The organism is Beduini massiliensis (assembly GCF_000829905.1).
GTDB classification, from domain to species: Bacteria; Bacillota_I; Bacilli_A; order Erysipelotrichales; family Coprobacillaceae; genus Beduini; species Beduini massiliensis.
Genome location: NZ_CDPP01000004.1, coordinates 345,679 through 403,349, shown reverse-complemented (window position 1 = coordinate 403,349; position 57,671 = coordinate 345,679). Strand labels below are relative to the sequence as shown.

Sequence of the window (57,671 nt, the reverse complement as noted above, 5' to 3'; positions counted from 1 at the left end):
TGACAAAAGAGGATGTAAGAAATATCGTAGAACTTGAAAAACCGGAGGGTGCCATTGTGCAATTTGGCGGGCAGACGGCAATTAAATTAGTCCATGCATTAGAAGAAATGGGGGTTAGGATATTAGGAACCACAGCCGATGCGATTGATGCTGCCGAGGATCGTGAACGTTTTGATGCCCTGTTAGAAGAATGTGGGATTCAGCGTCCGCAAGGACATACGGTTTACACTGTTGAAGAAGCTTTAGCCGCCGCCAGACAATTAGGCTATCCGGTACTTATTCGTCCTTCTTATGTATTAGGAGGAGCGGGAATGGAAATTGCTTTAAATGATCAGGATATCGAAAAGTATATAAAAATCATTAATCATCAGTATCAGGAACATCCTATTTTAATCGATCAGTATCTATCAGGAAAAGAAGTGGAAGTAGATGCCATTTGTGATGAAAAGGGCATTTTAATTCCCGGTATTATGGAGCATATTGAACGTGCCGGTGTTCATTCAGGAGATAGTATTTCAGTTTATCCACCACAATCTATAGATGCAGCTGTGCAGGAGAAAATCATCGATTATACTCAACGCCTCTCAAAAGCGATGCATGTGATTGGGTTAATCAATATCCAATTTATCCTCTATGCTCAAGAGGTTTATGTCATTGAAGTCAATCCCCGCTCCAGCCGTACGATTCCATATATCTCAAAGGTAACCGATTTACCGGTGGTAGATATTGCGACAAATGTGATCATGGGAAAAAGCATCGAAGCACAGGGGTATACTTATGGTCTGTATCCAACAAAAAAGACAGTTGCGGTCAAAATGCCGGTCTTCTCTTTTGAAAAGATCAAGGGAGCAGAGATCAGTTTAGGACCGGAAATGAAATCTACCGGAGAAGTATTAGGGATTTCAACAGAATTTGATGAAGCTATCTATAAAGCCTTTTTAGGAACCGGACTGGAACTGCCAAAACACAAAAATATGATCTGTACGATTCAAGATGCTTCTAAAGAGGAATTTTTGCCAATTGCCAAACAATTTTATTCTTTTGGCTATCATCTGTATGCCACCCAAGGTACTTATGAATTTTTAAGACAGCATGGGCTTCTAGTTTCTTTAGTTAATCGTATCAGTGCAGAAGAAAATACGATCTATGATTTGATTTTAGAGGATAAGATCGATTTAATTATTAATATTCCAAGTCGTAATAATACAGCACGGGATGGCTTTTTGATCAGACGTTTCGCTGTTGAATCGGGTGTCTCTACCTTCACTTCTCTAGACACAGCAAAAGCATTGATTACCAGTATGGAAAAACATCACGTTAAAAAACTGAATTTAATTGATATCACAAAATTAGATTAAAAAATACCCTGCAGTGAAAGCTGTAGGGTTATGTGTTATTGAGGTATTTATAAGGAATAAATGGAGTCAACCATTTTGGATATATAATGAATAATAAAGAAAAGAAATAAGATTTTTAAACTTCATTATCATACAAATCGGTTACATAGCGGCCGTTAAAACATGCCATACATAAGCCTTGCGGATGATCTTTATAAATGGCGGTCTGAATCCCTTTTTCACTGATGAAAGCTAAAGAGTCTGCCCCAATATACTGACATAATTGATCAATGGTCATCTTTCTTGAAATGAGTTCCTCCACCGTCGAAGTATCAACACCATAAAAACAAGGGAAACGAATCGCCGGAGAAGCAATTCGCACATGAACTTCTTTTGCTCCGGCTTCCTTTAATAGACCGACGATGCGTTTAGAAGTGGTCCCACGTACGATGGAATCATCTAACATGACTACTTTTTTATCTTTGACAATGGAGGAGATAACGGAAAGCTTCATGCGTACGCCTTGTTCGCGCATTTGCTGAGTAGGTTGAATAAAGGTTCTGCCCACATATTTGTTTTTTATCAAGCCGATTTCATAGGGAGCTTTAGCAGCTTCGGCATAGCCGATAGCGGCGGAAATCGATGAATCCGGCACCCCGATAACAACGTCAATATCTTGGACGGGAGCTTCTTCATACAAAATCTTTCCTGCTTGTTTTCTGGTTGTATGGACATTGATCTTTTCTAAATGACTGTCCGGACGTGAAAAATAAATATACTCCATTGCACAAAGATGATGTGTTGTATTTTTCGTATAAAAAGTGGACTTTAATTGGCCGTCTTTAATACGAATGACTTCCCCCGGCTGAACATCACGAATGAATTTAGCCCCAATTACTTCAAAAGCACAGGTTTCAGATGCGACCACATAGGCACCATCACTCATTTGCCCGATGGAAAGCGGGCGTAAGCCATATCGATCTCTGGCAATGAAAAGGGCGTGATCCATTAAAATTAAAAAAGCAAAGGAACCCTCTAACTGTGAGAGTGAAATGCATACGCGATCAATCATTCGGCCTGATGCTCGTTTGATCAGATGAGCTAAGATTTCTGTGTCTGAGGTTGAAGAAAAGATGCTCCCCTGTTTTTCCAATTGTTCTTTTAAGGGATTGGAATTAACAATGTTGCCATTATGGGCAATGCCCAATGATCCATGCATGGTTCTAAATAATAACGGCTGTACATTGGCAATGCCTCCTCCTCCGGCAGTTGAATAACGGACATGTCCGATTGCAATATCACCGTTTAGCTGACTGATTTTTTTTGCGTTGAATACTTCACTGACCAGTCCTTCTCCTTTGTAAAGTGTAAATTCATGTTCATTTTTAACTAAGATGCCGGTGGCTTCCTGTCCCCGATGCTGCAAGCTATGTAATCCGTAATAAGTGATATTAGCGGCATTTTTTGAACCATAAATACCAAAAACTCCGCATTCTTCATGTAGTTCTTGTTCCATGTTTTCTCCTTTTTAAACAAATGATCTCCTGTATATTTTATATACAGGAGCAATGATTAAATACGATACAATAAATCGGTATATTGAGGATATGGCCATGTTTGGCGATCCACCATTTCTTCTAAATGATCCCCATGTTGGCGCAGAGTGTCCATTAATGGAATCAGCTTATCTGCATAAATAGAAGAGATTTGATGAACCGGCAATCCCTTTGTTGTTTCTAAAATCTCTTTAACCTGTTGAATAGCAAGGGTAAAGTCCTTGATTTCTTTAGATAAGGTATCATACAGGGGGCGTTCAGCTGGATCACTTTCCAGTGATAATTGTTTTTTCATTTGCAGTGTTGTCAGCAATTCTTTTTGATAGCGAATTGCAGCTGGCAGGATATCTTGACTCGCCATGCGAATCATCGTATTTGCCTCAATGTGCAATGTTTTAGAATAGGTATCAAATAAGATTTCATCCCTTGCAAACATTTCTTCTTTGGTATAGATCTGATATTTAGTAAACAATTTAACATTTTTATCGGCAATATAATAAGGAATCGCTTTGGCGGTATTTTCAATATTCAATAAACCTCTTTGTTTTGCTTCTTCAACCCATTCCTCGCCATAACCGTTGCCATTAAAAATAATACGTTTATGCTGATGAAGGGTCTCTTTGATTAATTTATTGAGATCCTGTTTAAAATCTGTGCTTTTTTCCAAACGATCGGCAAATTGACTTAAAGCATCCGCAACAATGGTATTCAAGATAATATTCGGACATGAGATTGAGAGAGAAGATCCCAGCATACGGAATTCAAATTTGTTTCCGGTAAAGGCAAAGGGAGAAGTTCGATTACGATCCGTCGTATCTTTTGGAAATTCCGGCAGTACATCGACACCGATCTGCATTGACCTTTCATACGTTTGATTATAGGGAAGATCCTGTTCTAGGGCTTCTAAGATATTGGTTAATTCCGTTCCCAGGAAGATGGAAACGATGGCAGGCGGTGCTTCATTGGCTCCTAAACGATGATCATTTCCCGCTGTTGCCACACTTACTCGCAGTAAATCCTGATAGTCATCAACAGCTTTGATGATCGCTGTTAAAAATAATAAGAAACGTGCATTCTTTTCCGGTGTTTTTCCCGGTTCTAACAAATTAATCCCATTATTCGTCACGATGGACCAGTTATTATGTTTTCCGCTTCCGTTGATGCCTTCATAGGGCTTTTCGTGAAGCAGACATTCATAGCCATGTTTCAGAGCAACTTTCTGCAAGACTTCCATCATCAGCTGATTATGGTCAGCAGCAATGTTGGCAGTGGTGAAAATAGGAGCTAACTCAAACTGAGCGGGAGCGACTTCCTTATGCTCTGTTTTCGCAAAGACACCTAATTTCCATAGTTCCTCATCGACTTCCTGCATATAAGCTTTTACTCTTTCATTGATCATCCCAAAATAATGGTCTTCTAATTCCTGACCACGAGGAGCGGGTGCACCGAATAATGTTCTTTTGCATAACACTAAATCTGGGCGTTGTTCATAAAGATGACGGTCTACTAGGAAATATTCCTGTTCACTTCCTACGGTTGTGGTAACACGAGTAATCCCTTCATGATCAAATAAACGTATAATACGCATTGCCTGCTGATGAATCAATTCCATTGAGCGTAAAAGCGGTGTTTTTTTATCTAATGACAAACCATCAAATGTGCAAAAGGCAGTCGGAATACATAATGTCTTATCTTTAATAAATGCATATGAAGTAGGATCCCAAGTGGTATAACCTCGAGCTTCAAATGTTGCACGCAGTCCACCATTAGGAAAGCTGGAAGCATCCGGTTCTCCTTTAATTAATTCCTTACCGGAAAATTCCAATAAGATGCCGCCATTACCGGGAGTTATAAACGCCTCATGTTTTTCGGCAGTAATTCCAGTCATTGGCTGAAACCAGTGAGTATAATGCGTAGCTCCTTTTTCAATCGCCCAATCTTTCATGGCATTGGCTACGGCACTGGCAATTTCAACATCTAATACTTTTCCTTCATTCATCGTTTTTTGCAGTTTCCTATACACCTCTTTAGGCAATCGTTCCTGCATAACGGTTTCATTAAATACCATCGATCCAAAAGTTTGTTTAATCTCTCTCATTGTCGTTCCTCCTTGTTTATTAGCACAAAGAAAAAAGGACGCTAAACACAATGTGTCTAGCGCCCTTGCTTTGTATGCAATCATTATAACATTGATTTTCTTTGTGTCAATTCCTTTTTGTGTATTTTATTAAAAATATTTAATATTTAGAATTTTAGGAATAAATATTATAAAATTTGTTATAATGTGTTGACAGCAGAGGTTTATTTATCTTATATTGTATTCAATATCATTTCAGCAAAGGCGCTGATGCACATTTTTTGTGTATCATTTCCTTTGCTTTTTTTATGGAGGTAAACATGAGAGAGGGACAATTTAAAAATTCATCAGGCTGTGCCATTGCTTGTATTTTTCATAGTGACGGACATCTTGAAAACGGAACAAGAATAAAAAAGGCAATGCAGCTTATGCATGATCGCTCAAACGGGCTGGGAGGCGGTTTTGTGGGTTATGGGATTTATCCAGCACATCGGGAGGATTATGCACTTCATCTTTTTTATGATGATGTAACCGCTAAAGAAAAAGCAGAATGTTTTTTAGAAAAAGAATTTATATGTTTAAAAAAAGAGGAAATTCCCACAAACCAATGTGTAATCAATAAAGATGTTCCTTTGATCTGGCGTTATTTTATTAAAGAAGAAGGAAATAAGAAAGAGTTTGAAACAAAGTTGATCCAAGCCTTTTTTAAGATCAATCAAGAAATACAGGGAGCTTATATTTTTTCATGTGGAAAGAATATGGGAATCTTTAAAGGCGTGGGATATCCTGAAGATATTGCCGATTTTTTTCAACTGGATACATATTATGCTTCAACTTGGATCGCGCATGGTCGTTATCCTACGAATACACCGGGGTGGTGGGCAGGTGCACATCCATTTGGAATGCTGGACTTTGCTTTAGTGCATAACGGTGAGATTTCTTCTTATGATACGAACCGTCGTTATATTGAGCCATTAGGATATCCTTGCTGTTTACTGACAGATACAGAGGTTATCACTTATCTTCTTTCTTATCTCAATCATGAAAAAGGGCTGACTTTTGAAGAATGTGCAGATATTTTAGCGGCGCCTTTATATAGTGAGATAGATAAAATGGAAAAAAGCAAACGTTGCTATTATACACAGTTAAGAAAAAACTTTGGTTCATTTTTAATCACCGGACCTTTCAGTATTATTTTGGGACATGAACAAGGCATTTTTGCTTTAAATGACCGATTAAAACTGCGTGCATTGATGATCGGTCAAAAAGGACAAAGCTATTATTTGGCGAGCGAAGAGAGTGCGGTTCGAGCGATGCAGATGGAACTCGACAGTATTTACAGCTTAGAGGGCGGAAAACCGTTTATTAAAAATCGGGAGGTTAATCATTATGAAAAAGGGTAAATTTAAAGTAGTACGTGATGAGCGTTTATGTGATCAATGCGGGGGATGTATTTCTCAATGTGCAAATAAAGTACATTATCAAGACCAAGACCAAATCAAGATTCGTCATCAGCACTGTGTGAATTGTCAGCGTTGTGTAGAATTTTGTCACTGTAATGCTTTATCCATCATAAAAGAAGAGAATGTATTTCATCCTCATCCCTTATGGTCACAACAAATCATTGAAGAAATCAGCAAGCAGGCAAACAGTGGAGGAATATTATTATCATCAATGGGAACTCAGCAGTCTTACCCGATTTATTTTGATCATCTTTTATTGAATGCGTCACAGGTCACAAATCCAAGCATAGATCCATTGCGTGAACCTATTGAAACTACTACATTTCTAGGAAAGCGAACACATGACGTTAAACGTAGTCAGGAGGGGAAACTGGAAATAGAAGAATATCCGAGCCTTAAACTCAACACCCCTATTTTATTTTCTGCGATGTCGTTTGGATCTATTTCTTTTAACGCTCATCAAGCTTTATTAGAGGCGGCAAAAGAATTAGGCATTTACTATAATTGCGGTGAAGGAGGGCTGTTAGAAGCGTTCTATAAAGATCAAGATTCGATTATTGTACAGGTAGCGAGCGGACGTTTTGGCATTGATCCGTCTTATTTGAATCATTCGGCGGCTGTTGAAATTAAGATAGGTCAGGGAGCAAAACCGGGAATAGGCGGACACTTGCCCAGCATTAAAAATAAAGGACTGGTAAGCAAAACGCGCCGTATAAAAGAATACAGTGAATCCATTTCACCGGCTCCTCATCACGATATTTATTCGATTGAAGATTTAAAGCAGTTAGTGGATTCATTAAAAGAAGCGACCCATCATCAGAAGCCGATTATTGTAAAAGTGGCGGCAGTCCATAATATTGCGGCTATCTGCAGCGGCATTGCAAGAAGCGGGGCAGATATTATTTATATTGACGGATTCAAAGGAGGAACAGGTGCAGCCCCAACACGTATACGTGATCATGTGGGAATCCCAATCGAACTTGCGCTAGCGAGTGTAGATGAGACTTTGAGAAAAGAAGGCATTCGTGAAAATGTTTCCCTAATTGCTGCCGGTGGAATTCGCCATAGTGCTGATGTCGTAAAAGCGATTGCTTTAGGAGCAGATGCTGTTGCGATTGGGACAGCGGCATTGATTGCTTTAGGGTGTCACTTATGTTCAGACTGCATGAGTGGTACTTGCAACTGGGGAATCGCCACCCAAGAGGAAAGCTTATGCAGACGACTAAATGCCAAAAAAGGGGCACAGCAGTTAGTGAATCTGATACAAGCATGGACGAGAGAAATACAGGAAATGATGGGTGGTATGGGGATAAATGCCATTGAATCTTTAAGAGGAAACCGTCTGATGCTAAGAGGCATTCATTTATCGGCAGAAGAATTAGATATTTTAGGAGTAAAACATGCAGGGAGGTAAACAATGAAAATAGATGCGACAAATAAAACAACACAGCAGATCAATCATTACCTAAGTCAAAATGAAGAATGTGAGGTTCATCATTTATTAGGACAGCGTTATTTGGGAAATGCTCTCACAAAAGGACATTATATTTTTTATGGCTATCCCGGAAATGTTTTAGGGGGATTTTTAGATGGAGCAGAAATAGAATTATACGGTAATGCTCAGGAAGCCTGCGGAAATACAATGAGCAGTGGCCGGCTTGTTATTCATGGTCATTGCGGGGATGCTTTAGCTTATGGGATGCGTGGCGGAGAAATATATGTAGATGGAAACTGTGGCAGCCGCTGTGGAGTCCATATGAAACAATATCATCATTTACATTCTGTTTTGGTCATCGGTGGAAGTGCCGGAGACTTTTTGGGAGAATATAATGCCGGTGGTACCATTTTAGTCTTAAATCAGTTTCATAAAGCTTTACCTTTTGGTCGCTTTTGTGGGGCAGGGGCACATGGCGGTACCATTTATTTTAGGTTGGATAATGTATCAAACGATCCACGGTTTAGACAAGTTGATCCGGAACAGCTGCAAAAAATTAATCAGCTGATTGATCGTTTTGCTTATTATATGAAACGTGATCCTATGCATTTGAAAGAAGGTATTTTTTATCAGTTGGAAATACCGCAGATTAATCCTTACGAAGGGTTATACGTAAAAAACTAACGTATTTACAAAAATTGATAAAAGCATGGAAATAACAAAGTTTTTTCTTGACAAATATAGAACGATTCCCTATTATATTCCTGTGTAATACAGAACAAAGGCGTTCTTATATGGGGATGAAAATCATTTTTTATTGACCCGTTAAGATCGCTTTTTCATTTATGAAGGAGGAACGTATATGAACCATACGATTCAGGAAATATTAGAGTTTATTGAAGAACACGATGTTAAATTTATTCGCTTAGCCTTTTGTGATCTGTTAGGGAATCAAAAAAATATCTCCGTTATGCCCCACCAGCTGCCACGTATCTTTGAAGAAGGAATTCTCTTTGATGGCAGTGCCATTGCCGGCTTTAGTAATATTGAAGCATCGGATCTGCTTTTAATGCCGGATTCATCTACTTTCGATATCTTGCCTTGGCGTCCGCAAAACGGCAGTGTTATTCGTTTTTTCTGCAGTGTCCATCATACCGATAAAACCCCATTGCAAGCAGATTGCCGCAGTTTATTGAAACAGCGTTTAGCTAAAGTAAGACAAGCGGGATATCAAGTTTTGTGTGGAACAGAATGTGAGTTCTATCTGTTTAAAACAGATGAACAAGGCAACCCAACATGGATTCCTCATGATCAGGGAGGCTATTTCGATATGGCACCTTTGGACAAGGGCGAAGATGTCCGCCGTGACATTTGCCTGACTTTAGAGGAAATGGGAATCGAACCTGAGAGTTCACATCATGAACAAGGTCCCGGACAAAATGAAATTGATTTTCAATATCGTGATGGTTTGACTGCGTGTGATCAGCTGATTACGTTTAAATGGGCAGTTCAGACAATTTCTGAATTACATGGTTTATATGCTTCATTTTTACCTAAGCCAATAAAATCCGCAAGCGGAAGCGGACTTCATATCAATCTATCATTGGCACAAAACGGGAAAAATAGTTTTAAATTGGAACAGCCGGATCTATTAAAACACTTTATTGCGGGAATTTTAGCGCATAGTAAAGAAATGACATTGTTTTTAAATCCCGAAAATAACTCTTATCAGCGCTTAGGAGAGGACAAGGCACCTAAATATATTTCTTGGTCTTATTCAAATCGTACAACTTTGGTTCGTGTTCCTAAAGTAGAAGATCATTTAGTCCGCTGTGAAGTACGAAACAGCGATCCCCTGTGCAATCCTTATTTAGCGGTGAATTTATTGGTTGCCGCAGGAATGGACGGCATTGAAAAGAAAATGGAACTGATGGAAGAATGCAAAACGAATTTAGAAATAAATCAAAGTGCATTGGATACGCTGCCTAAAACTTTGAAAGAAGCGATTGATATCACTAAAAACAGTGAATTTATAAAACAAACCCTCCCTTCATCTGTGATTGACTATTATGTAGAAAGCAGAACTCAGTTGCTTTGTCGGCAATAGTGGCCTAATCAATGCTGAAGATATTGATCTGCACAACAAAATTAGATCGTTTTATGCAGTTGAAAGCGATCGTTCAAGATACTTATTCTAGTGAAGTCATCTTAGCGAAATGTAAGGAAGAGGTTACGAAAAGTATAGTACTGCATTCAATTGATACAGTTCTGATCGATCTCCCGTTTACTTTAGATCAGCATGAAATAGCGTATGTTTTAAAATTGCTGAATCGTTATCCGGATTTGAATATTTTATTGCTTATAGCCGGTAAATATGTATATTCGGTGCGTGAGAGAGTGGAAAAATACGGGGTTTTCGTTTTGAGTAAACCGGTTCAAAAGGAAATCTTGACTCAGTTACTGTCGTTTTTAAGAGCGAATTCTTTTCGCTTTCAAAATTATCAGAAAGAACAGAAAAAATTAAAAAATAAAATAGCGGAAATAAAATTAGTGGATCTGGCGAAATGCTTATTGATGGAAAACGAATTCCTGACAGAAGCGAAGGCTCATCGCTTTATTGAAAAAAGTGCGATGGATGAACGGAAAACAAGAAAACAGATTGCCACTGACATTATTCAACGCTATCAGAGTATTTAGAAAGGATCTTATATGTGTAAATTTATATTTGTGAGTGGCGGCGTGGTTTCGGGATTAGGAAAAGGAATCACTGCCGCTTCTTTAGGAAGATTATTAATCGCCAGAGGAATCAAGGTCAGTGCACAAAAACTTGATCCTTACTTAAATGTAGACCCGGGAACCATGAGCCCCTTAGAACATGGAGAAGTATTTGTCAGTGAAGATGGAGCAGAAACGGATCTGGATTTAGGACATTATGAACGTTTCATGGATGTCAATTTGAATAAATACAGCAATATTACCAGTGGGAAAGTCTATCATCACGTGATTAATAAGGAAAGAAAAGGGGAATTTTTAGGACAGACAGCGCAAGTCATTCCCCATATTACCAATGAGATTAAGCGTAATATTTATTTAGCTGCCCAAAAGAGTGAATGTGACGTCTTGATCTGTGAGATAGGAGGAACTGTCGGGGATATCGAAAGTCAGCCTTTTTTAGAAGCGATTCGTCAGATCATTCAGGAAAAAGGGAAGCAGGATTGTTTATATATCCATGTGACACTGGTACCTTATTTAAAAATGAGCAAGGAATTTAAGTCAAAGCCTACTCAGCATTCCATCAAAGAGTTACAGTCTTATGGCATCATGAGTGATATTCTGATTGCCCGCAGTGAGACCCCTTTGCCTTCATCGATTTGCCGAAAAATTTCTCAATTCTGTAATATTGAAGAAAGATGTGTCATCAATAATTATGATGTTTCTTCTTTATATGAAGTTGTACCTATGCTAGAAGACGCTCATTTAGCGGATATCGTTTGTGAAAAACTGTATTTATCGCCGCAATCGGTTGATTTGAAGGAATGGCAGCAATTGATTGAATGTGAAAAGAACGTAAAAGAAACGATTAATATTGCGATGGTAGGTAAGTATACAGAACTTCATGATGCCTATTTATCGGTTGTAGAGTCCCTTCATCATGCCGGAACCGCCAATAACTGCAAGGTGGAAATTAAATGGGTGGACAGTGAATCAATCACAGATGACGCTTCTCTAGCTGTTTTAAAGGATTGCAAAGGTATTTTGATTCCCGGCGGTTTTGGTTATCGTGGAATTGAAGGGAAGATCAAAACGGCAGAGTATGCCCGCACACATCATATCCCTTATTTAGGAATTTGTTTGGGGATGCAGATTGCCTGTATTGAATTTGCCCGCCATGTCTTGAATTATGCCGATGCCACATCAAGTGAATTTCAAACCAAGAGCGATCACTATGTCATTGATGTCATGGAAGATCAAAAGAATGTTGAAAATAAAGGCGGAACAATGCGTTTAGGTGCTTATCCGTGCCATATTCGCCCTAACAGCCGTTTAGAAACAATCTATCAGCTGTCGGATGTCATGGAACGTCATCGTCATCGTTATGAATTTAATAATGATTATCGTCAATTATTTGAAGATGCGGGAATGGCAATAGTTGGGACTTATCGTCATAAAGATAATGAATTAGTTGAAGCGATTGAATTAAAAGATCATCCTTTCTATGTTGCTGTTCAGTTTCATCCGGAATTCAAGAGCCGACCTAATCGTCCGCATCCTTTGTTTAAATCATTTATCCAAGCAGCCAAAACCATATCTCAATAAGGAAGATATGGTTTTTTTATAAAATAAAGAGAATTAGTAGGCAATACCCATCATCTGTGATAAAGTGAAGATAATATGAGATATATGGAGGTGGTCAATATGATTCTAAGGTTATTCTGCCGCAGAATCGCAGGCACTCAGCTTCGTACAGAGTCTGTAAAATAGGCTAGGCGATAAGAAGGGGAAACCTCTTCTGTGCGAAGTGATGATGAAGATCGTCTAATCCTATTCCTCTTAGGCTCTGTTTATTTTAAGATTTTAACTAAAATAAAGGAGCAAATAAAATGATAGAAATAGGAATGCATAAGATATGCAAAAACTTTGGATATAAACAAGTCCTGCAAGATGTCAGCTTTGAGATATTAACCGGAGATCATGTAGGGATTGTAGGTAAAAATGGCAGTGGGAAATCAACACTGTTTAAGATGATGATGAAACAGGAATTTCCAGATTCCGGGGCTGTCACGATTCGCAGACAAGCAACTGTCGGCTATTTGGAACAAATTCCGGCAATTGAAAATAAGGATAGTACTGCAAGAGATCTGTTGATGGAAACTTTTTTTGAAATTCAAGAGATCGAACAGAGGATGCGTTCATTGGAAATTGAGATGAGTCAGGACGGAACTAATGCCTCTTTATTAAATAAATATGCCAACATCCAAAATCACTATATCGCTTTAGGGGGATATGAAGTAGAAGAAAAACTGAATAAGGTCATTACCGGATTTAAACTGCAAGGTATTTTAGATCAGCCCTTTTCTTTACTTAGCGGAGGACAAAAGACCGTCGTTAATTTAGCGAAGCTGATTTTAAGTGAACCGGATATTCTTTTGTTAGATGAACCCACCAATCACCTAGATATTGTGATGTTGGAATGGCTGGAAAACTATTTGAATAAATATCAGGGAACGGTGGTGATTATTTCCCATGACCGTTATTTCTTAGATCGAGTGACCAATAAAACGATTGTATTAGAAAGTGGTGAAAGCCGTCTGTTTCATGGGAATTATTCTTATAGTATGAAAGAGCAGGAACGCTTATTGCTGTTGGAGTTTGAACAATACAAAACTCAGCAAAAAAAGATCGAGGCAATGAAGGCTTCAATCAAACGCTTTCGCGATTGGGGAAATCAGGGGGATAATGAAAAATTCTTTAAAAAGGCAAAAGAACTGGAGAAACGTCTCGAAAAGATGGAAATTCTTGAAAAGCCGCAGTTAGAGAAAAAGAAAGTCCCGGTTTATTTTGCCGGAAAGCGAAGCAGCAATGAAGTTTTGAAGGTAAAGGATTTCGGCATCTCTTTTGGGGATTTGACTCTATTTTCAAAAGCCAGTTTTACGTTATATTATAAAGAGAAAATTGTCCTGTTAGGGAATAACGGTTCAGGTAAAACCTCGTTCATCAAAGCCTTATTAGGAGATTTGACAGCGTATGAGGGAGAGCTGAACATCGCTGAAACGGCAAATATCGGCTATATTCCCCAGGAAATTCATTTTAAAGATGATCAGGATTCGATTCTGCTTTCATTCCAGAAAGAATGCCCTAGTTTTGAAGGCGAAGCCAGAAGCATTTTAGCGAAATATGCTTTTTATAAAGATCAAGTGTTTAAACGGGTGGGAAATTTGTCCGGTGGTGAAAAAGTATTATTGAAACTGGCAATCTTAATGCAAAATGAAGTGAATTTCCTGATCTTAGATGAACCGACCAATCATATTGATATTGAAACAAGGGAAATTCTGGAACAGGCATTACTGGATTATAATGGAACATTGCTGTTTGTATCCCATGATCGATATTTTATTGATAAACTGGCAAAACGCAGATTAGAGATAAAAGATGGAACGATCTATGATGCCTACATGGAATATGAATAAATAAAATTATTGGTCCAAACTGTATCGGTTAAGCACTCATGCTTAATTTATACAGTTTTTTTCAATATAAAGAATGTGGATAACAAAATCATTCTAAGAGGAGCGAAATTGGCAAAAGAGGAATGAATCCCTATTTTGGTCGAGCAATAAGCCTATCTTTTTAAATTTATGCTTCTTTTGTTAATGTTTATAAGCAAAAAGGAACTGGTTCTGCTGGGTAGAATCAATTCCTTTTTCATCTTTTATTTTGGTTTAGTTATTAAGTTTTTATCTTATGATTTTTTTATTTTTCTTTTTAAGAATAAATAAAGCATGGTGCCACCGGAAAATGCCCCGGCAACTAAATAAAGTTCCAAATCAGAACGATCTTTTGTATCTACTTTATCATAAGACTCATGGTTGGGTTGTTCCGGAAGTGTTGGCGGTATAATCCCCTGTTTTATCCAGCTTGCATAAAGTGTCATCGTTCCGGTCACTTTATCCCCTGTAAAATCCCAAAGTTTGGTCAGTTGTTCGTCTGTAAACCAACCACCAAACAGATAACCTTCCTTGACTGGTGGATTGGGCTGTGTGAGTAAGCTTCCAAAAGCAATACCATTTAACGGTGCAATGAGTGTTCCCCCATTGGTTTCAAAATAGATATTGTATGTATTTATAATCCATTTTGCATAAAGGGTAGTATCTGCGGTGACTTTATCGGCTGCAAAATCCCATGGTTTCGTTAATTGTTTATCTGTATACCATCCAGCAAATGTGTATCCTTCTCTGGTTGGCAAAGTCGGCTGTGAAAGCAAAGTCCCAAAAGCAACATCACTTAGCGGAGTAATCGCTGTTCCGCCATTGCTTTCAAAGTAAACATCATATGTATTTAGAATCCACTTTGCATAAAGCGTTGTATTGCCGGTCACTGTATCGGCTGCAAAATCCCACGATTTGGTTAATTGTTCATCTGTATACCATCCGGCAAATGTGTGTCCTTCTCTGGTTGGTGGAGTTGGTTGTGAAAGCAAAGTGCCAAAAGCAACATCATTTAGTGGAGCAATCACTGTTCCGCCATTGCTTTCAAAATAGATACGATAGGTGTTGATTGTCCATTTAGCATACAGGGTAGTATCTGCGGTGACTTTATCGGCTGCAAAATCCCATGGTACCATCCATTGCTCATCGGCAAACCAGCCGTCAAACGTATAGCCTTCTTTGATGGGAGCAGCCGGTTCACTTGCAAAATGATTATGTGGGATGTGTTGGGAGTCAATGCTGCTTCCGCCATTTGTTTCAAACTTTAAAGTATGCTTTAAAATGGATAATTCAATGATATCTCCATCTGATCTGCCATCAAAATCCCCATTAATATAAGTAAATGGCTGTAAACGAATCTTTGATCCACCATAATCCTCTTTTATTTTTAATTTTAGTCTTACCGTGACGCGATCCCCGTTATCTAATGGAAGCCAAGCATTGGCAGTTGTAAATAACGCATTGCGGATCGCAATATCTTGACGCCAAGGCGTTCCGGGAAGAAAATCTGTAGGTGTTGAAGCATCTTGAATATCCGCTAATTCGACGGCATCTTCCAGATCATGCAGTCCAAAGTAAATAACATTATTCAAATAGGAACTGTTATTTTCAAGAGTGAATAAAATCTCCAGTTCATCACCCGGAAGAAGATCTTGCTTTTTATCAGCTTCTATTTGGATGTCTGTCGTATTGAAGCGTGCATTTGCCTGAAACAAATAATTGGTAATGCTTGGATCATAATAGCTGTTCCCGCCTGGATTCGTTGAGAAAATTGTACGTGTGTAAGAATCTGTGGAACGCATCAGCGACTTATCTGCTGCTACTTTTGTTTGATATATAATATCACCTACATCCAAAGCACCCATTCTTTCAGCACCGTCAAGAATAGAATAACTGACATTTATATTGGAAATATTTTCAAGTGTGTATCCATTATTTTGTGCGAACTGCTGCATTTCATTTTTGCTGATTGTAATACTTTGATCTGTATGTTCTGTAAATTGAGTACGTAAATACACTATATCGACAGGTTTATCAAAGCTAACCCCAGGATTTGGAACAAAGCTAATCGTAATTTTTACATCTGTCTCTCTAATATTGCCACTAACGTCTTTCGCTAATGAGCGGGGAATAATGATAGCTTCAAACTCTTGTGACATTGATGTCCATTCACGATTGTAGTATCCAGCTTGACCGTAGATATCTACGGACAGACTTGATAACTTTTGAAACTGATCTCCTGAAGTGATTTTGTCAAAAGATAATCCGGAAAAAGTATTGGTTAATATCTCTCCAATCTTGACACTCTTTTTATCCATAGTGACGGTAGGAGCAGCATAGACGAGATTCAACGTATCTAAAGAATTGCTGCTGGCATTTGCTATTTTTAAATTAGGTAAAGCACTGATAAGCAGCATTCCCAAAATAATAATATACAAAGCGGTTGATTTCATTTGCTTTTTCATATGTATTCTCCTTTCTAAATAATCAAAGCTGCAGTGCCAATCACATCTTCTTTGTCGTGGGAAAGCTCCAAGATCAAATTATTAATGTCCCCTATAAATGGATAAAAAACTGTTTAGCCTCTTCTTCATCTTTGAATTGATGAGATGTTTTGCTGATATAACGTATTAATTCCTGCCATTCTTTTAATGAATAGGTATAACTGTCATAGTCAGCTGCGACTTTTTGCAGGGAACTTAACAAATAGGGAATATGTAAATCAGAAACATATTCACATCCTAAATCATCGGCAATTACTTCTATTAAATGTTTTTTGACAGCCATCGTTTATTTCCCTCCTAGGTTAAATATGTAAATATAGGTCATAATGTACACTTTATGAACGATATATATTTTGCTGTGAAAATTCATTTTTTTATGAGAAATACGATAATTTACAGCTGTTAATAATCATTTGACTTTTTTTGTCGAATATGATTATATAATAATAGTGTAATCCATCTCTTAATCAGTCAGGTAGTGTACTACTTGATTTTCTTTTTTTATTTATAGGTCATTCATATGTATAAAAATATAGATTTTAAATAGAATAAAAAAACACTTAAAAAAGTGTTTTTGTGGATTGCTAATCAATATAATGGTAAAAAAACAAATAGAAAAAATCTCTATTTGTTGGCAGAAGAATCCTGGATCAGTCTTTGGTTCTTTTTTTATGACATTTGATTTTCTTCATCAACTTTTCATAATTCCAAATCCATATCCCCGGATAAATTTTGTTTAGTGTACGGGACGAATCGGATTTGCCGTTACAATGGATTTTTTTTACTGAGTCCAATGATTCTTCTTCTAACATCAAAAATCCATAACATAAATTCCAAATCTTCTTTTTGTCTTTTGTATTATCATGCTGCATATAGAGACACTCCTTTCAGTTATTATTTTAATGGAAAGTTTCTGATAGATTAAAATAGTCCGATAATTCGGACCACTTTCTTTATTCTAAGTTATAATAAGTATAATAAGAACAGGGGGGCATTATGGAAAAATATGGATGTACAATAAGAAAGATACGGCTCAGCAAGGGATTCAGTCAAAAAGAAATTTATACAGGAATCCTAAGCAAGTCATACGCTATTGATTTTGAAAAAGGAAACTATGATATTAAATTTTCTGTTATGCTTCAAATATTACAGCGTTTGATGGTATCGGTGGATGAACTGATGATGATTCATCATGATTATGGTGACACGAAAAGCGATGGTTTATTGTATAACATAGACGCACAGAAGTTTAAAGCCAATCAAACTTACGCAGATGACATGGTAAGAACCTTGTATGCATCATGGAAAGCTAAAAATACACTGTTAAGTAAAATAGAATATGCACAGGCATCAGCTTTAAATATGCTGTATTTTAGTCCCTGTTGTGAGACGTCAAAAGAGTATCAATGGGCAAAACAAGTCATTCAACGTTATCTTTTTGACATTGAAACTTGGACATTTAAAGAATTTCGTCTTTTTTCTAATATGAGTTTTCTTTTTGGTGATACAGAGGTTCGGACCGATCTTTTTTTACGAGCATGGAAATCTTTGGAAAAATATAAGCATCATTCTGATTTTTCAGTATATCTTGCTCATTTGCTGGCAAACAACTTGTTTCATCTAATCTATACCGCTCAGTTTGATTATGCCAGAAAAGCATTGGATCGTTTGTATGCTTTAACAAAAGAAGAAGAAATGCTGACATGGCGGGTTCTTTTGTTGTTTTTAGAAGGCTTTTATTTATATGCGATAGGAAAAACAAAGCAAGGATTAGAGGAAATAGAAAAAGCAAAGCAAGTCTATCGTTTGACGAAACACAATCAGATGATTGAGCAGATTGATCAAGGATTACTGCTGTTAAAGAAAAAATAGAATGTCTCTTCTTTATAACTCATTGCATGAAGATACGTTTTACATCATACAAATAAGTTTTTTGCCGGAAGTGGGATTGAGACAATATCTTTAGTGGTTTTTATATATAAATATATAATCTTTTCTAAATCTCAACAATAAGTAAAAAAAGTGATTAAAATATGGTAAAGTTTAAAGAGAGGTTAAAAAGGAGGCATGGATCATGATATATAAGACCAATTATCCGTCAGCAGTGGGAAATCTCCTGCTTGTGGCAGAAGATGAAAGTTTAGTAGGATTATGGATTGTCGGACAAAAGTATTTTTTAGGGACGCTGAAAGAGGAACCGGTTGAAAATGAAAATCTGCCTGTTTTTCATCAGACTAAGCAATGGCTGGATGACTATTTTGCGGGGAAAAGACCTGATATCGCTTTCCTTTCATTAAAGCCCAAAGGGTCTGATTTTAGACAGATAATCTGGGATATTTTATGTCAGATTCCTTATGGTCAAGTGGCGACTTATGGGGATATTGCGAAGGAGGCGGCAAAACGTTTAAATAAAAAAACAATGTCTGCACAGGCAGTTGGAAATGCAATTGGCCATAATCCTATCTCTATTATCATTCCTTGTCATCGTGTAGTGGGAACAAATGGCAGTTTAACCGGTTATGCCGGAGGAATCGACAAGAAGATAAAACTGCTGGAACTCGAAGGGATTGATACTAAAGCTTATTTTGTACCAAAAACAGGAACAGCTCTATAATAAAAGGAGACAGTATGGCCTCCTATTATAGTGAGTGTTATTTGCACTCTTGATAAAGACGAGAACACGCTGTTCTCGTCTTCTTTTTGTTTTATAAATAGTTGAGCGCTTCTTCAAAAGAACACACTTTGGCGTAACGATCATTCCATATTTTTGTCTCAAAATAATCAATCAGATCTTTAGCGGAAAGGAAACGATTATCAAATGTAGAAGTCATTTGGTGAGGAACATGGACATCATAGCCCAGTTCAAAGGCAACCTTAATCGTGGCATCAATGCAGTATTCGGTCTGTAATCCGACGATCACCAAATCAGTAATAGATTTGCTTTGCAGATAGGTATGCAAAGCAGTATTTTTAAAGGCACTGTTATATTGCTTATCGATAATCCATTCATTTGCTGCGGGGGCAACCTCAGAATAAATCTGCCAGCCGGAGGTTCCTTTTTCTAATGGAGTACCTCTTTTGTCATTATGACGAATATAAACAATATCCGTCGAGTGGTTCCGAACTTTTTTTAATAATTGTTGAGTTTGATAAATCAAGGTATCTTTTTGATAAGGGTGAGAAAGAATCAAATCAGTTTGTACATCTACAATAATCAGAGCAAATTTTTTCTTCATTATAGATCATGGAAGATCGGTTTCATCTTATCAAATGTACAGATTTGTTTAAAACCAATCTTTTTTAATTCTTCTTGTATTTCCTTAATATGAGCTCCGACTTGTTCTTCCTTATGAGAATCTGAACCAATCGTTAAAATTGTTCCACCAAGTTCATAATACAGTTTCAGTATATTTTTTGAAGGCATCAAATCTTTTAATCCATAATAGAAACTTGATGTATTGATTTCAATGCCTTTTCCATCCTCAATCACTATTTTAAGAATCTTGGTAATAATGTCTTTTGTTTTTTCAAAAGGATATTCTCCCTCCAAGTCGTAACGCTTTAATAAATCTAAATGACCTAGGACACTGTAATCTTTATATACTTTAATTACATTTAATATCTCTTGATAATAACGCTCATTATAGTCTTGTTGGGATCTGCCTTTTTGAAAATCCTGTGTCCAAAATTCCTTATCTTCCACTTGATGACAAGATAAAATAATAAAATCAAAATCATAGGCATTAAATAGTGTCGAAAAGGCAGGAATCGTATGGGTTTGAATGCCAAATTCCATTCCTTGTTTAATCGTTATCTGATCTTTATATTTTTCTTGCAAATGATGAATTTCTTCAAAATAATGTTCATAATCGACATTAGCGACCTTGTTTTTTCTTTCTTCGTCACTCAGACGCATATAATCATCATGTTCAAGCTTAATTCCGTAGTCGACATGATCGGTAAAACAAATTTCATGTAATCCAAGACTAATCGCTTTTTTCACAGCTTCTTCCATCTCGTATTGGGAATCATCACTGTAGTAAGTATGCATATGGTAATCTGCTATCATCATCTTTTCCTCCTGTTATGAGGTTATTATAACTTAAATAATGGAGAATACAGGCTATTTTCGATACTGGTAAATAAAATTACAACAAATTGTTTATTTACTAAGCTAATTTCAATGTGTGAAAATTTTCTGAGATAGAAAATGAAAGCGGTATAATAATAGTTAGAGATTACGGATAGGAGGAGAAAATAGGAAAGATTTTCAAAGAATTTAATGGATTGAAGCAGCAGTTAAGTTATAAATAAGAATTAACGAATTGCTTTTGATATTCAGATGAGCAAGGAGGAAGAAAATGGCTGATTTTATATTTGAACCGTTTAGTAAAGAAGATATTCCTGAAATGACAGCGATCATGACCCGCTCATTTAATCATGACAGTATGATGCACCTTGGAAAAAACGGTGGTCCTACCGGATATGATAACGGAGAGTTTCTGAGAACTTGGGGGCTCGATCCTCATTCTACTTCTTATAAAATAGTAAGAAACAACCAAATAATCGGCGGCGTTATCTTATGGATTAATGAAGATACGCATATCAATACTTTGGGGTTGATCTTCCTTGATCCGATATTACAAGATAGTGGGTTGGGATTACAAGTATGGAATAAAATTGAAGCAATGTATCCAAAAACCGTAAAATGGTGTACGGAAACACCGATTTATTCACGTCGCAATCATCATTTTTATATTAATAAATGTGGATTTCATCTGATTAAGATAAAAGATCCCAAAGATTTGGAAAATGGCAGTTATATATTTGAAAAGGAAATAAAAAAAGGAGGAATTTAAAATGGGATTTCCAAAAGGATTTTTATGGGGTGGCGCAACAGCTGCCAATCAATTAGAAGGAGGATGGCAGGAAGGCGGAAAAGGGCTGACCACAGATGACGTTGTGACAAACGGAACACATACAAGCCCTCGATTAATAACGTTTACATTGCCAGACGGAACAAAAAAAGCGGAACAAATGTTTGGTTTAGGCGAAGTACCTGAAGGGGCAAAATTTGAGTGTCATGAAGGGTATCTATATCCTAATCATGATGGAATTGATTTCTATCATCATTATAAAGAAGATATTGCTTTATTTGCCGAAATGGGCTTTAAATGTTATAGAATGTCGATTGCATGGGCAAGAATTTTCCCTAACGGAGATGATGCAGTGCCTAATGAAGAAGGCTTGAAATTTTATGATGATGTTTTTGATGAATGTTTAAAATATGGGATTGAACCAGTAGTGACTATCTCACATTATGAGACACCATTAGCTTTATCAAATAAATGGAATGCTTGGGCAGATCGCAGAACAGTGGCATGTTTTGAACGTTACTGTGAAACAATCTTTAACCGATATAAAAATAAAGTTAAATATTGGATGACTTTCAATGAAATTAACTGTCTTGGTTTTGGGGGCTGGATGGCTGCCGGAGTAGCATCTAATGATCCTCAAGTCATTGCACAGGCGGCTCACCATCAATTAGTGGCCAGTGCCAAAGCGGTAATCATGGGACATGATATCAATCCTGATTTCATGATCGGATGTATGTTAGGATACGGACCAACTTATCCATATACTTGCAATCCTGATGATGTTTTGGAAACATGGAAGAAATTTAATGGCGTTTATTTCTATGGAGATGTTCAATGCCGTGGGTACTATCCATCATATAAACTAAAAGAATATGAACGTTTAGGTGTGCAGTTAAAGACAGAAGCGGAAGATGAAGAAGTGCTCAGAAAAGGAACTGTGGATTATATTGCGTTCTCTTATTATATGTCAAGTGTAGCTTCAGCAGATCCAAAGATGAAGGAAGAAGCAGAAGGAAACATGATTACCGGAATCAAAAACCCATACTTGCAAGCAAGTGATTGGGGATGGCAGATCGATCCAGTAGGGCTTCGTTTAGCTTTGGACTACCTATATGATCGTTATCAATTACCATTGATGATTGTTGAAAACGGATTAGGTGCACATGATCAAAAAGAAGAAGACGGTTCTATCAATGATGATTACCGTATCCAATACTTAGCTGATCATATTGCGGAAATGAAGAAAGCAATCGATGAAGATGGTGTTGATTTAATCGGTTATACACCTTGGGGATGTATCGATTTAGTTTCCGCTTCAACAGGTGAAATGGCAAAACGTTACGGATTTATTTATGTCAATAAATTTGATGATGGCAGCGGAGATTATTCAAGAGAAAAGAAAAAATCATTTGACTGGTATAAAAAGGTGATTGCTACAAATGGAGAAGATTTGAGCAACGATTAATAGATGGAACCATTGATAATCAATGGTTCTTTTTTTATAAATCACACAGATTACCCATAGCATTCATTTTATCTAAATGTTACAATGATAAAAAAGGGAGGGAGCAGTTTGGATAAAAAGAAATTAGCAATCATTGGCGGCGGTGTTGCAGTGGTTATTCTTTTGACCGCCGGATATTTTTTATTTTTTAATAAACCAGATCCTAAAAAGATTATCTTATCTTATGTAGAAGCATTAAATAACGGTGAGTATGAAAAAATGTATTCGATGATTACGAAAGAGTCTCAGGAAGCCATTGACGAGGAAACTTTCATTAAGCGTAATCAGAATATTTATGAAGGTATCGGCGCAACAGATATCGTGATTACAATCGATGAGGTGGCAAAAGGAGAGAAAGGGAAATCAGTCACTTATCAGACCACAATGCAAAGTGATGCCGGAGAGATTCAGTTTAATAATACGATGGATCTTATATCCGAAGGGGGGACCTATAAAATTGATTGGTGGTCAAAATTAATTTTCCCGGATCTAACAGTAAACGATAAGATTAATGTAGAAAATACAGAGGCAAAACGCGGAAGTATATATGATCGTCATCATAATGCTTTGGCTACACAGGGTGAAGCAGATGAGATTGGTTTGGTTCCCGGAAAATTAAACGATAAAGAAGCCTCAATCAAAAAGTTATCAGAATTACTGAATATCAGTGAGGAAACAATAAATACGGCATTGAACGCTTCTTGGGTACAAGATGATTATTTTGTACCGATTAAAACAATGGTATTGGATGAAGCCTTAGAAAATCAAGTGTTGGAAATCAGCGGTGTACAGATCAACACCACGACGATTCGTACATACCCTTATAAAAATGCGGCAGGCATCTTGACCGGATATGTTCAAAGCATCACGGCTGAGGAATTAAAGGAGAATAAGGGAAAAGGCTATACAGCTAACAGTGTTATCGGTAAGACCGGAGCAGAGTATATTTATGAAGATGAACTGCGTGGAAGCAATGGCTGTGTTATTTCGATTATTGATCAGGATGGAAATACAAAATCAACGATTAAATCAAAGAAAGTAGAAGACGGAAAAGATGTCACCTTAACGATAGATGCCAACCTGCAAGCTACGATGTATCAACAGTTTGGAAAAGATTCGGGAACAGCGAGTGCCATTCATCCATTTACCGGGGAAATTATGGCATTAGTCAGCGCGCCTTCATATGATCCCAATGATTTTATTGCCGGACTTACCAATACCCAATGGGATGCGTTGAACAATGATAGTCAAAAGCCGTTAATCAATCGTTTTACCAGTACGTATGTTCCCGGTTCTACGTTTAAATCTGTGACTGCTTTATTAGGTTTGGAAAATAAAACGATGACAGCAAGTGAAAACTTAGGTAAAGAGGATGGCTTGAAATGGCAGAAAGACAGCAGTTGGGGAAATTATTTTGTGACGACTGTGACCGATTATGGCGATGAAGTGAATTTAAAGAATGCCTTGATTTATTCTGATAATACCTATTTTGCAAAAGTAGCTTGTCGATTAGGAACAGATGCTTATACCAGTGGGTTAGATGCCTTAGGATTTAATGAAAGTTTTAGTGCCGGATTTGATTTTGCAGCGTCAACCTATGGAAGCAATATGAAAGATCAAGTCACGTTGGCAAACAGTGGGTACGGACAAGGGGATATCTTGATTTCACCACTGCATTTAGCGAGTATTTATTCCGCCTTTTTAAATGGTGGGAAGATGATGAAACCTTATTTAGAAATTAATTCTGATCAAAGTGTATGGAAAGAAAACGTTATTTCTAAAGAGAACGCTGAAATCATCAAAGAGGATTTGATTGCTTCTGTAGAAACGAAAGGTGTATCCGGCAGTGATGCTTATATTGAAGGCATGAACATTGGCGGAAAAACCGGAACAGCAGAAGTAGGAGAGAATGAATTAGGTTGGTTCATTGGTTTTAGTGACAACGGGGATCAATCACTTGTGATGGCATTGATGTGTGAAAATGCAAAAGAACAAGGGGGAAGCTTGTTAGCGGTGCAGAAAGTTAAAGCAATATTTGAAACATTAAAATAAAAACATCGGGGAATTTCCCGATGTTTTTTGGTAAAGGTCTATGCTTCTGCGGCAGAATCATTACGATACTTGTCACTGTGATTGACCAAGTCATCCTTATAATCTTTAAATGAAGACTGTTCATTTTGAATTTGAGACTGACTTTGTTGGTTCTTCTTGTGTTTTTTACTCATATCCATTCTCCTTTACCTTTTTAATATGCGATCTTGTCGGAGAGTTATACGTTATAATTGATTAAAAATCTTTGTTCCTACCGTTTTTAAGTAGAAATAAGAAGCCATTACAAGAATGATCATCACGCCTAAAAAGCCATATAAGATCATCATGTTTCCGGTACGAATAAATAAATAACCGGGAATAATGATGGCTGCCAGACCACCGAAGATTGAGATGAAGCTGGACACACTTTGTTTTACGATCTGAACTTCATTTACCCAGTCAAACACCGGAAAGTTGAGATTGATAATCAATCCAAACATAGAGAAGAATAAGATGCAGACAATCGCTAAAACAGCGGTAAAGAGAATTTGCAGAATAGGTAAACGGAAGAAAAATCCCAGAATCCCAATATTGATTAAGCATAAAGGAATCGTGATAATCATATTGACTCCCATTTTTGCTTTAAAGATGGTCATTGCATCGATTGGTAAGGATTTGATAATCCATAATTGGTCACCCTCGATTGAAATACTGGATGCAGTAGTAGAGCCAAGACCAATCGTAGCACAGATAAATAATGGTAAAATACCACTGAGCATCTCCGTAATTCCCGGAATTGCCAGCATTTGCTCAAGACCGTCGATCCCTTTAATTGCTAGGAATACAACCCCAACCGTCTGCAGGACGATTCCCATCGCTGTATTGGTTACATAGATTGTAGATGAGAAATAACGTTTCACTTCTTTTTTGAATAATGTCATAAAGACAGAAGAAGATTTTGTTTCTTCCAACTGATAATGTGACACAGTATTATGTTTTTTCACTAAACTGTTTAAGGTTTGATATTGTTTTGAAACAAACCAAATGAAGATAGTAAAGATTACAATATTCATGGCGATAAACAAGGCCGCCATTGCCCAGTTATTATGCGCCAATGCTTGAATAAACATACCTGTCAACGGATAAAGATGATTGAGTGCATTCGTTATCATTGTTCCAATATCCATCAGCTGTTCTTTTGTTTGTATAGAAAATGATAAATAAATAATCCCTAATACTAAGATAAAAGTTAAGAAAATTGAAATTAAATTTTTGCTTCTGAAAAAGCTGGATACATATTGAATAACAATGCCGACAATACATCCAATAACTAGAGGGATTAACGGAACTAAGAAAGCAAATAGGAAATAAAGAATATAAAACGTAAATGGAACCGATATAAACTGAATATAAACAATGAGAGCAGGAATCATGACAAGCAAAGTGACGATCAAATTGGTTGCATAAAGCATTGCCCATTTACTGATCATGATCGTTTTATTAGAAATCGGCAAAGCACTTAACAGATCGTAGTCCTTACAGTTGATGACCATTCCAACTACTTTATAGATAGAAGTAAACATAATGATCATGGATGCAATCGCCATCATAGCACCTAGTAATAAATCCATTGTTCCGGTTTGATAAAGAATGGGTGCCATCGCATAGAAATACATATAAGCATATACGGTAATGACCGCTGCGGCAATGAAAAGTGTGAAGCCAAAGCCAAATAACTTTAATTTATTTTTTGTGTTTTTTTCATGTAGCAAAGCATTTAAGTTAAAAAGATGAAGGAGATTGATTTTAAGCAATAAACCTAAGTTATTCATGATCCGTCAGCTCCATAAATACATTTTCCAAACTGCTGTTTCCTTTAACTTCTTCCATATCTCCGCAGGCAAGCAGTTCACCGGCCTTAATGATTGCTACTTTATTACATAATTTTTCCGCGACTTCCAAAACGTGTGTGGAAAAGAAAATTGCTGTTCCTTCCAAACATAATTCATGCATGATCTTTTTAAGTGTTAAACTTGCTTTAGGGTCTAAACCAACAAACGGTTCATCAAGAATCAATAGTTTTGGCTGATGGACTAAAGCAGAGATAATAGCTAATTTTTGTTTCATCCCATGTGAATATGATGAGACTAAATCACCAAGATTTTGTTTGATTTCAAATTGAGTGGAGTATTTATCGATCAATTGAAATCTTTTTTCACTGTCAACCTGATAAACATCAGCAATGAAATTTAGATATTGGATACCTGTTAAATGCTCGTAAAGATCGGGATTATCTGGAATATAAGCCATCATTTTCTTACACTCGATGGGCTGAGACTGAATTGATTTACCATCGATCAAGATTTCTCCTTCATCAAAATGACTGATTCCGGTAACGGCTTTAATTGTAGTCGTCTTACCGGCACCATTGTGTCCGATAAAACCATAGATATCGCCACTGTCAACAGTGAGATTTAAGTGGTTCACCGCGATCTTGTCTCCAAACTTCTTTGTTAAGTTTTTAATTTGTAACATAAATGTACCCCCTTATATATTTAGATGATTGTCTAAATATCTAAATACATAGTAGAATATAAAAATTAATATGTCAAGATATTTGGATTAGAATTGTGAACATGATATACTGATATAAGAAAGAAGGATGGAAATGAAATTATCTCGTAATGATACATGCTGGTGTGGCAGCAATAAGAAATATAAGAAATGTCATTTAGAATTTGATGCAAAGCTGGAACAATTAAAAAAGCAGGGATACAAGATCCCTACTAGAAAAATGATAAAAAATGAGGAACAAATCGAAGGCATTCGTCAGGCGGCAATCGTTAATAACGGATTGTTGGATCATATTGAAGCACATATTAAAGCAGGCATGACGACAGAAGAGATTGACCAGATGACGAATGTTTATCTTGCTAAGCATCATGCTCGCTCTGCTGACCTTAACTATCAAGGATATCCTAAAAGCATCTGTACTTCTGTTAATGATGAGGTGTGCCATGGGATTCCCTCTAAAGATGTGGTGTTAAAAGAGGGCGATATTATTAATGTTGATGCGACTACCGATTTGAATGGTTATTTTGCAGATGCTTCAAGAATGTTTATGATTGGCAATGTCTCCAAAGAAGCAAAGGAACTTGTGGAGATTACACGCCTTTGTTTGTATAAAGGAATTGAAAGTGTAAAGCCATGGGAAAGCTGTGTAGGTGATATTGGTGCTGCTATTCAGGAATTTGCGGAAGCAAACGGATATAGTGTGGTACGTGAATTCTGCGGTCATGGAGTAGGATTATCTATGCATGAAGATCCTTACGTGTTTCATTTTAAACCGAATGAACCGACAGAAGTATTAGTGCCGGGAATGGTCTTTACCATTGAACCTATGATAAATGCCGGGAAAAAAGAGATTCACTTGAAAGAAGATAATGATTGGACAGCGTATACAGATGATGGCTCTTTATCTGCACAATGGGAACACACCTTATTAGTGACAGAAGAGGGCGTAGAAATTATTTCAAAATAAAAATCGGGACATCCCGATTTTTTTATATGAGGATACCGTTGCAATGATCAATCTCATGTTGGATGATCTGAGCGGTATAATCATAAAAAGTCTTGATTTTCTTTTTGAAAGCATCATCTAAATACGCTACTTTGATTTGAGGATAACGTAATGTTTCTTTGGTTCCTTGATGAGAAAGGCAGCCCTCTTGGATAGTATAAGGGAATCCCGTTGTTTTAATAATCTGAGGGTTATACATGACAAAAGGACCGCTTTGATCGGCAATAATGATAATATTTTTTAATTCGCCAATCATATTGGCAGCCATGCCCACACAATGTTCGTGATGGGCATTCAAGGTATCCAAGAGATCTTGCGCGATCCATCTATCTTCATAAGTCGCGTCTGTCGATTTTTTATTAAGCAGCAATGGGTCTTTTATTATTTCTCGAATCATCGTTTTACCTTCTCTCCAAGTTTTTGATCTGCCAGTCGATTGGCTCTATTTGATGCTGCACCAAAAAGGCATTGGCTTTAGAGAACGGTTTGGAACCAAAGAAGCCATAATTAGCTGAATAAGGAGAAGGATGCGAACTTTTGATGATTAAATGTTTGGACGTATCAATATATTGAATCTTTTCCTGTGCATTCTTTCCCCATAAGATAAAGACTAACGGTTTTTCACGTTGATTTAAGTAGCGGATGATATTCAAGGTTAATTGTTCCCAACCTAAACCACGGTGAGAATTTGCTTGGTGAGCACGTACTGTCAAGACATTATTCAAAAGCAGAACCCCTTGTTTAGCCCAAGCGGTCAGATCGCCATGATTCGGGATGTAGCAGCCTAAATCATCGTGACACTCCTTATAGATATTGACGAGACTGGGAGGGACGGTAATGTTGGCATGTACCGAAAAAGCCAATCCGTTTGCCTGTCCCGGTTCATGATAGGGATCTTGACCGACAATCACCACTTTCACATCATCAAAAGAGGTAAGATTTAAACTTCTGAATATTTCTTGTCTGGGAGGATAAACCGTCTGTGTCGCATATTCTTGGTCAATCTTCTTTTTAAGTTCCAGATAGTAGTTTTTTTGTTTTTCATGTTCAATTATTTCTTTGAATGTCATGGTATTCCCCCTTATATTTCCTTTTTATTATAACATAAACCAAAGTTTCTTAAAATGTTTTAAAAATGTTAGCGTTTACTTTTAAAATATTACAATATTTATCTAAAAGACGATTGACTAATAATGTTTTTAGGTTTAATCTAATAAATGTTCATATATAATATGAGGGGAGAGAAAAATATGAATGGTTTGATCATACTGGCGATCGCCATCATCGTTCTGGGGGGAGCCTATTTATTGTATGGGAGATACTTGGAAAAAACTTGGGGGATCGATGCAAAGGCACAAACACCTGCCTTTAAAAAAGAAGATGGAGAAGATTATGTACCTACTCCTAAATTAGTAGTATTCGCACATCAGTTTTCTTCTATTGCCGGTGCCGGACCGGTCACAGGACCAGTTATTGCTTTAATGTTTGGCTGGCTGCCGGCACTATTATGGATTTTAGTTGGGGGAATCTTTTTTGGTGCAGTCCATGATTTTGGTGCTTTATACGCTTCGGTTAAAAACGAGGGGAAATCTATGGGTCTGATCATTGAAAAGTATATTGGCAAAACCGGAAAGAAAATGTTCCTGGTCTTTTGCTGGTTATTCACTTTGATCGTCATTGCTGCTTTTACCGATATTGTTGCCGGAACTTTTGATGGTATTGATGCTAATGGGGGAGTCAATACGGTCAACGGGACAACTGCTTCAATATCGATGTTATTTATTGTTGTCGCTATCGTGTTTGGATTGTTTATTAAATATAAAAAGCCTTCACAAATCACAGAATTTATTATCGGGGTTATCTTATTAATTGCCATGATTGCTTTGGGAATCTTATTTCCAATGTGTGTGGATCGCAGTTTCTGGATCTTTATTATCATTGGTTATTTGTTCTTAGCTTCTATTTTACCGATGTGGCTGTTGATGCAGCCGCGTGATTATCTGACGACTTTCTTATTAGTGGGAATGATTTTAGGGGCATTAGTTGGGGTTTTTGCGGCAAATCCTACTATGGATTTACCGGCGTTTACCGGCTTTGTGGTGGATGGGAAGTTCTTATTTCCAACCTTGTTTGTCACGATTGCCTGTGGGGCTGTTTCGGGATTTCATTCTTTGGTATCCAGCGGTACTTCTTCGAAGCAGATCAGCAATGAAAAAGATATGAAGATGGTTGGCTTTGGGGCAATGCTTTTAGAAGCTTTATTAGCTGTTTTAGCTCTTGTCGTGGTTTCTTCTTTAGCAAGCGGGGGAGCTTTGCCAAAAGGAACACCATTCCAATTATTTTCGACTGGGGTTTCCGGATTCTTAGGAAAACTTGGGGTACCGAGTCACATTGCAACGTGTCTGATGGCAATGTCTGTATCGGCTTTAGCCTTGACCTCTCTTGACTCAGTGGCACGTATCGGACGTATGTCGTTACAGGAACTATGTGACAATGGGGGGAACGAAAAAGGCTTAGCGAAGATCTTTAAGAATAAATATGCTGCCACCATCATTACGCTAGTCATCGGATATTTACTGGCTTTAGGCGGTTATAATAATATTTGGCCATTGTTTGGAGCCAGCAATCAGTTATTGTCCGCATTAGTCTTAATCTCTTTATCTGTATTCTTAAAAACAACTAGAAGAAAAGGCTTTATGCTTTGGATTCCGATGTGTATCATGCTAGTAGTGACTTTTACATCTTTGGGACAATCGATTTATGGTATTGTCATGGCATGGATGACAACCGGAAGTATTGATTTGATGACACAGGGATTACAGCTGGTCTTTGCCGTATTGCTTGTGGTATTGGGCGCTGTCGTGGCATTTTCTAATTTTAAGAAACTGCAGGAGGCTTAATAGGGACTTAGTTCAAGTTCCTTTTTTGTTTTGAAAGATAACACAGACGGGCATACTAGAAAAAAGGAATCAAAATGTTCTGAAAATCAACCCTTTTTCATTATTATAAAATTATGGAGAAAATGTGGATAAGAGTGATATAATCGCATTTTGTATGATAAGGAGGAATAGGTAATGAGTTCAAGAAATAATTTGGCAACGGGAAGGATCGGAAAGCTGCTTTTTAGTTTAGCGGTTCCGTCTATCATTGCCCAATTAGTGAATGTTTTATATAACATCGTTGACCGTATTTTTATTGGAAAAATGGCGGATAGTACGATTGCAATGGCAGGGTTAAGTACCGCTTTGCCACTAGTCACATTAATCATGGCATTTACACAGTTGGTTGGAGTTGGGGGAGCACCACTTTGTGCCATTAAACTCGGTGAAAAGAATCATGATGGTGCCGAAGAAATCATGACGAACAGTTTTTCCGCATTGATTATTTCCGGAGTAGTGATTACGATAACTATTTTATTATTTCAAACGCCTCTGCTCACATTATTTGGCGCCAGCAATGAAACCTTAAAGCCGGCATCTGAGTATATTACCATTTATGCTTTAGGGACAGTATTTGTTCAGATTGCTTTTGGAATGAATGCTTATATCAATACACAGGGATTTGCGAAAATCGGGATGTCTACTGTATTAATTGGCGCTATTATTAATATTACCTTAGATCCTGTGTTCATCTTTGGTTTTGGTTTGGGGGTAAAAGGGGCAGCATTAGCGACCATTATCTCTCAAGGGGTATCCGCTTTATGGGTACTGCAATTCTTATTTTCTAAGAACAGTACGATCAAAATTCGCAAGCAATATATTATCCCTAAGTTAAAAGTACTGATCCCAATCGTTTCATTGGGAGTCTCTCCTTTTGTGATGGCATCAACAGAGAGTTTATTGCAGATTTCTTTTATTAATCAGCTATCGGTTTACGGTGGTACTCTAGCGGTAGCCAGCATGGCAATCTTAAATAGTATCTGGCAGTTTATATCGATGCCGATGATGGGGTTATGTCAAGGGGCGCAGCCGATTATGAGTTATAACTATGGCGCTAAAAACTATGAGCGTGTTCGTCAGACGTTTAAACTTACGTTCAAATGTTGTTTAGGGTTATCTTTTACTTTTGGTGGATTATTTATCATTTTTGCCACACCGTTAGTCTCTATTTTTACCAGTGATCCAACGACGATTCGCTTTGCCAGCTGGGCATTGCGAATCTATGTATGCGGTGGAATGGTAATGGGAGCACAAAATGCCTGTCAACAGTCTTTCATGGCGTTGGGTCAAGCCAAGATTTCATTAGTCATGGCCTTAACCCGAAAAGTTTTCTTGTTGATTCCGTTAATCTATGTACTTCCAATCGTGATGGGAAACAGCTCTATTGCGATGAATTTGGCACAGCCTGTCGCTGACTTAGTTCAACATGCCGGAAAGGTTTTTGCTATCTACTTTGCAGAACCGGTATCGGATACATTAGCCTCATTGATTACCACTTTGATGTTTGTCCGTTTCTATCGCAAACATTTATCCAAAACAGCATTAGCACATGAAACTGAACAATAACGTTCAGTTTTTTATTTTTTATGGTAGACTAATAAAGAGGTGGAACATATGAAAAAAATCTTAATCGTAGAAGACGATGAAAAATTAGCAAATGAACTCAAAATATTTTTAAACCGGCAAGGGTATCAAGCAGAATATCTGAAGGATTTTAGTGACCCGCTCAACAGTATATTAGAAAGCCACAGTGATTTGGTTTTATTGGATATCAATCTTCCTCATCATGACGGGCAGTTTCTTTGTAAAGAAGTTCGCAAAACATCAGAACTGCCGATTATCGTTATCACAAGTAAGAATAATGAACTGGATGAATTAATCAGTATGAACTATGGAGCAGATGATTTTGTGACAAAACCGTTTAATACGCAGATCTTATTAGCCCGTATTCAAGCAGTTTTAAAAAGAAGCCAGCCGATTGTCAATCAGCTTAACTACCGTGATTTCACATTGGATTTAAGCCGTTATACGATCGAAAGAGGCCATCAGGAACTTGAACTTACCAAGAATGAGTTTAAAATTTTATATTGCCTGCTGAATCGTCAGGGGACAATTGTTTCAAGAGAAGAAATCATGTCTTATCTGTGGGACAGTGAGTTATTTGTAGATGACAATACATTGACTGTGAATATTAATCGATTACGCCGTAAACTAGAAGATATCGGCTTAAAGGACATTATCACGACAAGACGTGGTTATGGGTATATTTTAGAATGAAGTGGCGCACTTATCTTTACGAACACATGCTCCACTTACTGATTATGGCTTTTGTCATCTTTACGATTGAAATTTTTCTGATGATTGCTTCTGTTCGTTTATTTATCCATTTGTATTTAGGTATTTCCTTGATGGGAGGGTATCTGCTTTGTTTGTATTTGGATTATAAAAAACAGGAACGCTATTTTCATCTCCTGTTTAAACACTTGGAACAGCTCGATCAAAAATATTTGCTGCCAGAAGTATTGGAAAAAGGATCAGACCAGCTTCAACGCCTATATAAAGAAGTGCTGTATACGATGGAGAGTTCCATGATAGCGAAAGTGAACCGCTATCAAAATATCAGCAGAGAATATAAAGAATATATTGAATTATGGATTCATGAAGTCAAAACCCCTATTGCGACCAGCAAGATGATTATTGAAAATAATCCGACACCGGTTACCCGCAATATTAACGAAGAATTGCACAAGGTGGAAAACTATGTTGAACAAGCTTTGTTTTATGCCCGCAGCTCAGATGTTGAAAAGGATTTTACGATCAAAGAAATGAATCTTAAACAGGCAGTTAATAATGTGATTAAACGCAACAAAACAGATTTTATTAACCGCAATATCAAAATAGAATTAAAACACTTGGATCAAATCGTGTACAGTGATCCTAAGTGGGTTGAATTTATTTTGCATCAAATTATTGGGAATGCGATCAAATATGCAGATAAACCCGATGCAGTCGTATCGATCGATTCATTGATGTATGCCAACCAAATACGTTTGATGATCAAAGACAACGGCTGTGGAATATTACCGCAGGATCTGAATCGTGTCTTTGAAAAAGGGTTTACCGGGAGTAATCAGCGAGATAATAAAAAAGCAACCGGTTTAGGGTTATATCTTTCTAAAAAGTTGTGTGAACGAATCGGTCTGGATTTAAAAATCGAGTCGATTAAAGATAAATATACGATGCTGACGATGATCTTCCCCGTTGGCAATATGACAAAAATGTAAGATAACTGTAAGCCTAATCGATGGCTCCTATACAGTAAGATGGGTAGAATATAGGTGTAAAAAGGAAGGAGCAATCATTATGGAACAAGTTTTACAAGTCAATAAAATAGAAAAATATTATGGGAATAAAGGAAATCTGACCAAAGCAATCAACCAGATCAGTTTCTCTATTTCAAAAGGGGAATTTGTTGGAATCATGGGAGCTTCCGGGTCAGGGAAAACAACCTTACTAAACTGTATCTCTACAATTGATCGGGTTTCGGCAGGAAGCATTATGATTAACGGTAAAGATATTACTAAAATGAAAAAATCACAGCTGATCAAGTTTCGCCGTGAAGAATTAGGCTTTATCTTTCAAGACTTTAATCTGTTAGATACATTAACCGCTTATGAAAATATCGCTTTAGCCTTAACGATCCAAAAAGTAAATGCTTCTTTAATACAAAATCGTGTAAAAGAAGTCGCACAGCGATTAGGAATCGAAGAAATTTTAAATAAATATCCTTATCAATTATCAGGCGGACAAAAGCAAAGGGTAGCAAGTGCCCGTGCAATCATTTCCAACCCTAAATTAATCTTAGCCGATGAACCAACCGGAGCATTGGACTCAAAATCCGCTCGCATGCTTTTGGAAAGTTTTGAAGATCTGAACCGAAGTTTAGACGCAACAATCTTAATGGTAACGCATGATGCCTTTAGTGCCAGCTATGCGCATCGTATCATCTTTATTAAAGATGGGGAAATCTTTAATGAACTTGTCAGAGGAAATGACTCGCGTAAGGAATTCTTTGATAAGATCATCGAAGTAGTAACCCTATTAGGTGGTGAATTGAACGATGTTATTTAAACTATCGATTCGCAATATGCGAAAAAGCATTAAAGACTACATGATTTATTTCATGACCCTTGTGTTAGGGGTAGCGGTCTTCTATGTGTTTAACTCATTGGAATCCCAGCAGGCGATGTTAAGTATCAGCAATGATACACGTGAAATTGTCGCACTGATTACAGAAATGATTAATTATGTTTCAGTCTTTGTCTCCATTATTTTAGGGTTCTTAATTGTTTATGCCAATAACTTTTTAATTAAGCGACGTAAAAAAGAGTTTGGTGTCTATATGACATTAGGAATGGGAAAGAAAAATATTTCCGTTATCCTTTTAGTCGAAACGATTTTAATCGGGCTGTTGTCATTGGTGATTGGATTGATCATTGGAATCTTTGCTTCTCAGTTGACTTCTATTATTGTAGCAAAAATGTTTAGTGCCGATATGAGCCATTATCAGTTTGTTTATTCAAGTGCAGCGACATTTAAGTCTATTTTATATTTTGGCATTATCTATTTAATCGTCATGGTGTTCAATATGATTTCTATAGGTCGTTATCAATTAATCGATCTGCTTCAGGCTCATCGTAAAAATGAAAGTATCAAAACTAAAAATTTAGGAATTTGTGTTTTATTATTCTTAGTATCTGTGGGGATGCTGGCATTTGCATATTATCAAGTGACTCAAGTTTTTAACGGATCACAGATTGAACTGTTAGGTCAAATGATTTTAGTTGGTTGTGTAGGCACCTTCTTATTGTTTTATTCTTTATCAGGATTTATTTTACGTGTCGTTCAAATGAACAAGGGACATTATTTAAAAGGATTAAACTGCTTTGTTTTACGTCAGATGAATGCCACGATCAATACCACTGTTGTTTCAATCAGCATTATTTGTTTGCTTCAGTTCTTTACCATTTGTATATTGTCAACAGCGTTTGCCATCAATGAAACCATTAAGAAAGATTTAAGAGATTTGAATCCGGTTGATGTGTCGATTACATCTTATGTGTCAATGAATGAAGGGATTCAGGGAAATGAATCCGATGTATTTGATGTATTAAACAAGGTGGACATTACTTCTGCAGACTTTTCCGAATATACGTTTGCGAATGTGTATAATGCCAATGTGTATATGAAAGATTCATTGGCACCCATCGTTGATGAAATTCATGACAGTTTCCCTTACTTGCAGTTAGATGATGCAGAAGAAACGTTCATGAGTGTCAGCGACTACAATAAGATTGCTAAACAATTCGGGAATGAACAAATCGAATTAGCAAATAACCAATATGCGGCTATCTGTGATTATGACAATATGAAGAACTTACGAGATAAATCTCTTTCTAAAGGAACTCCGATTACAATTAACGGTCAGTCATTAGTACCGAAGTATGATCATTGTATTTATGGTTTTGTGGTCAATTCTGCATCTCATATGAATATGGGAATCATTGTTGTCCCCGATCAGTTTGTAATGAATATGGAACTTAGAGCGATGCATTTTAATGCTGACTATGCAGGCGATCAAGAACATACAAAATTGATGGAAGAAAGATTTAGAACCCTCGAAGAAAACGGTGATTTAGCTTATACGGTATATTCACGTATTGCTATGGCGGAAAATGCGACCGGATTAACGGCTCTCTTTGTATTCATTGGGTTGTATTTAGGTATTATTTTCCTAATTTCCGGAGCTGCTATCTTGGCATTAAAACAATTATCAGAAAGTTCGGATAACGTAGAACGCTATAAGATATTAAGAAAGATCGGAACGAGCGAGCGGATGATTAATCATTCTTTGTTTGTACAAATCGGAATCTTCTTTGCGATGCCGTTAAGCTTAGCTTGTATTCATTCTATCTTTGGTATTCAGGTGGCCAATAAGCTTTTAGCCTTATTTAATCAAAATGATATGCTGGCACCGATTGCTATTACGGCAATATTTATTATCATGATTTATGGCAGCTACTTTGTGATTACTTATTTGGGCAGCCGTTCGATTATAAAAGAAGACAGCATGGTGTAAAAGTCATAGAAATATGACTTTTCATTTGTCTAAGGCAATTTTGTTTGGCGAATACTCAATAATTTGCTATAATGGGTTTAGACAAAAGTCAACACACATAAAGAGGTGGCAAAAAAGTGGAACAGGCTAAAAATGATCATATTAAATTATTTGGGTTATTAATGCGAAAGCATGAATATCTGTTACATAAAATATGTCATAAGTATGGCATCTATCGCGGACAGCACCATATTTTAATGGCATTGGAAGAAACACCCGGCCTAACTCAAAATGAGTTGGCAGCAAAGATCAATGTCGCCAAAGCCTCAATCACAACCTCATTAAACCGTATGGAAAGAAATGGATTTGTGATTAGAAAAAAATCAACGGCAGACGGTCGCTGCAACCTAATCTATATTACAGAAAAGGGAATAGAGGCAAGTCATGGCTGTGATGAAGAAATCACTCAATTAAAAGAAGCATTGTTTTCAAAGATCGACCAACAGGAATTATCGCAGGTCAATGAGATCTTGTCTAAATTGCTAGCTGGTTTGGAGACGTTGGAAGAGTAGAGCGTAAAGAGCGAGGGCAATCTCGCTTTTTTATTTGATGGGACTAAAGGAGATAGATTATGAATGAAATAGAACGTTATATCGATCACTTACTGCGACCGTATCAACATATTATTGATGTCAGTGAAAAAAAGAAGCAATTGATGGAAGGACTGGATCGTCAGACTGAAATGTTTCGTCAGCAAGGATACGATCATGATGAAATCGATGGATTAATCAAACATTCATTGCATCACCTTTGGCACCAGATCGAAAAAGAGATTTCCATAGATAAGGTCAGTTTTGTGAAAAAGTCACGCCTGCATTTTATTGCTTATCTGATTGCGGCGCTGATCTTAATGATTCCCGGTCTTTTAGCCGGTGGTAAAATCTGGATTCCCGCGATAGTGGCAGGTCTGATTTTTATCTGTTTGATCAGTTATTTGATGGCTGACCGCAACAGCGGAATGATCCATATTAATATCTATTTATTAAATCATCGAAAAAGAGAACTCTTAGCGGTTTGGATCGTATTTTTGTTTATTAACAGTGTGGTATGTATCACTGAATATCAAGAAGGTACGCTCAGTCTCATACAATATATCATCGATTTATATTTTCCTTTAGTTACGCTGCTGATTCCATTAAGTTTATATAAAATCGATCGTGTTATAAAAAAATGCATTAAATATTAGAGTCGTTATGATTCTAATCTTTTTTTATAGAATTCTATATAAATAACATACGTCGAGAACTTACTTTTTCATTTTACTTTACAAAGTGTTAAAAACTCCTTGACTTCGAGTGTACTCTAAGGAGTAAAATAAAAGTGTAAATTATATCAGGGAGGTATAGAGATGGAATATCGTAAAATTGAGAAATTGGGAGTTTCCCCATCATTGTTAGGATTTGGATGTATGCGTTTCCCCATCAAGGAAGATGGGAAAATCGATGAAGCAGAAGCTGAAAGAATGATCGATCACGCTATAAGCAGTGGAGTAACGTATATTGATACAGCGTATCCTTATCATAATGGAGACAGTGAACCTTTTGTTGGCAGAGTCTTGAAAAAATATGATCGTAAGAGTTTTTACTTAGCGACCAAAATGCCGATTTGGAATATTGAAACATTAGATGACGCTAAACGTATCTTTGAAGAACAAATCGCACGTTTAGATGTGGATTATGTAGATTTTTATTTACTGCATGCTTTGGATAAAGGAAGATGGGATAAGATTTTAGATTTAGGAATCTTAGACTATTGTGAAGAGTTAAAGAGAGAAGGAAAAATCAAACATTTAGGATTCTCATTCCATGATGATTATCCTGTATTCGAAGAAATCTTAACGTATCGTGACTGGGATTTCTGTCAGATCCAATTAAACTATATTGATACTGATGTGCAGGCAGGAATCAAGGGGTATGAACTAGCAGCCAGCCGTAACATCCCGTTAGTTATCATGGAACCAATCAAAGGCGGATCACTAGCGGCATTACCGGAAGATATCGCTTCTATCTTTAAGAAATATGATGAATCAAAGAGTCTTTCTTCATGGGCATTGCGTTGGATTGCCAGTCTGCCAAATGTGAAAGTCGTATTAAGCGGAATGTCTACGTATCAGCATGTGGAAGATAACTTAGAAACATTCAATCATTTTAAACCATTAACCACTGAAGAAAGCGATCTTGTTAATGTGGTGGCAGAAACAATTAAATCACGTACAAAGAATGGATGTACAGGCTGTGCTTATTGTATGCCTTGTCCATTTGGTGTGGATATCCCTAAAAACTTCCGTTTATGGAACGATTATGCGATGTACGGAAACGAAGCAGCTGCCAGAAAACGTTATCATGATATGGATGAAAAACAAAGAGCCGATCAATGTAAGCAATGTGGGGCTTGCGAGAAAATGTGTCCGCAAGCGATTAAGATCAGAGAAGATTTAAAACGCGTTGCTGCGGAGATGCCAAAATAAGGAGAAATTATGGAAGTAGTTGTCATTGACGGACAGGGCGGAGGCATTGGCAGAAGTGTGATTGAAGCAATACGCCAAAGTTTGCCCGATGTCTTTATTATAGCGGTAGGAACCAATGCGGTGGCTACAAGCAATATGTTGAAAGCGGGAGCTCAGGTAGGAGCGACCGGTGAGAATGCAGTGATTTATAATGCTGAAAATGCTGAAGTTATCATTGGACCGATCGGAATTGCGTTTGCGAATTCCATGTATGGAGAAATCAGTCCGAAAATGGCACAGGCAATCAGTTTATCTGATGCCCGTAAATTGCTGATCCCGGTATCCAAATGTCCGGTTACCATTGTTGGAATAGAGAATAAAAATATTAATGAATATGTCCATCAATGCGTTGCCCAATTGAATGAATGGAGCAAATAAGTTTGATATAATCAATGGATTTTAAATCGCAGCGTTTTGTCATGACAACGCTTACGGTATTCATTGACAAACGCTCTCTTTCCATGTAAAATTAGACATGTAATTAAAGAACTTTAACAGATAGAAAGGAAGTATTTAACCATGGATGAAATGGAAACAGTAATCATTAACTTAATCGTAAGCAGCGGTAGCGCACGTTCTTCAGCAATGGAAGCAATCCAATTTGCTAAAGCAGGAGATATGGATAAAGCTCGCGAATCATTAGAACAAGCTAAAGAATCAGTAAACGAAGGACATCATTCACAAACTGAATTGATCCAAGCTGAAATCAGAGGGGAAAAAGCACCTTTATCATTATTAATGGTACATGCTCAAGACCACTTAATGACTTCATTATTATGTATCGATTTAGCAGCTGAAATGATCGACTTATACGAAAAAGTAAACGGATAATAAAGCTGTCAAAACTATAAAACTGATGGGAAATAGCGAAAGCTGTTTCCTGTTTTTTTATTTGCTTCATACTTTTCTTTCACATTCTAAAAATCAGCTTTGAGGGAGTCTGAAATGTGGTATCGTAAAAGGGGTGATAAATATGAAGATAGGAATTATTGGAACCGGAATGATTGCTAAAGCATTCATAGATGGTGCAAGAAAAAATGATTTAGAAATCCATGCCGTTTGCTCAAGAACGATGGAAAAGGCAAAAGCATTTGCCGCAGAGTGTCAGATTGAAAAAGCATATGATGATTATCAGGAAATGATTGCTGATCCACAATTAGATTTTATTTATGTGGCAACACCAAATAGTCTGCATTTCAAGTATTGTAAGTTAGCGTTAGAAGCGGATAAACATGTGATGTGTGAAAAACCGTTTTGTTCTAATGCAAGAGAAGTGGAAGAACTGATTCGAATTGCCAAGGAAAGAAAACGTTATTTATTTGAAGCAATCATTAATATTCACTTGCCTAACTTTAAAATTTTAAAAGAAAAAATAAATGAGATTGGACGCATCAGAATGGTGCAAACTAATTTTAGTCAGTATTCATCTAAATATAATGCACTTTTATCTGGTGAAACACCGAATGTCTTTAATTTAGAATATGCCGGCGGAGCATTACTGGATCTTAATATTTATAATATTCATTTAGCTGTCTCACTGTTTGGTGAACCTAAAGATGTCGATTATATCGCAAATCGCCATGCGAATGGTGTCGATGTATCCGGAGTATTGGTTTTAACATACGATGACTTTATTTTCAGCAGTGTAGGAGCAAAGGATTGTTCAGGACATCGTTTTGTTTCTATTCAAGGGGAACAAGGGTGTTTGTATAGTCCCAGTTCGCCGAGTGGATTAACACAGATTGATTTCATCAAGACAGAAACTGAAACTTTTAATGCACAAGCCGAACGCAATGGGATGTATTATGAATTGTTAGATTTTAAAGAGATTTATGAGCAAGAAGATTTGGATAGCTGTTTTAAATTATTGGAAGAAAGCTTAAAAGTGATGAAAATAGCGGATAAAGCTAGAAAAAAAGCGAATATTATCTTCCCGGCTGATCTTTTATGTTGAACTTAAAAGTAAACTCGAGTATAATACATTTGTAAGTAGAGTTTGAAACCACATTATATAGTATTGGAAGGTAATTCATATGGTAAAAATAATTGCGGATACATCAACAATGTTTTCTCCAAAAGAAGGAGAAGCGCTAGGAATCGATATTATTCCTTTAAGTGTCAGTATTAATCATGAATCTTATGCAGAATTAGTTGAGATGGATAGTGCAGCTTTTCTTCAGAAAATAAAAGACGGAGGTGTTCCATCTTCTTCACAGCCGCCGATTGGTAAATTAGTAGAAGCATTTGAAAAATATCCTGATGACGAAATTTTAGGAATCTTTATGTGTGACGGGTTATCCGGAACCTATCAAAGTGCAGTAAGTGCCAGTCAAATGGTGCCTAATCAAGCAAATATTACGGTTGTCGACAGTAAGACGTTGTGTGGACCTCACCGTTATTTAGTTTTAAAAGCAAAACGCTTAGCTGATGAAGGAAAGAATAAAGCTGAAATTCTTGAAGCATTGCAGTCTTCATTAGAAGAAAATCGTTCATTCTTACTTCCACAGGATTTTGATTTCTTGAAACGTGGCGGACGTTTAACTCCTATTGCGGCAACGCTGGGCGGATTATTAAAAATTGTTCCGATTATGACGCAGACAGAGGATCGTAAACGTTTGGAAAAACACGGAATCGGAAGAACCTTTACATCGGCTGTCAGTAAATTATTTAGTGAAATGGAAAATGATCATGTTGATGAAAATACATATATTACGATCAGTCATGGCGGTGTTTTAAAACAAGCAGAAGCTGCGGAAAAGAAAATCAAAGAGAAATTCCCAACCGCAGAAGTGGAAATTTTTGAATTAACACCGGCATTTATTACTCAAGGCGGACCGGAATGTGTTGCCGTTCAGTGGATAAAAAAATAAGGGACGGGTTATTCTATAATAAAATAAAAAGTTGTTGATCTTTGTTTTTATACAGAGGGCAGCAACTTTTTTTATTTAGTTTAGGCTTATTTATTTCCCTACGACATAATATACATTATGTGGTGGGATCTAAAATTAAGTCCTTATATCTAAAGATTAAACAGATACCGTACTTACAGCGAAATATCATTATTCATTTTTAATTATATTATTATGTTAACAATTATCTGCTTTTATTGCAACCGTTTTCTAAAATATTCTTTAAAAGCAAATTTGTTAGGTATTATCATGCTTTTTTACCTGATTTTTATATTTTCAATATACAACATAATGTATATTATGTTGTAAAAATGGGGCTGTAAAATGGTGGAAATATAGGGGGATAAGGATGATAAAAAAACATAAATGTTTAGGAATGGCAATAGTTTTTACTTGTATAGGTCTGGTTTTTAGTATGTGTCAGAGAGAAATTTTCGCAACCCATTTACAAACTCCGGTAATTGTAAATAATAGGAATGCGTCAACACCAAGAATTACCGAAGATATTGAGGTGAATGCAGACCATTTTCCGGACGATGCTTTTCGGAATTATTTGCTTAATCAATATGGAAATATTATTACGCAATCGGAAATTGCCTCAATAGATCGATTATATATTTATGGAAAAGGAATAAAAAATTTAGAGGGAATTCAATATTTTACTAACTTAGCGGTTTTAGATTGCTCAAGCAATGCGTTAACGTCGCTGGATGTAAGTCAGAATACGGAATTAGAAATATTAAACTGCTCTCAAAATGAGATAAGTCAATTAGATTTAAAAAATAATACAAAATTGACAGAAGTGGCATGTTATGAAGGGTATAAACTAAAATCCATTGATATTAGCCAATGTCCAGATTTAACAAAACTAAGATGTTATGGAAATATATTGACTTCATTGGATATCAGTAAGAATACAAAACTTACCTCTCTCGAATGCTTTGATAATAAAATAACGGCATTGGATACGAGTCAAAATATGGATCTTGAAGAATTACTTTGCACAGATAACCAAATTAGCACTTTAGATTTATCTCATAATTCAAAATTATATTATTTAGAGTGTGAAAATAATGATTTGACTTATCTAAATGTTAGGGGCTGTGATGATCTAATGACAGTGTATGGATCTTTTAACCGTTTAACTTCTTTGGATTTAAGTCAAAATATTAATCTTTCCGCTTATGATGCTGAACTTGGGTATCAGTCACGTACCATTACAGTAAGTACGGATACTTATGATTTAAAAAATATAGATCCGAATATAGATGTTACAAAGATTAAAAACTTAACAGGAGCAGCACTTATAGGAACGGTTTTGAAGGATTATGTGAATGGCACACCGGTTAAATACAATTACAGTTGTGGCAATGGTATCGTGATGCCGGTTACGCTAAACATAAAACAGCAAATGCTCAATGAATGGACAGAATCTTTATCGATCGACAACTGGCAATATGGACAACCTGCTTCTCAGCCTCATGCTGCAGCAAAATACGGAACGCCAATTTATACTTATAGTCATCAGATTGATGGCACTTATAGTGAGATGGTGCCTACAGAAGCAGGAACTTACTATGTGAAGGCGACAGTGGAAGCCACTTCCACTTATTCAAAATTAGAAAGCACACCGATAGAATTTAAAATTGAAAAGGCTGTTAACGAATGGATAACAGATTTAGATATAGAGGATTGGACATATTTAAAAGATGCCAGTTCACCTAATGCCAAAGCTCTTTATGGAAATGAGTCTATTCAATATCTGTACAGTAATGAAATAGGGGGTCAATATGTTAATGAAGTACCAACAGAGGCAGGGATATGGTATGTAAAAGCAAGCATTGAAGAAACTTCAAATTATGAAGGATTATCAGCGATTAAACAGTTCGAAATCAAAAAAGCAGTTTCAAGTTACATAATACCAACGAATTTAAAAGGCATCGTGGGAGATCGTTTGGCAGATATTGTTTTGCCGATGGGGTTTGAATGGATGGATGATACATTAATATTAGAAAATAAAGGATTGCATCTTTATAAAGTAAAATATGTACCAACAGATTCTAAAAATTATCAAATAATAGAAAATATTGAAATTATCATAGATATTGCGGATAAACCGCTTATTTTACCCGAGATTACGATCGGTGCAGAAACGATTTATCAAATTGAATCAGGACAAAACATTGTTGTTGTATGTTCAGCAGATTTAGCAGATTTAACCGGTATTTTTATAGATGAACAGTTGGTAGATGCTGCGCATTATATATTAAAATCCGGAAGTACTATTTTAATTTTAAAAGCCGAATATTTAGATACTCTCGATCAGGGGTGGCATACATTACGTTTTGCATATGGACACAGAAGTGCCGAAACCAAATTTAAGATTATTGCAAAATCGACAGACCCAATTCCACAGCCGCCAATGGACAGCCCAAATGAGCCCACAGATTCTAAGCAAGAGCCTAATAATCCTATTCATCAGCAGCCTTCCACAGGAGATCGTGGACATGTGAAACTATACGCTACAGTTCTATGCATGTCTGGATTATTGATATTAGCTCTCAAGTATAAGGAAAAACAAGAAGGAACCTCTTTTAAATAAGAGATTCCTTTTTTATGAATACAATGGAGATGCATCGTTAATTTGTTTCAGCTGGAATGACAGAACCATTGCTGTAAGTTTCTTTAATAAATTGTTGAATCGCATCGGATTGCAAAACCTCTACTAATGCCTGAATACGTTCATCATTTTGTAAAGCAGACGTTGTTGCGACAATGTTGACATAAGGATTATCCTGTGATGCACTTTCCAAGATCAATGCATCTTTGCTGGGGTTTAATCCGCCTTGAATAGCGTAGTTTCCGTTAATAGCAACTAAATCTCCTTCATTGCTGTTGAAGGTGGTGACTAGTAATTCCGGTTTAATTTCACTGAATTTTAACCCTTTAGGGTTATAGTCATTATTTTTTTGAATTTCATTGATTGTCAAGTCAAAGATGTTTTTACCTTCGGGAATGTGGATAAGACCGGCGTCAGCTAAGATGGAAAGAATACGCCCGTTATCGGCAACCGAATTTGAAATAATGACTGAAGCACCGTTAGGAATATCTTCTAAAGTACTATATTTTTTAGAATAGATGCCAAAAGGTTCTATATGAATTCCACCTGCATTTACTAAATCATAGTGATGCGTAGCTAACTCTTCTTCAAAGAAAGGCAAATGCTGGAAATAGTTGGCATCGACTTCACCATTATCTAAAGCTTTGTTGAAAATATAGTAATCATCTAAGACTTTAATTTTTAAATCAATATCATATTTTTCTTTTAAAATAGGCTTTGCTGCTTCCAAAATTTTAGAATGCGGATCTAAAGTAGCGGAAACGGTTAATGTATTTGCAGCATTGCTGTTTTTATTTGAACAGCCTGTTAAAGTAATGAGTAATAAAGCAGTGAATAATAAAGCAGTTAATTTTTTCATGTTGTTTTCTCCTATCTTTTATCTGTAATTTTAACAATGCGATCGCCAATTATTTGGACGATAAAGACAATAATCAATATTAAGAAAGTGGCAATATAAGTCATCGTCGGATTATTTCGGGCAATCCCATATAAATATGCTAAATGCCCTAAACCGCCGGCACCGATTGCACCAGCCATCGCCGTATAGCCAATCAAGGTAACCCCCATGATTGTCATGTTGGAAAATAAAGCCGGTTTTGCTTCAGGTAACAGTACTTTTTTAATGATTTGCCAGTTGGATGCCCCCATTGCTTTACTTGCTTCAATGGTTCCCTTATCCACTTCGTTAAATGCAACCATGCACATACGAGCATAGAAGGGAGCACTGGATATAATTAATGCCGGTAAAGCAGCCTTCGCTCCTAAAATCGATCCAACCAATACCTTTGTGAGAGGAAGAAGGATAAATAAAAGGATAATGAAGGGAATAGATCTTAGAATATTGACAATAAAATTCAATGTTTGGCTGATCAACCGGTTAGGATAAAGTCCCTCTTCCTGTGTGATATATAAGAGAATGCCAAGCAGCAGTCCTAATATAATCGCCACAATCAATGCGATGAAACTCATAAATAAAGTATCTCCAAGCGCAACAATAACACTATCCCAATCTATTTGATTCCACATTTAGATCACCTCCACTAAAACATTGTGTTCATTTAAAAACTGGATAAAGTGCTGATGCTTTTGATCATGATTTTTTGATGTATGAATGTACATCGTTCCAAACGATATTTCCTGTGTATTGGTCAGCTTTGCCTGAACAATACTGATATCTAAATCACTGTAGCGAATCGCTTGTGATAATATTGGCTGACGTGAATTTTCCTGAGTAAACGTCAGTTTATACAAGATGCCATCTGTATAGACGTTTTTTAAATCGGTCTCCTGATTGCAGCTGTTCTCTTCTTTGACGAATCGTTTTGTAACAGGATGTTTGGGTTTTAGGAAAATTTCTTTCATCGTTCCTTCTTCTACCACTTTTCCTTCGACCATCACTGCGACGCGATGACAAACTTTTTGCACGACTTCCATCTGATGGGTAATCAAGACAATCGTTAAATGCAATTCTTTGTTGATCTTCAATAATAAATCTAAAATAGATTCGGTAGTATCGGGATCAAGGGCAGAAGTTGCTTCGTCACACAACAGAATTGTAGGATGATTGGCTAAAGCACGAGCAATCCCTACACGTTGCTTTTGTCCCCCTGACAGTTCACTTGGATAACTGTTTTCTTTACCATTTAATCCGACCAGCTCAATGAGTTCTTTAGCTCGAACTCTGCGTTTGTCTAAAGAGACTCCGGCAATTTCTAAGGGCAGTTCGATATTTTCAATCACCGTTCTGCTCCAAAGTAAATTAAAATGCTGAAAGATCATGCCAATCTTCGTTCTTGCTTGGTTTAAAGCTTTCTTGTTGAGGTCTGAAATATTCTCTTGATCGATCCAAACGGTTCCCTGGGTTGGCTTTTCCAATGAATTGATCATTCGCAATAATGTTGATTTGCCGGCTCCGCTATAACCGATGATGCCATAGATTTCACCGTCTTGAATCGTCAGACTGACATCTTCAACCGCTTTGATCGTTTGCATTTTGTTTTGATAAATCTTGCTGACATTCTTGATTTCAATCATAAATTTCCTCCTTAAAATATAAAAACTCGTCCTTCTAAAAGGACGAGCATGCTCGTGTTACCACCTTAATTTATTATGACCTCACAATCATAACCTCATCGAGTACTATCATACTCTAGTGCGGTAACGGGCACTCACGTCATAGGCTAAATATCACCTATGCAACTCCATGACCATCTTCGCTTACCGCTCCCTGTTCTTTTCCACCAACCAAGAACTCTCTATGAGGTAAAAGTAAGTTACTCTTCATTTCATCGTCGTTGTAGTTATCTTAAAGCAATCTTTTACAGATGTCAAGAAAATTAATTCATAGTTGTATAGTGTAGATTAAAAAATCTTCTGTTTATGCATGAAATTAAACGAAAAAAATTTATATATGTATTTGAAAATCACCAAAATCAAAAAGCCCGTTTCCTTGTTTTAGTTGGTGTTGGTCATCTAAATGTTTGAATGCTTGAAAAATATCTGTAATGATGGTTGGGCTAATCTTTAAGTCATGATGGGCAGGGAGTAATTTCTCGATGTTTAGATGTTTCACTTTTTCTACGGACCGATAAAATTGCTGCGGGCAGGTTGTTGGATAGAAAGCATCCGACAGCCAGTCTGACATATCCATTCCTCCCTTATGTATCTTCTTTCATTATAGCATAAATAAAAAAAGGAGGCATAACGCTCCTTCAGTCATAGCTCATGGACGGATTAAGATGAAATCTTTCAAGTAGGCAAAAAATTCACGAATATAGAAATTGATTATTGTTGGTAAATGACTTGGCGCACTGTATCCATAGGCATCAATGCCTAAACGGCTGGCAATCAGCTTTGCCCTGCTCATATGAAAACCGTTGGAAATGATCATCACTTTATCATTCGTATGCATGTACTGCATTGAAAACTTGAAGTTTTCATAGGTACTGGTTGACTGGTCTTCTTGAATAATCTTATTTTCAGGAATACCGTGTTCAATCAAATACTGATACATCGCTGATGCTTCACTGATCGTTTCGCCTTCCCCTTGACCACCGCTGACAATCAATGTTGTATAAGGAAATTTTTCATAATATTCAATCGCCGTATCTAAACGATAAAGCAATGAAGTCGTAATTTGATCTCCTTTGAGTCCGGCCCCTAAAACCACTACTTTATCAGCTTGCAGTTCATCACTATGTACAGCACCGTAGATGATTACACCTTCTACAAGAATAAATAGAATGCATCCGGCTGTAAATAAACCATATACGATGTATTTTAACCAAATGGGCAATAAAGAGAACAGCTGATCATGCTTTCTGATTTGGACAATGCCGTAAAGAATACCAAGAATACAAGCAAATCCAAGGATTTTGGAAAAGGCAATGTTTCCATAAACAACATTAATAATAATAACATACAGTAAAAGTAAGACAGATAGAATTAAAACACTACGATTAAAATATTTCATTGGCATCGCTCCTTTTTATCAGTGTAACAGTAATTTTACTGTTCTTCAACAAAATATTCTTTAAGATTGTACTTTTCAAAAATTAAGGTATAATTGAAAATATATGATAATAGGGGGATAAAAATGAATAAAGGAGCAGCAAGATTAAAGGAAGTGAAGGCTTCGAAAATTCGTGCAGTAAGTGATAAAGCGAATGCTTTGGAAGCTCTCGGACGTCCGGTTATTCGCTTTAGTACCGGTGAACCGGATTTTGCGACGGTAAGCCCAATCAAGCAGGCTACAATGCAAGCTATAGAAGATAATTACAGTCATTATGCTTCAAATCGGGGGGATTTGAAACTAAGAGAAGAAATCGCGAAACAAGTAGAATGTCATCATGGTATCGTTTATGATCCTATGGAAGAAATATTGATTACCAGCGGAGGTTCAGAAGCGATTAATCATGTCATGTTGGGCTTGATTAACCCAAAAGATGAAGTGATTGTTTGTACACCGGCATTTTTAAGCTATGAGAATATGATTCATATGGCAGAGGGTGTCTTTGTTGATGTTCCATTAAAAAAAGAGAATGGCTTTCAGTTAAATATAGAGGATATAAAAGAAGCCATAACACCAAGAACAAAAATGATTGTGATGAATAATCCATGCAATCCAACCGGAGCAGTGTATGATCCGGCTTCTATCCAAGCTTTATGTGAGTTATGCATCCAACATGATCTATTGGTATTTTCTGATGAAATCTATGATCAATTAGTATATGATGATAAAACATGTACGTCCATTGCGGCATATCCGTCAATGAAAGAAAGAACAATCATGATGAATGGATTTTCTAAGGCATATGCGATGACCGGATGGCGTTTAGCTTATCTATGTGCACCTAAAGAATTGATTGAACCATTATTAAAAGTGCATCAGTATGCTACGACGTGTGCGCCTACCTTTATACAAGTAGGGGTCGCTAAAGTAATGAACGAAGAAAAAACACGACAAGAAGTAAAGGAAATGGTAAAGCGTTTTGATCAGCGCCGTCAGATGGTGATCAAAGTGTTAAAGGAAATCCCGAAACTTGACTTTGTGATACCACAGGGAGCGTTCTATGTATTTATCGATGTTTCTAAGACCGGATTAGACGGTCAGCAATTTGCCGATGCTCTGTTAGAAGAAAAGGGCGTCGCTGTTGTGCCCGGTAATGCTTTAGGCAGTCAATGTGATGATTTTATTCGCTTATCCTATGCAACAAGTGATGAAAATGTTATGATGGGAATGCAGTTAATCAAAGAATTTATTAAGGAATTATAGAGAGGATGATAGGGTGAACTACTTATTTTACCGACTTGTTTTATTTGTCAATTCATCATCAAAAGATGATCTGAATTATACGATCGCTGATTTTATATTAAAGAATATTTCTGAAATTGCCGAGATGAACATCGTAGTATTTGCGAATACCTGCCATGTTTCACCTGCTTCGATCAGTCGTTTTTGTCGTAAATTAGGATACGATGACTATATCCATTTAAAGATGGAGTGTGCAAAATATACAAGTTTAAAAAGCACTGATTATTATGAACCTGTCATGCTTCAAGATCCTAAAAAAGCCAGTGCGGTCTATTTGAAAAAAGCAGGTATGCGTTTAGAAGAACAGATCGACCTGCTGGATTGGGAAGTGCTGGAAGAATTTGTAGAGGATATTCATGACAGCAACAATGTTGCCTTTTATGGTTCTCATTTTTCTCACAGCATTGCTCAGTTGATCCAAGCGGCATTACTCTCATGCAATAAATATTCCATTGCGAAAAATGACTCTGATCAGCAGATCAAGATTGCCGAAAGTTTAGATGCAGACAGTATTGCGATTACGATTTCAGTGCGAGGCAATTATCTTCGCGGAACTCAGCGGTTAAAACGTGCCATTGAAAAATCAGGGGCAAAATCTGTTTTAATTACAGCGAATCATGATCCTAAATTATTGAAAGAATTTGATCGTGTTATTTATATTTCTTCAGATGATGATCTTTATATGGGGCGCTTTATGTTATTGTCATTTGCCGAGTTAATCTCTCAGCTGTATGTGACACGTTTTGGAGATCATCGCCAAGGATAATCATTAGGATTATCTTTTTTAATATGTATAACTTTGTCATGCATATATAAAAAGAGACACGGAAAGTTAAGGAATGATGAGAAGAGATAGAAAAAAACGCTTTCTAGTCAAGAAGGCGTTTTTTATCCGTTATTCATCATTGGATTAAAAAGAGCGTTCTTGTAGATAGCGTTCTATTTCTTGAGAGGTAAGTTTTCTTACCTGTGTATGCGGATATTCCTGATAGGCATTCATTTGAAAAACAGGCTTCATATTTTCACAGTGCTTGTTTTTATTTTTAGATAAGTATTCTTGCAGATCCGATAAGTGAGCAAAGATTTTATAGGAACTTCTGCCTTGATCATTTTTAATCTCATAAATACCGCAAGTGGTTTTCATCGTATAATCTGCAGTTCGTAAATAAAGTTTTGCGATTGCCAATGATTTGAATGGAAAATTCCATCTTTGCAGCCCTCGTTTTGGATCGTGTTCAATACAAATACAGCGACCACATGTTCCGCAAATATATTGTGTATGCTGATTTAGGCAGTCGAGCGGATGCAGCAGGGGAGTGATTCTTGGCTCATCACAATAGCATTCTTTACACATCATATCCCTCTTTTCTTTGTTACATTATATCATTGAGTTTTTTGAGTTTCAATAAAACAGAAATTGAGTTTTAAAAAGCATCCTTAACGGGATGCTTTCTTCTCAAGTTGTTTTAAATGACGCTGATAAATTAAGTATAATCCCTTAAATGTCAAGTCACTGTCATATTCGTCGATAAGGTCTGTCTCCGCAGAAATGACACGACCTAAGCCGCCGGTAGCAATGACCTTCATCGGCGTTCCGATTTCCTTTTTTACTTGTTTGATAATATTCTCTGTCAGTCCGATGTAGCCGTAAATAACTCCAGCCTGCATACTTTTTACAGTATTTTTGGCGAGGATTGTATCCGGCTTCACGATTTGAATTTCCGGTAATTGAGCGGCTTGTGAAGAAAGTGCCTGAGCACAGATTTCTAAACCGGGAGCCGTAATCCCATAAAGGAATTCTCCCTTTTCATTTACATAATCAAAAGTAGAGGCAGTACCAAAATCGATCACCAATACCGGTCCCCCATAAGTATAGTACGCACCCGCTGCATCCACGATACGATCGGCTCCCACAGAACTAGGATTATCCGATTTGATGGCAATGCCGCTTTTAATGCCCGGACCGATGATGATCGGTTCATGATGCAGGTATTTAATAATGGCACTGGTAAAGGAATGCATGATTTTAGGAACAACACTGCTGATAATAACATCTTCTACATCTTCGATGGGGGTATTAGAAGCATTAAAGAAGCTTAACAGCATGAAACCATATTCGTCACTGGTTCTTTGCATTTTCGTTGTCAGGCGATAATTGCCGATAATTTTTTTACCCGCAAATAAAGCAATCGTAATATTTGTATTTCCAATATCAATAGCCACTAGCATAATGTTTTCTCCTTTTCAATGTCAATCATTGTTTCCAAAATGATCTTTGCTAATTCTTTTTTACTCATCAGTTCATATTCTTTTTGATATTGCGGAGTAATAATCGTCGCAATATTTGTATCGGTTTGAAATCCGGCACCATCACTCAATAAATGATTGGCAACCAGCAGATCACAGTTTTTCTTTAATAATTTAGCAGTAGCATTTTCAATCAGGTTTTGGGTTTCCATCGCAAAACCGCAGACCACTTGATGAGGCAGACGATGCTGACCGATATACATTAATACATCAGGATTAGATGTCAAGGTTAATGTCATTTGCCCTTCCTGTTTTTTTATTTTATGGGGCTGAACTTCCTGACAACGATAATCGCCAACGGCAGCTGCTTTAATAACATAATCATAATGAGGTAAAATTTCTTGAACTAATTCAAATAGTTCCTGGGCGGTTGTGAAATAAAGCATCTTGATGCCAATCGGTTCTGAAAGCGCCACGGGACCACTTAATAAAGTCACTTCAGCTCCCAATAATCGTGCCATCTTGGCAATCTCGTATCCCATTTTGCCGCTGGAATGATTCGTGATAAAGCGCACCGGATCAATGTTTTCCTGAGTTGGACCGGCAGTCACCAATACTTTTTTACCTGCTAACGGTTTATTTGTCACCAAAGCAAACTGCAATGCATCAAGCAGAATCTTTGTAGCCGGAAGTTTTCCTTTGCCACAATCACCGCAAGCTAAACGTCCGCTGCCAGGGTCAATGATGGTCATACCAAAGTGACGGCAACGTTCTAAGTTATCTTGTGTTATTGGATTTTCATACATATGCGTATTCATAGCCGGAGCAATAATCTTGGGACAGGTTGCCGCTAAAAAAGTAGACGTCAGCATATCATCTGCAATTCCATGAGCAATCTTCGCAATAATGTTTGCGGTAGCGGGAACAACCATAAAGACATCGGCTTTTTTTGCCAGTTCAATATGCTTCACTTCTCCGTCGGTGGTTCTCTCAAAAGTATCTAAATAAACTTTTTTCTTTGTCAGGGATTCAAAGGTAAGCGGAGCAATAAATTCAGTTGCATTTCTAGTCATGATAATATCGACATCGTAGCCTAGCTTCATTAATTGACTGGTTAAATCAGCTGCTTTGTAAGCTGCAATCCCACCGGTTATACCTAATAAAATATTCTTTTTCATAATGACCTCCATAAAAAATGGCGTAAACATCCCTTTACGCCTAAGTTAATGAACCACTATCGCTCGTAAAAGATGCCATGTGTCTTGCCATTTATTCATTTTTAACTATCTCTATTATATACAAAATCTTCTCATTGAACATCTTTTTCTTTCAATTTACACGATATTTAGCTATGATTTACTTATAGGGAGGTTTAAAACATGGATGACGATAAAAGAAACGATCAAGATCCTATCGATAATGAAGATTTTAATGAGGATCTAAAAGAAGAAGCAACAGATGAGACGGAAATAACAAAAGAAAGTAAAACAACTCAAGAAGCTCAGACAGAAGAAGAACCTGTTACAGAAGATAAGAATGAGGTTGAAGTTTCCACTGCCAAAGAGGAAACGAAAAAACCGGTCAGCGAGCTCTTATATGAAACCGGAAAACAAGTAGGGCATGTTTCTTTAAACTACTTTAAACATGTCGGAAGTTTTATGAAAGATCATGTCGGAGCCATCCAGCATATTTTTGGCTACACTTTTAAAACCCATATTCTTTTAAGTATCATTAATGCATTTGTGTTATCATTAATTCCATTTGTATTGGCTATCAAAATGCAGTTATTTGTACATCATATTGGCTATGGAAAATATTTTCAGATTTGGGGACCATTCTTAGAAATGATGCTGGCAGTCTTTATTCTCAGCTTGCTTTTCCAATGGCTGATTGCTTTTGTTTTGACTGCGGTAGAAGGGGTGGTGGAAAAGCATAAAGTGTCACTGTTTCGATCACTGAAAGCAACGAATATTTTTGGGATTGTATTAGATCCGTTTATTGTCACAGGCTGCTTATTGCTGCTTTTGCCTCTAAATGGTTTCATTGGTTATTTGATTCTCTTTATTTTTATCAGTGGATTGATATTTGCCAGTGTGATGTTTATTAAAACACTCGTTTTATCAAGAATTGTCAGCGGGGATCACTTATTCAGTATTTTAGTTTTATCTTGTGTCATTGCATTCTTACTGATGTGTTTTATCTATATTATGGGATCAATCGGATATAAACTGCTCTTTAAGTTGTATGGGGTGTATCTGATGGGCATGATTACCGGATTTGGTATTTAGGAAACGATATGTTTCCTTTTTATTTGTAATGAATCTGGGATATGTTTATAATAGAGATATTGAAAAGAAGGTGAGAAAATGGATGAAACTTTTTTATTTAGAACAAAGAAAGAATATGAGCAGGCTATGCAGCAATATATCAAAGAAAAGCAATATCAAGAAGCTCTTTATTATTTAGAAACGATTGCTCCTTTTGTGGTGGATTCCATTTGGCTCAATTTTACAAGAGGACAACTTTACAACGCTTTAGAACAATATCATTTGGCGTTACCCTATTTTTTAAAAGCCAGTCAGCAAGTCAGCGAAAGCATTACTTTGTACAGTGAGATCGGGTGGACTTACAACCGTTTAGAACAGTTTGATGAAGCTTTATCCTACTTAGAAAAATGTATTTATTTGGGAAGAGAAGATCAGTGGATATATAGTGAACTGGCTTATACTTATCTGAAATTAGGCATGAAAGAAGAAGGTATTGTCTATCTCTTGGAAGGACTGGAATTAAAACCGGATGACCGTTGGACCTTGGAACAGTTGGCGAATGCCTACAGTGATTTAGGTCATTATATAGAAGCAAATAATATGAATAAGCGTTTATTAGAATTAGAGATGAATGAAACTTTGTTAGAAGATATCATTACGTTAAATGAAATAAACGAAACAATGGAGGATCAATATACTTATTTGCAAATGCTTGCTGAATATCCCGCACATCATGCTTTTGTCTGTTATCATTTTGGTGTCTATTATAATTTGATCGAAAAATATCGGGAAGCATCAGCCATGCTGGAAGAGATAGCAGAGAACGATCGTGACGGAGAAACTTGGATTGAATTAGGCTATGCCTATCATCAGCTTTTTGAGATTGAGGAAGCGATTCGTTCTTATGAAAGGGGCTATTTACTTTATCCGACCCATTTATTTTTATTAAGCGAACTGGCTTATCTATATGGTCTATTGGAAGATTATGATAAGAAATTGTTTTATTTAGATGAAGCCTTTTTACAGGGCAGAAGAGATTTATGGATTTATTTAAATTATATTCGTGTATATCTTTACGGTAAAAAAGATTTAGAAAAAGCCTATTATTATTTATCACAAGCCAATACGATTGCTTCAACAGATGAAGAACTGCAGAAGTTATGGAGTGAATATGACTGGTTCATGTTGAATAAAGAGATGGCACAAAATCGAATACTCAGCCTTTTAGCAAGACGTCTCAATCAAGCGATGCCACAGTCTTTTTATAATGCCAGTTGGAATACCGATACCGGGATTGTATTGGATATTCCAAATTTAGAAAGAGTGTATCAGTTTAGTGAGGGACTGGCGTATGTAGAAACGAATCAACATGGTGGTTTTATTGATCAGAAGGGGCAACTTGTCATTGATCTTCATCTGTCTATAGATGAAACCAAAAGACAGGACACGTATATGTTCCATCATGGCTATGCGATTATCAATCAAGAAGGTGAGCATCTGTACGGTTTAATTGATCATCAAGGAAATCTTATTTTAGATCTTATTTATGATGATATTAAGCTTTATCATGATCATCAGCGCTTGGTTTTAGGGCCTGTGACGATTTTTAAATTTGAAAATCAGCAGTATGTGTTTGAGGAAGAAGCAGGTGATTTTGCTGAGGGGATGGTCCCAATAAAAAAGAACGGACAATGGTACTATTGCGATTTAAACAAGGAAACTTTATTATCACAGGGCTTTGATGAAGCTCAAGCCTTTCATGAACATATGGCGATTGTAAAAAAAGGGGATTATTATGGCGTTATTGATTTAAAGGGAAACCTAATGATTCCATTTGAATATGCGGCTTTAAGTTGGGCGAATCATGATCTGATTGCAAAAAAAGATGATGCTTATGGTGTCATCGATGGACAAGGAAAAATAAAGATTGAGTTTATTTGGGAACAATTAAAAGATGCAAATCAGGGGTATTATCGTGTGTTGAATAAAAAAGGTTGGGGACTTATTTCGGAAAGTGGAAAGCCCATCATTCCATGTCTTTATGATGAGCTGCTGCCAATCTTTGAAGATTTGGTTCGGGTAGAAAAAGATAGCTGTTACGGGATGTATTCGATTTACGGA

52 protein-coding genes and 1 other annotated feature (2 of these 53 only partly in view) are annotated in these 57,671 nt (G+C 36.8%); of the genes, 32 read left to right on the top strand and 20 right to left on the bottom strand.

Translation table 11 applies throughout. From position 1 onward, the window contains the following. Nucleotides 1-1,358 carry the final stretch of a carbamoyl-phosphate synthase large subunit gene (carB, locus tag BN1225_RS05735; protein WP_041138835.1) on the top strand. Its footprint begins 1,840 nt before the window's first position, so the window shows 1,358 of its 3,198 coding nt (coding positions 1,841-3,198); the start codon falls outside the window, past its left edge; the stop codon is at nucleotides 1,356-1,358. Between the two features lie 115 nt (nucleotides 1,359-1,473). On the opposite strand, the gene purF is transcribed toward carB, so the two are convergent. Together purF and BN1225_RS05725 are read right to left on the bottom strand one after the other, a co-directional pair. Beyond that, nucleotides 1,474-2,853, bottom strand: a complete 1,380-nt coding sequence (purF, locus tag BN1225_RS05730; RefSeq protein ID WP_041138834.1) for an amidophosphoribosyltransferase — start codon at nucleotides 2,851-2,853, stop codon at nucleotides 1,474-1,476. Nucleotides 2,854-2,909: 56 nt separating this feature from the next. Then, entirely contained in the window at nucleotides 2,910-4,991 is a 2,082-nt protein-coding gene (locus tag BN1225_RS05725; protein ID WP_041138833.1) for a glutamine synthetase III family protein, read from the bottom strand. 299 nt (nucleotides 4,992-5,290) lie between these two features. Between BN1225_RS05725 and BN1225_RS05720 the strand changes: the two genes are divergently transcribed. From BN1225_RS05720 to abc-f, 7 genes are all read left to right on the top strand, one after another. Next, nucleotides 5,291-6,373: a class II glutamine amidotransferase domain-containing protein gene (locus BN1225_RS05720; RefSeq protein ID WP_242857696.1), complete on the top strand. Its 1,083-nt coding sequence runs from the start codon at nucleotides 5,291-5,293 to the stop codon at nucleotides 6,371-6,373. Next, entirely contained in the window at nucleotides 6,360-7,847 is a 1,488-nt protein-coding gene (locus tag BN1225_RS05715) for a glutamate synthase-related protein (protein WP_041138832.1), read from the top strand. Before BN1225_RS05720 ends, BN1225_RS05715 begins: the two co-directional genes overlap by 14 nt. A 3-nt stretch (nucleotides 7,848-7,850) precedes the next feature. After that, on the top strand, nucleotides 7,851-8,552 hold the full coding sequence (locus BN1225_RS05710) for a GltB/FmdC/FwdC-like GXGXG domain-containing protein (RefSeq protein WP_041138831.1): 702 nt from the start codon (nucleotides 7,851-7,853) through the stop codon (nucleotides 8,550-8,552). A 178-nt stretch (nucleotides 8,553-8,730) separates the two neighbouring features. Further along, nucleotides 8,731-9,975, top strand: a complete 1,245-nt coding sequence (locus BN1225_RS05705; RefSeq protein ID WP_041138830.1) for a glutamine synthetase family protein — start codon at nucleotides 8,731-8,733, stop codon at nucleotides 9,973-9,975. An 11-nt stretch (nucleotides 9,976-9,986) separates the two neighbouring features. Next, nucleotides 9,987-10,565, top strand: a complete 579-nt coding sequence (locus tag BN1225_RS05700) for an ANTAR domain-containing response regulator (RefSeq protein ID WP_041138829.1) — start codon at nucleotides 9,987-9,989, stop codon at nucleotides 10,563-10,565. A gap of 12 nt (nucleotides 10,566-10,577) precedes the next feature. Then, on the top strand, nucleotides 10,578-12,185 hold the full coding sequence (locus BN1225_RS05695) for a CTP synthase (RefSeq protein WP_041138828.1): 1,608 nt from the start codon (nucleotides 10,578-10,580) through the stop codon (nucleotides 12,183-12,185). Nucleotides 12,186-12,469: 284 nt separating this feature from the next. Then, on the top strand, nucleotides 12,470-14,056 hold the full coding sequence (gene abc-f, locus BN1225_RS05690) for a ribosomal protection-like ABC-F family protein (protein WP_041138827.1): 1,587 nt from the start codon (nucleotides 12,470-12,472) through the stop codon (nucleotides 14,054-14,056). A gap of 272 nt (nucleotides 14,057-14,328) precedes the next feature. On the opposite strand, the gene BN1225_RS05685 is transcribed toward abc-f, so the two are convergent. From BN1225_RS05685 to BN1225_RS05675, 3 genes are all read right to left on the bottom strand, one after another. Further along, complete coding sequence (locus BN1225_RS05685) at nucleotides 14,329-16,539, bottom strand: InlB B-repeat-containing protein (RefSeq protein ID WP_041138826.1); 2,211 nt, start codon at nucleotides 16,537-16,539, stop codon at nucleotides 14,329-14,331. Nucleotides 16,540-16,630: 91 nt separating this feature from the next. Next, nucleotides 16,631-16,861, bottom strand: coding sequence for a hypothetical protein (locus tag BN1225_RS05680; protein WP_041138825.1), 231 nt, complete (start codon nucleotides 16,859-16,861; stop codon nucleotides 16,631-16,633). Nucleotides 16,862-17,228: 367 nt separating this feature from the next. Beyond that, nucleotides 17,229-17,450, bottom strand: coding sequence for a hypothetical protein (locus tag BN1225_RS05675; RefSeq protein WP_041138824.1), 222 nt, complete (start codon nucleotides 17,448-17,450; stop codon nucleotides 17,229-17,231). A gap of 124 nt (nucleotides 17,451-17,574) precedes the next feature. Between BN1225_RS05675 and BN1225_RS05670 the strand changes: the two genes are divergently transcribed. Then, complete coding sequence (locus BN1225_RS05670) at nucleotides 17,575-18,450, top strand: Rgg/GadR/MutR family transcriptional regulator (RefSeq protein ID WP_041138823.1); 876 nt, start codon at nucleotides 17,575-17,577, stop codon at nucleotides 18,448-18,450. Nucleotides 18,451-18,652: 202 nt separating this feature from the next. Next, nucleotides 18,653-19,192, top strand: a complete 540-nt coding sequence (locus BN1225_RS05665) for a methylated-DNA--[protein]-cysteine S-methyltransferase (RefSeq protein ID WP_041138822.1) — start codon at nucleotides 18,653-18,655, stop codon at nucleotides 19,190-19,192. Nucleotides 19,193-19,283: 91 nt separating this feature from the next. On the opposite strand, the gene BN1225_RS05660 is transcribed toward BN1225_RS05665, so the two are convergent. Together BN1225_RS05660 and BN1225_RS05655 are read right to left on the bottom strand one after the other, a co-directional pair. Further along, on the bottom strand, nucleotides 19,284-19,814 hold the full coding sequence (locus tag BN1225_RS05660; RefSeq protein ID WP_041138821.1) for a cysteine hydrolase family protein: 531 nt from the start codon (nucleotides 19,812-19,814) through the stop codon (nucleotides 19,284-19,286). Next, nucleotides 19,814-20,650 carry a histidinol-phosphatase HisJ family protein gene (locus tag BN1225_RS05655; RefSeq protein WP_443984281.1) on the bottom strand — a complete coding sequence of 279 codons (837 nt, stop codon included), beginning with the start codon at nucleotides 20,648-20,650 and terminating at the stop codon, nucleotides 19,814-19,816. The genes BN1225_RS05660 and BN1225_RS05655 overlap by 1 nt, the downstream gene beginning before the upstream one ends. 289 nt (nucleotides 20,651-20,939) lie before the next feature. Here BN1225_RS05655 and BN1225_RS05650 point away from each other — a divergent pair, with 289 nt between their 5' ends. From BN1225_RS05650 to BN1225_RS05640, 3 genes are all read left to right on the top strand, one after another. Next, nucleotides 20,940-21,437 (top strand): GNAT family N-acetyltransferase, encoded by a 498-nt coding sequence (locus BN1225_RS05650; protein WP_041138820.1) that lies wholly within the window; start codon nucleotides 20,940-20,942, stop codon nucleotides 21,435-21,437. A 1-nt stretch (nucleotide 21,438) separates the two neighbouring features. After that, nucleotides 21,439-22,920, top strand: a complete 1,482-nt coding sequence (locus BN1225_RS05645) for a 6-phospho-beta-glucosidase (protein WP_041138819.1) — start codon at nucleotides 21,439-21,441, stop codon at nucleotides 22,918-22,920. 108 nt (nucleotides 22,921-23,028) lie between these two features. Beyond that, on the top strand, nucleotides 23,029-25,011 hold the full coding sequence (locus BN1225_RS05640) for a penicillin-binding transpeptidase domain-containing protein (RefSeq protein ID WP_041138818.1): 1,983 nt from the start codon (nucleotides 23,029-23,031) through the stop codon (nucleotides 25,009-25,011). Between the two features lie 38 nt (nucleotides 25,012-25,049). Here the strand turns inward: BN1225_RS05640 and BN1225_RS15040 are convergent, their stop codons facing one another. From BN1225_RS15040 to BN1225_RS05630, 3 genes are read right to left on the bottom strand one after another with little or no spacing between them, the layout of a single operon-like run. Beyond that, nucleotides 25,050-25,184 (bottom strand): hypothetical protein, encoded by a 135-nt coding sequence (locus tag BN1225_RS15040; RefSeq protein ID WP_278247260.1) that lies wholly within the window; start codon nucleotides 25,182-25,184, stop codon nucleotides 25,050-25,052. Between the two features lie 51 nt (nucleotides 25,185-25,235). Further along, on the bottom strand, nucleotides 25,236-26,822 hold the full coding sequence (locus BN1225_RS05635; protein WP_041138817.1) for a hypothetical protein: 1,587 nt from the start codon (nucleotides 26,820-26,822) through the stop codon (nucleotides 25,236-25,238). Beyond that, nucleotides 26,815-27,525: an ABC transporter ATP-binding protein gene (locus BN1225_RS05630; RefSeq protein ID WP_041138816.1), complete on the bottom strand. Its 711-nt coding sequence runs from the start codon at nucleotides 27,523-27,525 to the stop codon at nucleotides 26,815-26,817. The genes BN1225_RS05635 and BN1225_RS05630 overlap by 8 nt, the downstream gene beginning before the upstream one ends. 133 nt (nucleotides 27,526-27,658) lie before the next feature. Here BN1225_RS05630 and BN1225_RS05625 point away from each other — a divergent pair, with 133 nt between their 5' ends. Further along, the gene (locus BN1225_RS05625; protein ID WP_041138815.1) at nucleotides 27,659-28,531 is read left to right on the top strand and encodes a methionyl aminopeptidase; all 873 of its coding nucleotides are present in this window, start codon (nucleotides 27,659-27,661) and stop codon (nucleotides 28,529-28,531) included. 22 nt (nucleotides 28,532-28,553) lie between these two features. Here BN1225_RS05625 and BN1225_RS05620 read toward each other — a convergent pair whose 3' ends face one another. Further along, nucleotides 28,554-28,967: a peptide deformylase gene (locus tag BN1225_RS05620; RefSeq protein WP_041138814.1), complete on the bottom strand. Its 414-nt coding sequence runs from the start codon at nucleotides 28,965-28,967 to the stop codon at nucleotides 28,554-28,556. Between the two features lie 4 nt (nucleotides 28,968-28,971). Next, nucleotides 28,972-29,640, bottom strand: coding sequence for a uracil-DNA glycosylase (locus tag BN1225_RS05615; protein WP_041138813.1), 669 nt, complete (start codon nucleotides 29,638-29,640; stop codon nucleotides 28,972-28,974). 180 nt (nucleotides 29,641-29,820) lie between these two features. Between BN1225_RS05615 and BN1225_RS05610 the strand changes: the two genes are divergently transcribed. From BN1225_RS05610 to BN1225_RS14055, 14 genes are all read left to right on the top strand, one after another. Next, nucleotides 29,821-31,470, top strand: a complete 1,650-nt coding sequence (locus BN1225_RS05610; RefSeq protein WP_041138812.1) for a carbon starvation CstA family protein — start codon at nucleotides 29,821-29,823, stop codon at nucleotides 31,468-31,470. A gap of 174 nt (nucleotides 31,471-31,644) precedes the next feature. Further along, nucleotides 31,645-33,075, top strand: coding sequence for an MATE family efflux transporter (locus BN1225_RS05605; protein ID WP_041138811.1), 1,431 nt, complete (start codon nucleotides 31,645-31,647; stop codon nucleotides 33,073-33,075). Nucleotides 33,076-33,123: 48 nt separating this feature from the next. Then, nucleotides 33,124-33,786: a response regulator transcription factor gene (locus BN1225_RS05600; RefSeq protein ID WP_041138810.1), complete on the top strand. Its 663-nt coding sequence runs from the start codon at nucleotides 33,124-33,126 to the stop codon at nucleotides 33,784-33,786. Beyond that, a complete protein-coding gene (locus tag BN1225_RS05595) occupies nucleotides 33,783-34,793 on the top strand; it encodes a sensor histidine kinase (RefSeq protein WP_041138809.1) in 1,011 nt (336 codons plus the stop codon). The genes BN1225_RS05600 and BN1225_RS05595 overlap by 4 nt, the downstream gene beginning before the upstream one ends. A gap of 79 nt (nucleotides 34,794-34,872) precedes the next feature. Continuing rightward, entirely contained in the window at nucleotides 34,873-35,640 is a 768-nt protein-coding gene (locus tag BN1225_RS05590) for an ABC transporter ATP-binding protein (protein WP_041138808.1), read from the top strand. Continuing rightward, a complete protein-coding gene (locus tag BN1225_RS05585) occupies nucleotides 35,630-37,648 on the top strand; it encodes an FtsX-like permease family protein (protein ID WP_041138807.1) in 2,019 nt (672 codons plus the stop codon). Before BN1225_RS05590 ends, BN1225_RS05585 begins: the two co-directional genes overlap by 11 nt. A gap of 116 nt (nucleotides 37,649-37,764) precedes the next feature. After that, on the top strand, nucleotides 37,765-38,199 hold the full coding sequence (locus BN1225_RS05580) for a MarR family winged helix-turn-helix transcriptional regulator (protein WP_052466374.1): 435 nt from the start codon (nucleotides 37,765-37,767) through the stop codon (nucleotides 38,197-38,199). Nucleotides 38,200-38,258: 59 nt separating this feature from the next. Continuing rightward, nucleotides 38,259-38,873, top strand: a complete 615-nt coding sequence (locus tag BN1225_RS05575; RefSeq protein ID WP_041138806.1) for a hypothetical protein — start codon at nucleotides 38,259-38,261, stop codon at nucleotides 38,871-38,873. A gap of 162 nt (nucleotides 38,874-39,035) precedes the next feature. Continuing rightward, nucleotides 39,036-40,154: an aldo/keto reductase gene (locus tag BN1225_RS05570; RefSeq protein WP_041138805.1), complete on the top strand. Its 1,119-nt coding sequence runs from the start codon at nucleotides 39,036-39,038 to the stop codon at nucleotides 40,152-40,154. 9 nt (nucleotides 40,155-40,163) lie between these two features. After that, a complete protein-coding gene (locus BN1225_RS05565; protein ID WP_041138804.1) occupies nucleotides 40,164-40,571 on the top strand; it encodes a DUF3842 family protein in 408 nt (135 codons plus the stop codon). 141 nt (nucleotides 40,572-40,712) lie between these two features. Further along, nucleotides 40,713-41,024 carry a PTS lactose/cellobiose transporter subunit IIA gene (locus tag BN1225_RS05560; RefSeq protein ID WP_041138803.1) on the top strand — a complete coding sequence of 104 codons (312 nt, stop codon included), beginning with the start codon at nucleotides 40,713-40,715 and terminating at the stop codon, nucleotides 41,022-41,024. Nucleotides 41,025-41,166: 142 nt separating this feature from the next. Beyond that, the gene (locus tag BN1225_RS05555; RefSeq protein WP_041138802.1) at nucleotides 41,167-42,147 is read left to right on the top strand and encodes a Gfo/Idh/MocA family protein; all 981 of its coding nucleotides are present in this window, start codon (nucleotides 41,167-41,169) and stop codon (nucleotides 42,145-42,147) included. A gap of 79 nt (nucleotides 42,148-42,226) precedes the next feature. Beyond that, nucleotides 42,227-43,063 carry a DegV family protein gene (locus BN1225_RS05550; protein ID WP_041138801.1) on the top strand — a complete coding sequence of 279 codons (837 nt, stop codon included), beginning with the start codon at nucleotides 42,227-42,229 and terminating at the stop codon, nucleotides 43,061-43,063. 388 nt (nucleotides 43,064-43,451) lie between these two features. Further along, nucleotides 43,452-45,704, top strand: coding sequence for a leucine-rich repeat domain-containing protein (locus tag BN1225_RS14055; protein WP_052466372.1), 2,253 nt, complete (start codon nucleotides 43,452-43,454; stop codon nucleotides 45,702-45,704). 37 nt (nucleotides 45,705-45,741) lie between these two features. Here the strand turns inward: BN1225_RS14055 and BN1225_RS05540 are convergent, their stop codons facing one another. From BN1225_RS05540 to BN1225_RS05520, 5 genes are all read right to left on the bottom strand, one after another. Beyond that, complete coding sequence (locus BN1225_RS05540; RefSeq protein WP_041138800.1) at nucleotides 45,742-46,581, bottom strand: MetQ/NlpA family ABC transporter substrate-binding protein; 840 nt, start codon at nucleotides 46,579-46,581, stop codon at nucleotides 45,742-45,744. A gap of 11 nt (nucleotides 46,582-46,592) precedes the next feature. Then, complete coding sequence (locus BN1225_RS05535; RefSeq protein ID WP_041138799.1) at nucleotides 46,593-47,249, bottom strand: methionine ABC transporter permease; 657 nt, start codon at nucleotides 47,247-47,249, stop codon at nucleotides 46,593-46,595. Beyond that, nucleotides 47,250-48,257 (bottom strand): methionine ABC transporter ATP-binding protein, encoded by a 1,008-nt coding sequence (locus tag BN1225_RS05530; RefSeq protein ID WP_041138798.1) that lies wholly within the window; start codon nucleotides 48,255-48,257, stop codon nucleotides 47,250-47,252. 35 nt (nucleotides 48,258-48,292) lie between these two features. Further along, nucleotides 48,293-48,521, bottom strand: a binding site (T-box leader). Nucleotides 48,522-48,627: 106 nt separating this feature from the next. Further along, nucleotides 48,628-48,867: a hypothetical protein gene (locus BN1225_RS05525; RefSeq protein WP_041138797.1), complete on the bottom strand. Its 240-nt coding sequence runs from the start codon at nucleotides 48,865-48,867 to the stop codon at nucleotides 48,628-48,630. A 78-nt stretch (nucleotides 48,868-48,945) separates the two neighbouring features. Continuing rightward, complete coding sequence (locus BN1225_RS05520) at nucleotides 48,946-49,695, bottom strand: YdcF family protein (RefSeq protein WP_052466370.1); 750 nt, start codon at nucleotides 49,693-49,695, stop codon at nucleotides 48,946-48,948. Nucleotides 49,696-49,818: 123 nt separating this feature from the next. Here BN1225_RS05520 and BN1225_RS05515 point away from each other — a divergent pair, with 123 nt between their 5' ends. Both BN1225_RS05515 and BN1225_RS05510 read left to right on the top strand, forming a co-directional pair. Next, nucleotides 49,819-50,997 carry a pyridoxal phosphate-dependent aminotransferase gene (locus BN1225_RS05515; RefSeq protein ID WP_041138795.1) on the top strand — a complete coding sequence of 393 codons (1,179 nt, stop codon included), beginning with the start codon at nucleotides 49,819-49,821 and terminating at the stop codon, nucleotides 50,995-50,997. Nucleotides 50,998-51,010: 13 nt separating this feature from the next. Further along, entirely contained in the window at nucleotides 51,011-51,802 is a 792-nt protein-coding gene (locus BN1225_RS05510; RefSeq protein ID WP_041138794.1) for a MurR/RpiR family transcriptional regulator, read from the top strand. Nucleotides 51,803-51,946: 144 nt separating this feature from the next. Here the strand turns inward: BN1225_RS05510 and BN1225_RS05505 are convergent, their stop codons facing one another. From BN1225_RS05505 to coaBC, 3 genes are all read right to left on the bottom strand, one after another. After that, complete coding sequence (locus tag BN1225_RS05505) at nucleotides 51,947-52,390, bottom strand: hypothetical protein (protein WP_041138793.1); 444 nt, start codon at nucleotides 52,388-52,390, stop codon at nucleotides 51,947-51,949. An 83-nt stretch (nucleotides 52,391-52,473) separates the two neighbouring features. Further along, nucleotides 52,474-53,265 (bottom strand): type III pantothenate kinase, encoded by a 792-nt coding sequence (locus BN1225_RS05500; RefSeq protein ID WP_041138792.1) that lies wholly within the window; start codon nucleotides 53,263-53,265, stop codon nucleotides 52,474-52,476. Beyond that, complete coding sequence (coaBC, locus tag BN1225_RS05495) at nucleotides 53,259-54,461, bottom strand: bifunctional phosphopantothenoylcysteine decarboxylase/phosphopantothenate--cysteine ligase CoaBC (protein ID WP_041138791.1); 1,203 nt, start codon at nucleotides 54,459-54,461, stop codon at nucleotides 53,259-53,261. Before coaBC ends, BN1225_RS05500 begins: the two co-directional genes overlap by 7 nt. Before the next feature lie 201 nt (nucleotides 54,462-54,662). Here coaBC and BN1225_RS05490 point away from each other — a divergent pair, with 201 nt between their 5' ends. Both BN1225_RS05490 and BN1225_RS05485 read left to right on the top strand, forming a co-directional pair. Beyond that, nucleotides 54,663-55,571, top strand: a complete 909-nt coding sequence (locus BN1225_RS05490) for a hypothetical protein (RefSeq protein ID WP_041138790.1) — start codon at nucleotides 54,663-54,665, stop codon at nucleotides 55,569-55,571. Nucleotides 55,572-55,649: 78 nt separating this feature from the next. After that, nucleotides 55,650-57,671, top strand: partial view of a WG repeat-containing protein gene (locus BN1225_RS05485; RefSeq protein ID WP_041138789.1) — the 5' portion only. 216 nt of this gene lie beyond the right edge of the window; only the first 2,022 of its 2,238 coding nucleotides appear in the window; the start codon lies at nucleotides 55,650-55,652; its stop codon lies off the right edge, out of view.

Excerpts from the sequence above, each read along its gene's own strand:
- BN1225_RS05500 (WP_041138792.1), bottom strand. The coding sequence starts at position 53,265 with ATGCTAGTGGCTATTGATATTGGAAATACAAATATTACGATTGCTTTA.
- purF (WP_041138834.1), bottom strand. The coding sequence starts at position 2,853 with ATGGAACAAGAACTACATGAAGAATGCGGAGTTTTTGGTATTTATGGT.
- BN1225_RS05715 (WP_041138832.1), top strand. The coding sequence starts at position 6,360 with ATGAAAAAGGGTAAATTTAAAGTAGTACGTGATGAGCGTTTATGTGAT.
- BN1225_RS05665 (WP_041138822.1), top strand. The coding sequence starts at position 18,653 with ATGATATATAAGACCAATTATCCGTCAGCAGTGGGAAATCTCCTGCTT.
- BN1225_RS05685 (WP_041138826.1), bottom strand. The coding sequence starts at position 16,539 with ATGAAAAAGCAAATGAAATCAACCGCTTTGTATATTATTATTTTGGGA.
- BN1225_RS05705 (WP_041138830.1), top strand. The coding sequence starts at position 8,731 with ATGAACCATACGATTCAGGAAATATTAGAGTTTATTGAAGAACACGAT.
- BN1225_RS05585 (WP_041138807.1), top strand. The coding sequence starts at position 35,630 with ATGTTATTTAAACTATCGATTCGCAATATGCGAAAAAGCATTAAAGAC.
- BN1225_RS05720 (WP_242857696.1), top strand. The coding sequence starts at position 5,291 with ATGAGAGAGGGACAATTTAAAAATTCATCAGGCTGTGCCATTGCTTGT.
- BN1225_RS05535 (WP_041138799.1), bottom strand. The coding sequence starts at position 47,249 with ATGTGGAATCAAATAGATTGGGATAGTGTTATTGTTGCGCTTGGAGAT.
- BN1225_RS05675 (WP_041138824.1), bottom strand. The coding sequence starts at position 17,450 with ATGCAGCATGATAATACAAAAGACAAAAAGAAGATTTGGAATTTATGT.
- BN1225_RS05490 (WP_041138790.1), top strand. The coding sequence starts at position 54,663 with ATGGATGACGATAAAAGAAACGATCAAGATCCTATCGATAATGAAGAT.
- BN1225_RS05605 (WP_041138811.1), top strand. The coding sequence starts at position 31,645 with ATGAGTTCAAGAAATAATTTGGCAACGGGAAGGATCGGAAAGCTGCTT.
- BN1225_RS05725 (WP_041138833.1), bottom strand. The coding sequence starts at position 4,991 with ATGAGAGAGATTAAACAAACTTTTGGATCGATGGTATTTAATGAAACC.
- BN1225_RS05555 (WP_041138802.1), top strand. The coding sequence starts at position 41,167 with ATGAAGATAGGAATTATTGGAACCGGAATGATTGCTAAAGCATTCATA.
- BN1225_RS05600 (WP_041138810.1), top strand. The coding sequence starts at position 33,124 with ATGAAAAAAATCTTAATCGTAGAAGACGATGAAAAATTAGCAAATGAA.
- BN1225_RS05550 (WP_041138801.1), top strand. The coding sequence starts at position 42,227 with ATGGTAAAAATAATTGCGGATACATCAACAATGTTTTCTCCAAAAGAA.
- abc-f (WP_041138827.1), top strand. The coding sequence starts at position 12,470 with ATGATAGAAATAGGAATGCATAAGATATGCAAAAACTTTGGATATAAA.
- BN1225_RS05700 (WP_041138829.1), top strand. The coding sequence starts at position 9,987 with ATGCTGAAGATATTGATCTGCACAACAAAATTAGATCGTTTTATGCAG.
- BN1225_RS05650 (WP_041138820.1), top strand. The coding sequence starts at position 20,940 with ATGGCTGATTTTATATTTGAACCGTTTAGTAAAGAAGATATTCCTGAA.
- BN1225_RS05710 (WP_041138831.1), top strand. The coding sequence starts at position 7,851 with ATGAAAATAGATGCGACAAATAAAACAACACAGCAGATCAATCATTAC.
- BN1225_RS05625 (WP_041138815.1), top strand. The coding sequence starts at position 27,659 with ATGAAATTATCTCGTAATGATACATGCTGGTGTGGCAGCAATAAGAAA.
- BN1225_RS05635 (WP_041138817.1), bottom strand. The coding sequence starts at position 26,822 with ATGAATAACTTAGGTTTATTGCTTAAAATCAATCTCCTTCATCTTTTT.
- BN1225_RS05695 (WP_041138828.1), top strand. The coding sequence starts at position 10,578 with ATGTGTAAATTTATATTTGTGAGTGGCGGCGTGGTTTCGGGATTAGGA.
- BN1225_RS05670 (WP_041138823.1), top strand. The coding sequence starts at position 17,575 with ATGGAAAAATATGGATGTACAATAAGAAAGATACGGCTCAGCAAGGGA.
- BN1225_RS05680 (WP_041138825.1), bottom strand. The coding sequence starts at position 16,861 with ATGGCTGTCAAAAAACATTTAATAGAAGTAATTGCCGATGATTTAGGA.
- BN1225_RS05660 (WP_041138821.1), bottom strand. The coding sequence starts at position 19,814 with ATGAAGAAAAAATTTGCTCTGATTATTGTAGATGTACAAACTGATTTG.
- BN1225_RS14055 (WP_052466372.1), top strand. The coding sequence starts at position 43,452 with ATGATAAAAAAACATAAATGTTTAGGAATGGCAATAGTTTTTACTTGT.
- BN1225_RS05520 (WP_052466370.1), bottom strand. The coding sequence starts at position 49,695 with ATGAAATATTTTAATCGTAGTGTTTTAATTCTATCTGTCTTACTTTTA.
- BN1225_RS05630 (WP_041138816.1), bottom strand. The coding sequence starts at position 27,525 with ATGTTACAAATTAAAAACTTAACAAAGAAGTTTGGAGACAAGATCGCG.
- BN1225_RS05505 (WP_041138793.1), bottom strand. The coding sequence starts at position 52,390 with ATGTGTAAAGAATGCTATTGTGATGAGCCAAGAATCACTCCCCTGCTG.
- BN1225_RS05530 (WP_041138798.1), bottom strand. The coding sequence starts at position 48,257 with ATGATTGAAATCAAGAATGTCAGCAAGATTTATCAAAACAAAATGCAA.
- BN1225_RS05655 (WP_443984281.1), bottom strand. The coding sequence starts at position 20,650 with ATGATGATAGCAGATTACCATATGCATACTTACTACAGTGATGATTCC.
- BN1225_RS05575 (WP_041138806.1), top strand. The coding sequence starts at position 38,259 with ATGAATGAAATAGAACGTTATATCGATCACTTACTGCGACCGTATCAA.
- BN1225_RS05565 (WP_041138804.1), top strand. The coding sequence starts at position 40,164 with ATGGAAGTAGTTGTCATTGACGGACAGGGCGGAGGCATTGGCAGAAGT.
- BN1225_RS05645 (WP_041138819.1), top strand. The coding sequence starts at position 21,439 with ATGGGATTTCCAAAAGGATTTTTATGGGGTGGCGCAACAGCTGCCAAT.
- BN1225_RS05590 (WP_041138808.1), top strand. The coding sequence starts at position 34,873 with ATGGAACAAGTTTTACAAGTCAATAAAATAGAAAAATATTATGGGAAT.
- BN1225_RS05525 (WP_041138797.1), bottom strand. The coding sequence starts at position 48,867 with ATGTCAGACTGGCTGTCGGATGCTTTCTATCCAACAACCTGCCCGCAG.
- BN1225_RS05595 (WP_041138809.1), top strand. The coding sequence starts at position 33,783 with ATGAAGTGGCGCACTTATCTTTACGAACACATGCTCCACTTACTGATT.
- BN1225_RS05620 (WP_041138814.1), bottom strand. The coding sequence starts at position 28,967 with ATGATTCGAGAAATAATAAAAGACCCATTGCTGCTTAATAAAAAATCG.
- BN1225_RS15040 (WP_278247260.1), bottom strand. The coding sequence starts at position 25,184 with ATGAGTAAAAAACACAAGAAGAACCAACAAAGTCAGTCTCAAATTCAA.
- BN1225_RS05615 (WP_041138813.1), bottom strand. The coding sequence starts at position 29,640 with ATGACATTCAAAGAAATAATTGAACATGAAAAACAAAAAAACTACTAT.
- BN1225_RS05570 (WP_041138805.1), top strand. The coding sequence starts at position 39,036 with ATGGAATATCGTAAAATTGAGAAATTGGGAGTTTCCCCATCATTGTTA.
- BN1225_RS05540 (WP_041138800.1), bottom strand. The coding sequence starts at position 46,581 with ATGAAAAAATTAACTGCTTTATTATTCACTGCTTTATTACTCATTACT.
- BN1225_RS05610 (WP_041138812.1), top strand. The coding sequence starts at position 29,821 with ATGAATGGTTTGATCATACTGGCGATCGCCATCATCGTTCTGGGGGGA.
- BN1225_RS05515 (WP_041138795.1), top strand. The coding sequence starts at position 49,819 with ATGAATAAAGGAGCAGCAAGATTAAAGGAAGTGAAGGCTTCGAAAATT.
- BN1225_RS05560 (WP_041138803.1), top strand. The coding sequence starts at position 40,713 with ATGGATGAAATGGAAACAGTAATCATTAACTTAATCGTAAGCAGCGGT.
- coaBC (WP_041138791.1), bottom strand. The coding sequence starts at position 54,461 with ATGAAAAAGAATATTTTATTAGGTATAACCGGTGGGATTGCAGCTTAC.